Annotated in this window: 43 protein-coding genes and 1 pseudogene (1 of these 44 only partly in view); 33 read left to right on the top strand and 11 right to left on the bottom strand. The window is 45.1% G+C overall.

The features are described from left to right. Nucleotides 1–6: 6 nt before the first annotated feature. Both B153_RS38575 and B153_RS38570 read left to right on the top strand, forming a co-directional pair. Nucleotides 7–132 (top strand): annotated as a pseudogene (locus B153_RS38575) (transposase); the annotation flags it as partial. A gap of 2 nt (nt 133–134) precedes the next feature. Beyond that, nucleotides 135–1,208, top strand: coding sequence for a hypothetical protein (locus B153_RS38570; protein ID WP_245564906.1), 1,074 nt, complete (start codon nt 135–137; stop codon nt 1,206–1,208). 18 nt (nt 1,209–1,226) lie between these two features. Here B153_RS38570 and B153_RS0118805 read toward each other — a convergent pair whose 3' ends face one another. Together B153_RS0118805 and B153_RS0118800 are read right to left on the bottom strand one after the other, a co-directional pair. Then, nucleotides 1,227–1,484: a hypothetical protein gene (locus B153_RS0118805; protein ID WP_020598291.1), complete on the bottom strand. Its 258-nt coding sequence runs from the start codon at nt 1,482–1,484 to the stop codon at nt 1,227–1,229. Nucleotides 1,485–1,537: 53 nt separating this feature from the next. Continuing rightward, nucleotides 1,538–4,048, bottom strand: coding sequence for a pentapeptide repeat-containing protein (locus tag B153_RS0118800; protein WP_020598290.1), 2,511 nt, complete (start codon nt 4,046–4,048; stop codon nt 1,538–1,540). Between the two features lie 140 nt (nt 4,049–4,188). Here B153_RS0118800 and B153_RS0118795 point away from each other — a divergent pair, with 140 nt between their 5' ends. Further along, entirely contained in the window at nt 4,189–4,596 is a 408-nt protein-coding gene (locus B153_RS0118795) for a hypothetical protein (protein WP_020598289.1), read from the top strand. A gap of 73 nt (nt 4,597–4,669) precedes the next feature. On the opposite strand, the gene B153_RS0118790 is transcribed toward B153_RS0118795, so the two are convergent. Continuing rightward, nucleotides 4,670–5,185, bottom strand: coding sequence for a YcxB family protein (locus B153_RS0118790; RefSeq protein ID WP_020598288.1), 516 nt, complete (start codon nt 5,183–5,185; stop codon nt 4,670–4,672). Nucleotides 5,186–5,523: 338 nt separating this feature from the next. On the opposite strand from B153_RS0118790, the gene B153_RS0118785 reads away from it, so the two are divergent. Further along, nucleotides 5,524–6,840: a hypothetical protein gene (locus tag B153_RS0118785; RefSeq protein ID WP_026262263.1), complete on the top strand. Its 1,317-nt coding sequence runs from the start codon at nt 5,524–5,526 to the stop codon at nt 6,838–6,840. 35 nt (nt 6,841–6,875) lie between these two features. Here B153_RS0118785 and B153_RS0118780 read toward each other — a convergent pair whose 3' ends face one another. The 3 genes from B153_RS0118780 to B153_RS0118770 all read right to left on the bottom strand — a co-directional run bounded on the left by B153_RS0118780 (nt 6,876) and on the right by B153_RS0118770 (nt 7,643). Continuing rightward, nucleotides 6,876–7,073: a hypothetical protein gene (locus B153_RS0118780; protein ID WP_020598286.1), complete on the bottom strand. Its 198-nt coding sequence runs from the start codon at nt 7,071–7,073 to the stop codon at nt 6,876–6,878. Nucleotides 7,074–7,129: 56 nt separating this feature from the next. Then, on the bottom strand, nt 7,130–7,300 hold the full coding sequence (locus B153_RS37745) for a hypothetical protein (protein WP_157634747.1): 171 nt from the start codon (nt 7,298–7,300) through the stop codon (nt 7,130–7,132). 64 nt (nt 7,301–7,364) lie between these two features. After that, nucleotides 7,365–7,643, bottom strand: a complete 279-nt coding sequence (locus tag B153_RS0118770) for a hypothetical protein (RefSeq protein WP_020598284.1) — start codon at nt 7,641–7,643, stop codon at nt 7,365–7,367. 757 nt (nt 7,644–8,400) lie between these two features. Here B153_RS0118770 and B153_RS0118760 point away from each other — a divergent pair. The 9 genes from B153_RS0118760 (at nt 8,401) to B153_RS35445 (ending at nt 18,687) form a co-directional block, all read left to right on the top strand. After that, entirely contained in the window at nt 8,401–8,652 is a 252-nt protein-coding gene (locus B153_RS0118760; protein ID WP_020598283.1) for a 4a-hydroxytetrahydrobiopterin dehydratase, read from the top strand. A gap of 65 nt (nt 8,653–8,717) precedes the next feature. Beyond that, complete coding sequence (gene rsmI, locus B153_RS0118755; RefSeq protein WP_020598282.1) at nt 8,718–9,452, top strand: 16S rRNA (cytidine(1402)-2'-O)-methyltransferase; 735 nt, start codon at nt 8,718–8,720, stop codon at nt 9,450–9,452. Between the two features lie 43 nt (nt 9,453–9,495). Next, complete coding sequence (locus tag B153_RS0118750; protein ID WP_020598281.1) at nt 9,496–10,704, top strand: lipoprotein N-acyltransferase Lnb domain-containing protein; 1,209 nt, start codon at nt 9,496–9,498, stop codon at nt 10,702–10,704. Nucleotides 10,705–10,823: 119 nt separating this feature from the next. Further along, nucleotides 10,824–12,119 (top strand): acetylxylan esterase, encoded by a 1,296-nt coding sequence (locus B153_RS0118745; protein WP_020598280.1) that lies wholly within the window; start codon nt 10,824–10,826, stop codon nt 12,117–12,119. An 88-nt stretch (nt 12,120–12,207) separates the two neighbouring features. Beyond that, entirely contained in the window at nt 12,208–13,140 is a 933-nt protein-coding gene (locus B153_RS0118740) for a D-2-hydroxyacid dehydrogenase (protein WP_020598279.1), read from the top strand. Between the two features lie 29 nt (nt 13,141–13,169). Then, entirely contained in the window at nt 13,170–14,579 is a 1,410-nt protein-coding gene (locus B153_RS0118735; protein ID WP_020598278.1) for an enolase C-terminal domain-like protein, read from the top strand. Nucleotides 14,580–14,824: 245 nt separating this feature from the next. After that, nucleotides 14,825–17,542, top strand: a complete 2,718-nt coding sequence (locus tag B153_RS0118730; RefSeq protein WP_020598277.1) for a DNA gyrase/topoisomerase IV subunit A — start codon at nt 14,825–14,827, stop codon at nt 17,540–17,542. 62 nt (nt 17,543–17,604) lie between these two features. Then, the gene (locus tag B153_RS0118725; RefSeq protein WP_245564905.1) at nt 17,605–17,982 is read left to right on the top strand and encodes a VOC family protein; all 378 of its coding nucleotides are present in this window, start codon (nt 17,605–17,607) and stop codon (nt 17,980–17,982) included. Beyond that, entirely contained in the window at nt 17,983–18,687 is a 705-nt protein-coding gene (locus tag B153_RS35445) for a SanA/YdcF family protein (protein WP_020598275.1), read from the top strand. An 86-nt stretch (nt 18,688–18,773) separates the two neighbouring features. Here the strand turns inward: B153_RS35445 and B153_RS0118715 are convergent, their stop codons facing one another. Both B153_RS0118715 and B153_RS0118710 read right to left on the bottom strand, forming a co-directional pair. After that, nucleotides 18,774–18,989: a hypothetical protein gene (locus tag B153_RS0118715; RefSeq protein ID WP_020598274.1), complete on the bottom strand. Its 216-nt coding sequence runs from the start codon at nt 18,987–18,989 to the stop codon at nt 18,774–18,776. Between the two features lie 55 nt (nt 18,990–19,044). Further along, nucleotides 19,045–19,611: an RNA polymerase sigma factor gene (locus B153_RS0118710; RefSeq protein ID WP_020598273.1), complete on the bottom strand. Its 567-nt coding sequence runs from the start codon at nt 19,609–19,611 to the stop codon at nt 19,045–19,047. Nucleotides 19,612–20,207: 596 nt separating this feature from the next. Between B153_RS0118710 and B153_RS0118700 the strand changes: the two genes are divergently transcribed. The 3 genes from B153_RS0118700 to B153_RS0118690 all read left to right on the top strand — a co-directional run bounded on the left by B153_RS0118700 (nt 20,208) and on the right by B153_RS0118690 (nt 24,203). Continuing rightward, nucleotides 20,208–20,921 (top strand): LytR/AlgR family response regulator transcription factor, encoded by a 714-nt coding sequence (locus tag B153_RS0118700; RefSeq protein ID WP_020598272.1) that lies wholly within the window; start codon nt 20,208–20,210, stop codon nt 20,919–20,921. 78 nt (nt 20,922–20,999) lie between these two features. Then, nucleotides 21,000–22,892, top strand: coding sequence for a sensor histidine kinase (locus B153_RS36755; RefSeq protein ID WP_020598271.1), 1,893 nt, complete (start codon nt 21,000–21,002; stop codon nt 22,890–22,892). A gap of 717 nt (nt 22,893–23,609) precedes the next feature. Beyond that, nucleotides 23,610–24,203 (top strand): CAP domain-containing protein, encoded by a 594-nt coding sequence (locus B153_RS0118690; RefSeq protein ID WP_020598270.1) that lies wholly within the window; start codon nt 23,610–23,612, stop codon nt 24,201–24,203. Nucleotides 24,204–24,245: 42 nt separating this feature from the next. Here B153_RS0118690 and B153_RS0118685 read toward each other — a convergent pair whose 3' ends face one another. Then, nucleotides 24,246–25,736, bottom strand: a complete 1,491-nt coding sequence (locus B153_RS0118685) for a capsule assembly Wzi family protein (RefSeq protein WP_020598269.1) — start codon at nt 25,734–25,736, stop codon at nt 24,246–24,248. Nucleotides 25,737–25,978: 242 nt separating this feature from the next. On the opposite strand from B153_RS0118685, the gene B153_RS0118680 reads away from it, so the two are divergent. The 8 genes from B153_RS0118680 (at nt 25,979) to rplT (ending at nt 32,978) form a co-directional block, all read left to right on the top strand. Next, nucleotides 25,979–26,551 (top strand): DinB family protein, encoded by a 573-nt coding sequence (locus B153_RS0118680; RefSeq protein ID WP_020598267.1) that lies wholly within the window; start codon nt 25,979–25,981, stop codon nt 26,549–26,551. 51 nt (nt 26,552–26,602) lie between these two features. Further along, the gene (locus B153_RS0118675; RefSeq protein ID WP_020598266.1) at nt 26,603–27,031 is read left to right on the top strand and encodes an EVE domain-containing protein; all 429 of its coding nucleotides are present in this window, start codon (nt 26,603–26,605) and stop codon (nt 27,029–27,031) included. A 62-nt stretch (nt 27,032–27,093) separates the two neighbouring features. Then, the gene (locus B153_RS0118670; RefSeq protein WP_020598265.1) at nt 27,094–27,987 is read left to right on the top strand and encodes a class I SAM-dependent methyltransferase; all 894 of its coding nucleotides are present in this window, start codon (nt 27,094–27,096) and stop codon (nt 27,985–27,987) included. Nucleotides 27,988–28,097: 110 nt separating this feature from the next. Further along, the gene (locus B153_RS0118665; protein ID WP_020598264.1) at nt 28,098–29,279 is read left to right on the top strand and encodes a tetratricopeptide repeat protein; all 1,182 of its coding nucleotides are present in this window, start codon (nt 28,098–28,100) and stop codon (nt 29,277–29,279) included. 140 nt (nt 29,280–29,419) lie between these two features. Continuing rightward, on the top strand, nt 29,420–31,363 hold the full coding sequence (thrS, locus tag B153_RS0118660) for a threonine--tRNA ligase (RefSeq protein ID WP_020598263.1): 1,944 nt from the start codon (nt 29,420–29,422) through the stop codon (nt 31,361–31,363). Nucleotides 31,364–31,566: 203 nt separating this feature from the next. Next, nucleotides 31,567–32,121: a translation initiation factor IF-3 gene (infC, locus tag B153_RS0118655; RefSeq protein ID WP_020598262.1), complete on the top strand. Its 555-nt coding sequence runs from the start codon at nt 31,567–31,569 to the stop codon at nt 32,119–32,121. A gap of 156 nt (nt 32,122–32,277) precedes the next feature. Further along, entirely contained in the window at nt 32,278–32,472 is a 195-nt protein-coding gene (gene rpmI / locus B153_RS0118650; RefSeq protein ID WP_020598261.1) for a 50S ribosomal protein L35, read from the top strand. A 161-nt stretch (nt 32,473–32,633) separates the two neighbouring features. Further along, nucleotides 32,634–32,978 carry a 50S ribosomal protein L20 gene (rplT, locus tag B153_RS0118645; protein WP_020598260.1) on the top strand — a complete coding sequence of 115 codons (345 nt, stop codon included), beginning with the start codon at nt 32,634–32,636 and terminating at the stop codon, nt 32,976–32,978. Nucleotides 32,979–33,072: 94 nt separating this feature from the next. On the opposite strand, the gene B153_RS0118640 is transcribed toward rplT, so the two are convergent. Next, nucleotides 33,073–33,513 (bottom strand): nuclease A inhibitor family protein, encoded by a 441-nt coding sequence (locus B153_RS0118640; RefSeq protein WP_020598259.1) that lies wholly within the window; start codon nt 33,511–33,513, stop codon nt 33,073–33,075. Between the two features lie 130 nt (nt 33,514–33,643). Here B153_RS0118640 and B153_RS0118635 point away from each other — a divergent pair, with 130 nt between their 5' ends. Beyond that, complete coding sequence (locus B153_RS0118635) at nt 33,644–34,180, top strand: DUF937 domain-containing protein (RefSeq protein ID WP_020598258.1); 537 nt, start codon at nt 33,644–33,646, stop codon at nt 34,178–34,180. 368 nt (nt 34,181–34,548) lie between these two features. Then, nucleotides 34,549–34,755 (top strand): hypothetical protein, encoded by a 207-nt coding sequence (locus B153_RS37740; RefSeq protein WP_157634746.1) that lies wholly within the window; start codon nt 34,549–34,551, stop codon nt 34,753–34,755. Between the two features lie 78 nt (nt 34,756–34,833). On the opposite strand, the gene pucL is transcribed toward B153_RS37740, so the two are convergent. Continuing rightward, complete coding sequence (pucL, locus tag B153_RS0118625) at nt 34,834–35,679, bottom strand: factor-independent urate hydroxylase (protein ID WP_020598256.1); 846 nt, start codon at nt 35,677–35,679, stop codon at nt 34,834–34,836. Between the two features lie 171 nt (nt 35,680–35,850). On the opposite strand from pucL, the gene allB reads away from it, so the two are divergent. The 7 genes from allB to B153_RS35435 all read left to right on the top strand — a co-directional run. Then, the gene (allB, locus tag B153_RS0118620; protein WP_020598255.1) at nt 35,851–37,206 is read left to right on the top strand and encodes an allantoinase AllB; all 1,356 of its coding nucleotides are present in this window, start codon (nt 35,851–35,853) and stop codon (nt 37,204–37,206) included. A gap of 105 nt (nt 37,207–37,311) precedes the next feature. After that, the gene (locus B153_RS0118615; protein ID WP_026262260.1) at nt 37,312–38,547 is read left to right on the top strand and encodes an allantoate amidohydrolase; all 1,236 of its coding nucleotides are present in this window, start codon (nt 37,312–37,314) and stop codon (nt 38,545–38,547) included. Between the two features lie 59 nt (nt 38,548–38,606). Further along, nucleotides 38,607–39,353, top strand: coding sequence for a (S)-ureidoglycine aminohydrolase (allE, locus tag B153_RS0118610; RefSeq protein WP_020598253.1), 747 nt, complete (start codon nt 38,607–38,609; stop codon nt 39,351–39,353). An 18-nt stretch (nt 39,354–39,371) separates the two neighbouring features. Then, on the top strand, nt 39,372–39,878 hold the full coding sequence (gene uraD, locus B153_RS0118605; protein ID WP_026262259.1) for a 2-oxo-4-hydroxy-4-carboxy-5-ureidoimidazoline decarboxylase: 507 nt from the start codon (nt 39,372–39,374) through the stop codon (nt 39,876–39,878). After that, the gene (gene uraH / locus B153_RS0118600; protein WP_020598251.1) at nt 39,875–40,210 is read left to right on the top strand and encodes a hydroxyisourate hydrolase; all 336 of its coding nucleotides are present in this window, start codon (nt 39,875–39,877) and stop codon (nt 40,208–40,210) included. The genes uraD and uraH overlap by 4 nt, the downstream gene beginning before the upstream one ends. A 150-nt stretch (nt 40,211–40,360) precedes the next feature. Then, nucleotides 40,361–41,593: a M20 family metallo-hydrolase gene (locus B153_RS0118595; RefSeq protein ID WP_026262258.1), complete on the top strand. Its 1,233-nt coding sequence runs from the start codon at nt 40,361–40,363 to the stop codon at nt 41,591–41,593. Between the two features lie 159 nt (nt 41,594–41,752). Continuing rightward, nucleotides 41,753–42,044: the 5' portion of a CotH kinase family protein gene (locus tag B153_RS35435; protein WP_020598249.1), read on the top strand. 3,032 nt of this gene lie beyond the right edge of the window; only the first 292 of its 3,324 coding nucleotides appear in the window; its start codon is at nt 41,753–41,755; its stop codon lies beyond the right edge, outside the window.

Genomic DNA, 42,044 nt, shown 5'->3' with positions numbered 1-42,044 from the left:
CTGTTAGTGATTTGGGATGGCGCAGCTATCCACCGCAGCGAAGCTGTTAAGAATCTGTTAACTGATAAAGCGGGTCGAGTTCATCTGGAGCGGTTACCAGCTTATAGTCCAGAACTCAACCCAGTTGAGTTGGTATGGAGTCACCTAAAGCGAAGCTTAAAAAATCAGGTATTTACCAACTTAGACGAACTGACCATAGCGGTTCTGGAACAAATCAAACGCTTGGAAGAAAATCCAAAGCTGGTGCAGGCCTTCTTCCAAAAAAAGGAAATAGGCTTCATTACAAGTTAATTCACAGGTCTATAAGAAATATTGTTGAGAATAATTATACTGAAATCGCCTTTATAGTAGGAAATGGCATAAACCGTTACCCTAATAATCCGCTGGCAATTTCATGGGAAGATTTACTTATTAGGCTCTGGCAAGAATTTTCACCAGAAGCTTACAATCAAGTGCCTGAAGGAATCACTTTAACAGAATTTTATGATTTATTGGAAATATCTGCAGGTGATAGTCGTACAACTAATTTCCAAATCCAAAAAAGAGCAAGTGAAATCCTGTCCGATTGGACGTTTCTTGATCACCATACCGCTTTTGTTGATAAAGCATATAGAATTAATGCTCCTATCCTGACTACTAATTTTGATTTAATTCTGCCTAAATCGGTTCATTATAGAGGGGTAAAACAATATTATACAGATACTAAGAAATTCACTGATTTCTATCCTTGGACTACATACTATGGGGGCTCTCAACTTGATTTTCCGACGGATGGCTTCGGAATATGGTTTATTAACGGATTTGTAAATTATCATAGAAGTATACGTTTAGGGCTCACTCATTATATGGGCTCAGTTGAAAAAGCTAGGAACTTGCTTCATAAAGGAGATGATAATAAACTTTTCAGTGGTAAAAATCAGTCGAATTGGAGAGGAGCAAATACTTGGTTACATATTATCTTTAATAAATCACTTTGCATTTTTGGTTTAGGAATGGAAGAGAATGAAGTATTCATACGCTGGCTGTTAATTGAGCGAGCCAAATATTTTAAGAAATTCCCCGAACGTAGAAAGAAGGGGTGGTACATTGACAAAAAATACGTAGAACAAACCAACAGGCTTGTTGGGAAATACAAATTCCTTCAGAGTATCGGCCTGGAAATAGTTGAGGTTGAAAACTATGATGATATATATAAATATCCTTGGTAAAAAGAAGTTTACAGTTATTTACTCAACAGGTATAAAGCTTTTATCATTTAATTGCCTCTCCACAAACCCGTAAGTGTCTAAAATTCCAAGTGCAGACTGTTTATGAAACTCATTCTTGGTCGAATCAATATTTCTAAGGGAAATAGAAACTGGCTGGACTTTGCCTAAAAGAAAAGACACGGTCACTTTAAGGCTTACTAATGAATTCAGCCATTTATCCTTAGCTGGGGTAGCTTTTTCATTTTCAGCCCATTTACATTCCAACACTTTAACCAAGATTGTTGGTAGTGTCCGTTTTCGTCAATTGCATTTGGTTAATTATCCTAATTTCAAGGTTGCCTGGAAGTAGAGTCAATGAATAAATAGGGAAATTCCTTCTTTAACTGATTCAATAAATTAGCCTCTAACCCTGTACACATATATAAGGATTTAGCCCTAGATAGATTTCTCAAGGTTAAGCCTTTTGCGTTAATGAACGAAACAAAGCTAAGATTTGCGTTCGAAAAATTGGTATTACTTAACTCTGCTTCTGATAAATCACTTTTATGTAAGTGAGCATTACTTAAATCTGCATTACTTAAGTTGGCTCCATTTAATGAGGCACCTATAAGATTTGCCGACGCTAATGTGGAATCGCTTAAGTTTACATGATCGAGCTTAGCCTTTATGAGATTTACATTTCTAAGATTGGCGTTAGTAAATTTTGAATAGCTTAAAATGCTTTCACTTAAATTGGCAAACTGAAAGTTTGTATGCCTTAAATCAGATTTAATCATGTTAACCTTTTTTAAGCTTGCGTGTTCAAATGATGAATTTTTTAAGTCTGAGCCCTCGAGGTAAGCTTTGTTAAATTGTGCGTAGTCAAATCTTGAGCCATTATAACTAAAGTAGGCAAGCTCTATTTCGTTGAGGTTAGCATAGTCAAAACGTAAATACTGATACCTCTGGAATAGTATTTTAATTAAATAGAAATAGTTAATATTATTAATGTTTGAAAAATACTTTAATTCGCCTTCAAGTCTATTATATATGCACAATAGGCCATAAAATACTTGTAATGAGGTTGAAATTGCTTTATTTGTCTCGGTATCAATGCTGTTAAATTCAGAATTGCAAAGATGTTCTAAGTAGTATTTTATAGATGTTAATATTGTACGCTGTTCAGCTGTTAAAGTATTCTTCTCACTCCTTTCGTTTTGAATTATTTCGATTAAGTAATTATTTATTTGATCGTTTATGATTGCCTTTCCACTAAAAAGTTTGACAATAGAAAATAATATTGCATCTTTAGGCTTATCTATGCTATTAAATATTTTTTTTATTTCATACCACAGAGCCTCGGCGGCAAGATACTCACTAAATGTTTTGTGAAAAAATTCTACTGCATATTTTCTATGTTTACCAACTTCTGTTACAGTATAATTAAAATAAAAAGCGATAGATAATACTTTAAGTGCGCTTACTTGTTGGTCATTGGCAAGACCTAAAATTCTTAAAATATTATCAGGTATCTGCTCATGGCTTAGATAAGTTGTATTTCTATAGAACATTTCTAGAGAAATCAACTGAAGGATTATTCTAAGTTGTTCAGGGCTTGAAATCCATTGTTTTAGATTTGGGTGCGAATTTTCTAGTTTACTTGCTAAGTGCCAATACCTAGTTATCAATCTAGTAAACAAATCATCATATACTTTACTTGAATTATAATTAGAATTTGGTAGTATATTTATTTGAGATAGAATATGAAGTAAAATTGGTTGTCCGATTACAGGACGTAATGCATGGAGGGGTTCATTAAGTATTTTTAAATCTTCTAAGCTAATTTTGTAGGGAAGATTCCCTTTGGTATTATATTTTTTAATCCATTCAAATTGTTCGGTAATAGTTAATTCATTAATTGATAAGCAAGGAATTTCAAGTCTGCTTAGGTAATAAGTATTGATTTCTTTTCTGGAGGTGATAACAAGTTTATATGGTCTAAAAACTCTATTAGTTAGATTTGCTAATCTTTCAACGAAAGTCTCGTTATCTAGATTTAATATTTTATCGAGTTCGTCAAGCCCGTCAAGTATTAATATTGATTCTTTAAATCTATCTTTTGTTATGGGGATTTCATAAGTAATGTCTCCGTAGGGCTTATAGCCAAACTCAATTATATGTTTAAAAATAATATTAAAGGGGTCTTCATAGAAATTTTCTACTTGTTGAATGTATCTTAAACGAAAGAAATAGATAGGCCTTTCAATTTTGCCAGCAATCTCATACAAGAGTCTATAACAAAAGGAAGTTTTTCCTTGACCTGGATCACCTAGGATTAGTATTATATTATTAAAGCTGTTGGATAATAGTCTTAGGTCAAACTTTTTAAAGTCACCATGAGAATGATTAATCCATTCTAAAATAATTGTTAATAGAGGTATTCTATTATATTTTTTAACTTGAGTACTAGGTTCTATATAAATATCCTGAAGACTTAAATCTTCTTCGCCTAGATTCCCTTTTTTTGTATAAAAACTACGCAAGTACTCATAATATTGATCAAATTCACTACTAGCCCCTTCGCCGTCGGCATATAATTTTAATGCGGTATAATACCTTTCACCAAGATTGATCTCTATTCTTTTTCCTATCTCCTTAAAAGCTAGATAAATAGCTAGTCCCTCCTGATCACCCCCAGTGCTTTCGAGAAGCACATTATCAATCTCAGTAATAGTACGCAAGTGCGCTACAAAGGCAGCTACATCGGGCTTAGTCTTAAGTTGCTTTTGGGTTTCCTTAAAATAGCGATCAGTTACTTTCTGCCACATCGCGGCAAATTCATCATTGGGATAGGAAGGCATGGTACAGTGTGGTTTTATGAACCTAAACAAACTAACCAAAACTAAATACAGACCCCTTTCTACCCGTCCAACACCTTTGCAGGGTCAATTCGTCCGGGCCGAATGGCACTTAGTGTCAACTGATAAATAATTGATCTGCAATGCAAAATAGCAATTTCCGCAATGCGCTGGTAACAGCCATCATTGCCCTGTATACAACTGAATTTATTACCCTGTCAGTGCTGACCATCAGCCTGTTTCACCTGTGTCTGCTTTCGTTCGCCCTGCTGCTGACGCTGTTTATTCTGCTCAACGCGCTGGTTGCCTGCGAATGCTTCGACGAACTGTTTGGCCTGAAAGGCTTCGTGCGCCAAAAGCATTACCACCTGCTGACGCTGAAGCTGCTACTGGCAACGACGGTAGTAGGGGCGGTGAGCATCGATTACCTGCTGCACCCCAACAGTAGTCCGGTTCACCTGACGGGCGAACTCTGGCTAGTCTTACTCAGTGAAGCCCTTACCTACGTGCTGGTACAGCTTAAGATGCACATAGGCCGCTTAAAGCGGTAACAAAGAGGTACGCACAACAAAACCGCCCTAACCGATGACCAGGGCGGTTTTGTTGTGCGTACAGAAATGCTATCTATTCACTTTTTGGCTTTACATGCTGGTAAACCAGTTCTTTCATGGGGCCATTATCAGCAATGCCGTGTAAAGGTAAGACAACGGGAGCGGCCCCTTTTTCCTTAGCATATAGGGTAAACGTATCGTCAAACTCCTCGTACTGGCTGAAGTAACTCCATTTCAAGGTAGTTTGACTGTTTTCAGTCTGGTAGATAAGCCCATCCTCATCGATAGCGATTTGAAAAAGTTTACTACCTGCATAGTCTTTTATCTGCTTTTTTAACTGGCTCCTTTTGGCGAAATGGGAAACAAGCCAGGAAAGAGGACCTAAGGACAGCAAGCCTGCAACGAACAGGTTATTAGCTTTGCCATTCGCCCGGTAGGCTAAAAGCATTAAAATAGGTATTACGATAAACAGGGCTGTTTTCCATTTTTTCCCTCCCTCGAAGTACAGCTTCTTTTCCTTGTAATAAAATTGTCTCCATAACCAGGCTTTATAGGCATCCGTATCGGCCGAGAAGCTAAAACTGTACATGGTGGTTCACGGTGGTGTAGTTGACTCTACAGGGCAAAGGATTTCGTGTAGGTTTTATAATGAGGTTAAAGGTATTGGCAGCTATTTGTTTTTACTGCCTTCCAGCGCCTTGCATAGAAAAAAGACGTTTCGTCTATGCAATATAGAAAGTGAGTAATTGTATTTAAAGGAGAATTTTAGAATAAAATAGCTTCAATTTTTGGATTGAGGCAAGATTTGAGACAAAAGGTGAGACTATTTATGAGTCGAAAAAAAGGGTGTTTTTCCCATGGGAAATGAATTGGCTGACGTAATATTTTTGCTGATAATGAGCGAGTTAATACATGCTATATACTGCTATGACTTATTTATTGATTAAAGGCAAGAAACTTATATGGGTAATCCTATTGATGATGCCACTAATAAGCTATTGCCAAACATTCTTTTTTGGCAAAACAGTAGAGACGGGTTTTGAGCCCGTGGGTACAGATACAAAAGATTATTTCATCCCAATTTCCTATCGAGGAGGGCCGCTTGGCGCTTCGGGCGAAAAAATAACGGTTTCGGTTGATCCAACCAGTACTGCTAATAGTGCTGGCGCAACACCGGACTATACCATTAATATTACCTCACCACAGCAATTACAATTTTTACAAAATACTCCAAATACTCAATATATACATATCATCCTTAGGGATAATAATACAGTTGCAAATGATCAAACTATTATTCTTACCATTGCCCTAGTTCCTGGTGGGGCAGCGGGCGCTTCAATAGATATACTTAAGCAAACCTATACAATGACCATAAAGGATAATAAGCAAGAAACTGATGATAACTCATTGCCATTAGGGATTTCATTAGGAACAAATTTAAATGTCATTGGTAAGAATGCAGATAATCCAAATATATACTTTGATCTTGTTTGGATACAGAATAAGGCGACAACATATAGTAAGAAGTATGATTTTGGCGGATATATAAGGGTATTTCAACAGCAAAGTACAAGTTCACTTAGTGAACAAGGTTTGAATATTTTCCAGCAGGCAACTTTATATCAGCCGGTTTATAAAGTGATGGGTGGGGTTACTATTTCACAAACGAATAACATCCAAGATACAACAGTTAAAGTTCAACGAGAGACGATAAGGCTTGCTCCACATGCGCCAATTGTTAAATCTACAGGTCTTGTTTTAGGAGGCACATTTCATAGTTTTAAAGGTGACAATCCTGACTTTAAGGCAAGTGTTAGCGGGCACCTTGAGATTATTAAACGAGATATAACATTTGGCTATACAAAAACGTCAGTAATAAAAGACACGGTAATAATAAAATATAGGCAATTTATACAGATGCCAGACTCTAGTACAACCCGGCAGCGAACCTATGTCGATGTTTATTTGGGCTTTGGATTTCCGATTAATTATAAATATAAGTCGCTTGAAGTTCGCGCTATACCCTCATTTGGTCTAACTGGTTTAGGGTTGTCCGGGCTAAAATCTAATAAATCCTTTTATGGAAGTATATATGTGCTGCTTATGGAAAGAAAATATGGCTTAAGCGTTGGGTGTGATGTGCGAGCACTGCCATTTAATAATGCAATCGTAAATTTTAATATTTTTGCCAGTAAGGTGTTTGCGCTTGATAAAGTTGCTGAGGCATTAAGTTTAAAATAAGAATCAAAAACCCTGTAAAATCAAGCTAAGAGAACTCAATCTACTTGTGCAACCCCTCCCCCCACAATTATCCGCCAAACCGTTGCTCTTGACAGCCTAAACCGCTTCATGACCTCCGCTACGCAGGCCGTTTTCATGGCTCCAGGCGAAGAGGCCAAGGCCTGAAAGGTAGCTTTTACTTTCCGGTCGCGCTTCTCCTTGGCTTTACGAGTTGCAGTTTTTGGCCCATTCATATTTCTTTTGGTCTATTTCGATGCCGAACCCGGTTACTAGTTCCGCTCGTTGCTGTTCATTCAAACTGAGCAGCCACTTTTTTCATGAACTCCTCCAAATTATCCTCCGTCAGTTCAGTAATATCTTCCTTTTTTCCTTTCTCGGTTTTCTTCACTTTTTGAGAAGGGTAGTCCAGTAGCATCCGTTGCACAATCGGCCAGCGCCCCCCCAAACCAAGTATTGCCAACTCCAGCCGAATTGCGCCAGTATTGCCGCCCGCGAACCAAAAGGGCTTTTACCGCCAACCGATTCTACTCGTCCGCTATCCGATTCGGACTTGTCGTCCGGTTCGCTCTCAGGTATCGAATAGCATTTATAAAATCCCCTATATTGCCAATGGTCAGCACGATGACAGACAGCTTGAGAATCTTTTGGGGGGTCAGGTACCAGAGGAGGTATTTTGCAAAAAGAGGGGTGAGGAGTTTTATTTTCCACTCGCTATTCAGAATGGCAATGGCGATAATCTGATCACTTAAATAGGCATTTTTAAACACGATACGCTTGCTTTCGCCAACCGGGTCGGCTTCCATATACTTAGTCCTAGATGCTCTACAAGTATTGTACTTGATCCGGATTCTCGTTGGATATTTTGAGGATATACTGTTTTTATATTGCTTGTAAAAATAATTTGATAGAGATTCAGGTTATTGCGAAAATAAAGGGGAGTAAGTATTATTACTCTAATCAAAAAAGGAAAATACTTAATAATATTTTAATGTGACTCTCTGGTAATCAGAAGTCTAACTTAATGAAGAATATTGTAAATACCGTTCAGCCCTCTTGATCATGACAACCAAATTTACGCTTGTTAAACGCTGTCCAGCTTGTGGACAATCACATCCTATACGTGTTCATCGACCAGCCTGGTTGAAACGATTTTTGGGTTTCCTGCCACTGAAGGCCTATTCCTGTTCAGAATGTGGGCAACAGTACATGTTAATAGCTTAGGCATTAAGCAAACCATTGCCAGTCCTTCGTTTACCAATCATTTTATGTTAAAAATGTTTATTGATTCACTAGTCTAATCAGAAAAGTGGAATAGTAGCCTGTGCTATTTAAACAATAGCATGAGTATCAAGGTCCAGCAGGCAAGTGAGAAGGTGAGTACACCCAGGCTGATACCAGCACTGATGAGATTACGATTGTTCATAATCAATCTCCTTCAATTAACATGCCAAATTTTCAGCAAGGTCTGTCAGGTGAAACTATGGGGCTGAGTTGTTTCAAGGGGATGTAACACAAGCCAATCGGAAGTGGTTAGAACTGAAAATACAAATCCCGTATTGTATGTGGCAGGAACAGAATAATCAACTTACCCGTGATTTTCAGTTTAACGATTTTAGCGAAGCGTTCGCGTTTATGACCCGTGTAGCACTGATTGCCGAGAAAATGGATCATCACCCCTGGTGGTCGAACGTGTATAATCAGGTTTCGATCAGGCTATCTACGCATGATGCTGGTAATAAAGTGACAGAGAAAGATTACAGGCTGGCCGCTGCCATTGATGAAATTTTAAAGGGCGAAAGTGCGAAAGAGTAAATAAAGCGTCAGAAATTCGCTGGTTAATTCGTTGGCTCCGCTTTTGCGATCCTATATTGCTTTGTATGAAACTGTACCTTGTACCGACTCCAATCGGTAATCTAGACGATATTACCCTTCGGGCTGTGAAGATTCTTCAGAGTGTCGATGCGATTCTGGCCGAAGATACCCGCACATCCGGAATTTTGCTGAAACATCTGTCGATCAGCAAGCCACTGCATAGTTACCATATTTTCAATGAACACCAGACCGTCCAGCGGTTAATAAATCAACTGAAAGAGGGGAAAACACTGGCGTTGGTATCTGATGCCGGTACGCCCGGTATTTCAGATCCCGGGTTTTTGCTGGTTCGGGAGTGTATTAAAAACGAGATTCCGGTAGAGTGCCTGCCGGGGCCTACAGCCTTTGTCCCGGCTCTGGTTAATTCAGGTTTACCCAACGACCGTTTTACTTTTGAAGGGTTTTTGCCCCATAAAAAAGGTCGCCAGACCCGGATGATGGCATTGGTTGAAGAAGAACGCACCATGGTGTTCTATGAGTCGCCCCATCGACTACTAAAAACACTTCAGCAGTTTGCTGACTTATTGGGGCCTGATCGACCAGCGAGTGTTTCGCGTGAACTCACGAAAGTATTTGAGGAAAATCGGCGTGGCACATTGTCCGAACTAATTACGTATTTTGCCCAAAAAACGGTAAAAGGTGAGCTTGTTGTTTGCATTCAGGGGAGAGAGGGGCGAAAGACAGAAAAAGATAAAAAAGGACGTTCGCGGGAATTTGAGGACCATGAAGACGACGAATAGACGGGTGGCGGGCGATAATAAACAGCCCGGAAATTTAAGCACTATGCGATTGATAGGTTTACTGATGCTTCTTTTCCTGTTCGGCAGTTTTCATTCGTCACTCGTTGCCCAGCAGTTAACGCCCTCTTCGCGGGTAAGCCTGATTACCTATGGACCGGGCGATGACGACATTTCGTCGTCGTTTGGACATACTGAAATTCGAATTGTTGACCCGGCTCTCGGTCTTGACCGGGACTATAGTTACGGTGGGTTCGATTACAGAGCAGACTATTTTATCCTGAAATTTTTACGGGGTACGTTGCCGTATTTTCTATCGGTTCACAATTTGTACCAGGTAATGTACTACTACCAGCAGACCAACCGCAGCATACGGGAGCAGCAACTGGTGCTTTCACTTTCGCAGCGACAAAAGCTGTTTGCCGCTCTGGAAACGAATTACCTGCCCGAAAACCGGGAGTACCGATACAAGTTTTATTACGACAACTGCGCGACTCGCCCTCGCGACATGATTGTTGAAGCCTGTGGCGACAGCTTGTCGATACCGTCGCGTTCACGCATGACCGGTAAGTCGTATCGTGACTGGATGAATGATTATCTGAACGAAAAGCCCTGGTACCAATTAGGAATGAATCTGGCGATCGGGTGGCCGGCCAATGAACAGACTGATGGCTGGCGGGCCATGTACCTGCCCGATCAGGTTCACGACCAATTGGCTAAAGCTACGATAAAGCTTGCAAACGGGCAGATTGTACCGTTTGTGCAGGGTGATCAGACCTTATTTGCCGCCCAGAACATCTTTCGGCAACAAGTCCCTATTTTCCTCGATCCAGACGTTGTCTTTACAATTCTGGGCGTTTTGATCGCTGGGTTTACCATCCGTCGGTACGTTGTAGCAGGCAAGGTCGATCGCTGGCTCGATCGGCTGCTGTTTGGGATTTCGGGATTTCTGGGCTGGTTTCTGCTGTTGTTGTGGCTCATTCGGGATGATGGAGTTACAGGCTGGAATCCAACTTTATTGTATCTGATGCCGCTTCATTTGCCACTCATCTACTGGGCCACAGGGGCCACTGCAACCGCCCGCCGTCGGACACTCTATTTCGGAAGCACTGCCCTGCTGGCTGTGTTGGGTATCTTTTTGTCGAAGGTTCCGGGAAGTTTCGATGTGGTCTTTCCCCTGACATTGCTCATTCGCTGTGTAGTGAATATGCAACCTGTTCGGCAGGGCTACCGTACGCCCGCTCGGATTGAATAAATAATTGGCAGTTAAATTTTCAGCAAAGGCTGCTTTACCGCTTACGATAGTCGTTTTTGTGAGGCTTGCGTTTAAGGCCTCTCCAACCGAAACCGTAAACCGTATTCCTGCTTTTATACATGAAAAAACTGCTTTTTCCTGGTTTACTCCTGATTTGGGTTACCAACGTGCTGGCTCAGCCCTCCGAGCGCGTTGTGAAAGTATTGATCACCCCCGATCATCCTAACTGGCTGTATAAAATTGGCGAACCCGTCAAATTTAACGTATCCGTTTATCGGAATAATGTGCTACTTAAAGGGGTCAAACTTCGCTACGAGATCGGACCGGAAAAGATGGAACCGACAAAAAAGGAAACGCTGACCTTAAAAGAGGGAACGCTGGCTCTGGATGGCGGTTTGATGAAATCAGCCGGATTTCTACGGTGTATCGCTACGGCTGAAGTAGATGGCAAAGAGTATAGAGGGCTGACGACAGTAGGGGTTGAACCACAGACCATCAAGCCAACCGTCGATAATCCGGCTGATTTCAAAGCGTTCTGGGACAATGCCAAAGCTGATCTGGCCAAGATTCCGATGGATACCCGGATGACGCTTTTGCCAGAGCGGTGTACCGAACTGACCAATGTATATCACGTCAGCCTTCAGAATATCAACAGTTCACGCTTCTATGGGATTTTGTGCGTACCGAAAAAAGAGGGAAAGTATCCAGCTATTCTGCGGGTACCCGGTGCGGGTGTTCGACCCTACAATGGTATGATAGCAGAAGCTGATAAAGGATTTATTACACTGGAAGTCGGTATACACGGAATTCCGGTAACGATGGACCCGAACGTCTACGTAGACCTATCCCGGGGTCCATTAAATGGGTATCAGGCGGCTAATCTGGATGATCGCGATCGGTATTACTACAAACGGGTATATCTGGGTTGCGTTCGCTCAGTCGATTTCCTGACGAGCCTACCCCAGTATGATGGACAGAATCTGGCCGTTACGGGAGGTAGTCAGGGTGGAGCTTTGTCAATTATAACAGCCGGGCTCGATTCGCGTGTGAAATGGTTAGGGGCTTACTATCCAGCACTTTGCGATGTAACAGGATATCTGCATGGACGTGCGGGCGGATGGCCGCACTTGTTCACAGGCAATGAGCTGGCTTATAATAATAAACCTGACCGTATCAAAACTACGGGTTATTACGACGTTGTCAACTTTGCCCGGCTTGTCAATGTGCCAGGCCGCTATGCCTGGGGTTTTAATGATGAAACCTGTCCGCCCACGTCAATGTATGCGGCTTTTAACGTCATTCCTGGCCCTAAAACCCTGGATACTGACTTTCTCGACACAGGCCATTGGACGTATCCGGAAGAGACTGAGAAAATGATGAACTGGTTAATGGCCCAGTTAAAAGGGTGGAAGTAAACCTGTTAATTGGGAAACCAGTCAGTAGGTTTCGGGGTAGACAATGGGTCAACCGCAACTAAACAGCCTGGATTTTCGTAAATGACGTATGTACGTATTTGTTAATACCAACCTGGACAACCGCTTAAAAGCGGAGCTTCAACAGCAACTCCCTGAGGATATAACAGCCGTTTTTCGGCATGATCTACCCCAGGAAGAGCAGAAAAAGGCCTTTCTGTCGGCCGATTTCATCATGGGTAACCCGCCCGCATCCTGGTTTTCACAACCACTACCAAATGTGAAGTTCTGGCAACTGGATTCGGCCGGATTCGATGGGTATAAACATGTCGACCTGAAGGGCGTAGTGGCCAATATGGGTGATTACTTTGCCTGGCCCTGTGCTGAAACGATGCTGGCCGGCATATTGGCAATTTACCGCTGCATTCCGGAACTGGCTGTCCTTCAAAGCTGCTCGGAATGGGTAGGCGCACCGATTCGGGAACGAACAGGGTTGCTACGCCATAAACAGGTGGTTATTTTAGGCACGGGAACAATCGGCCAGGCCATGCGCCAAATGTTGTCGGGCTTTGCCTGTTCCATTCAAATGCTGGCCCGCACAGATCCTCATGCTGATCTACATTCGGCAGAGGACCTGAAGGCTGTTTTGCCGCACACGGATATCGTGGTAAATTGTTTGCCTGGTACAGCCACTGGCTTTTTTTCGGCTGAACTGATCAATGCCATGAAACCTGGAAGCCTATATGCCAATGTGGGACGAGGAAGCACAACCGATGAAGCCGCGCTGGTTGAAGCTTTACAATCTGGGCGGATCGGAAGTGCTGTGCTGGATGTTACGGCTCAGGAACCACTTTCGGCCGACAATCCACTCTGGACGATGCCAAACGTACTGCTAACCCAGCATACCGGAGGTGGGCAACCCGACGAAGATGCGGGCAAGGTAACCCAGTTTCTAAAAAATCTGACTCGCTTTCGGGCTGGGGAAGCGCTTGAAAATGGCGTAGACCTGGCACGGGGGTATTGAGTGAATCGCCTAATTTATTGTGACAGGAAATGAATGAGCACTGCCAATCCGAAAGCCTGACTCGCCGGGAGTTCATTCGCTCAGTCGGTGTAGTCACGGCCCTGGGTGCTGCTAACCCGGTCGGGCTGGCTGCCTCATTAAATTCTCAAAAACGCTTGACATCCATTCGGATTCGGCGAGTCGATTCAAATTTTGAACGGGAGCCACTCAATCCGTATCGCTTCAAAGGAAGTGCCATTACGGAAAGCTGGCAGGTTGCTTCCTTGCTGGAAAGTGAGTTGGGTATTCGTAAGGTGGGTTTGTGTACGCAGGGGGTACTTTGGTCCGATGCAAAGGTGTTTTCAACTCATTCCGAACGGGTGGGAAACGCACTTATGTATGCCATCAGCGACCGTGCCCTGCAAATTCTGAAAGGGAATACGTTTACAGACCCCGTTACTTTACTCGATAATCTCTTTCCTGATGTGTTCGCCTATGCAAAAACCATCACCCGAAACCCAGACTTACGGAAAACCTTTGCCCTGAACGCACTCGTGAGCGTCGATAATGCAGCCTGGCAACTGTACGCCCACGAAAATGGCCTGGAGCGTTTCGACGATATCATTCCTGAACCCTATAAACCGGGTTTATCCTACCATCATGACAAGGTGGCTAGTATTCCATCGTTCAGTGTAGGTACAACCGTTGAGACGCTAAAAAAAGCCGCCGACGAAGGCTATTTTATTTTAAAACTCAAGACGGGTGCCGCCGGTACACAGGCCGAAATGCTGGAGAAAGATCTGGCTTTTCTGACGGCAGTTCATAAAGCCATTGGGCATTACCAAACGCCTTATACCCAAAGTGGTAAAATTCCCTACTACTTTGATGCTAACGGTCGGTACGAGAAAAAAGAGACGCTGCTCCGTTTTCTGGACCATGCCCAAAAAATTGGGGCATTCGACCAGATTGCAGTTATTGAAGAACCATTCGATGAGCGAAACGAAGAATTTGTAGGAAATCTGGGGGTACGAATTGCCGCTGATGAAAGTGCTCATACGGTCGATGATGCCGCCATTCGAATTCAACAGGGGTATTCGGCGATTGCCGTTAAAGCCATTGCCAAGACCCTGAGTATGACGATGAAAATCGCTCAGTTGGCGTATGAGAAACAAGTGCCCTGTTTCTGTGCCGACCTGACCGTAAACCCAATTCTGGTCGACTGGAATAAAAACGTAGCCGCCCGATTGCCACCTTTTCCCGGTATGACCATCGGGCTACAGGAAACAAACGGACATCAATATTTTAAAAACTGGGAAAAACTGATGGCGTATCATCCGAAAACCGGTGCTTCCTGGACTTACTCCCAACGGGGCGTGTACCCGATCGATACATCCTTTTATGCCGAAAGTGGGGGGATATTTTTACCATCTCCCCATTACGACAACCTGTTTTCGGATTGACGAGCGAGCCAGTCTGGACAGGATTTCTGGTTGATGTCATTCGGGTGGGAAGTTCCCTAAATGAATCATTTCTGGTTAGGAGACGAATCCCGCCAAATCCTGGTAAGGCTGTTAGAAATTTATCGTTTTAGGCAAATAGAAGCCATTTTTTGAGAAAATCTTCGTATATTTAAGGAATCGAATACAACACCAATTGTACCCAATATCCACCTGTTTATTGGCTGGAATAATTCTCCATCATGTCAATGATAAATGAAGAAAATGAAGGATTAATGGACGAAGAATCTCTGAACTCCGATGCGGAAGCAACGGCAGAGGGTAATGACTTAACGGAATCCATTGAGCCAGAAAACCAACCTAATAACCCACCCAATGATGTTCTGCATGATCAGACGGTAGTGTCTGGGCTGTATGAATCCTATTTTCTCGAATACGCGTCCTACGTTATCCTTGAGCGGGCTGTTCCGGCCGTTGAAGATGGGTTGAAACCCGTTCAGCGCCGGATTTTGCATGCCCTGAAAGAAATGGACGATGGCCGTTTTAATAAAGTAGCCAATGTAATCGGGCAAACCATGCAGTACCACCCGCACGGTGATGCCTCTATTGGCGAAGCGCTTGTTAACATTGGTCAAAAAGAACTCCTGTTCGATACCCAGGGAAGCTGGGGCGATGTTCGTACGGGCGATGGGGCTGCGGCTCCCCGATATATTGAAGTTCGGCTCTCTAAATTTGCCCTGGATACCATTTACAACGACAAAACCACCGAGTGGCAGTTGTCGTACGATGGCCGGAAACGGGAGCCGGTAACCCTGCCGGTTAAATTCCCCCTACTGCTGGCGCAGGGTGTTGAGGGCATTGCCGTAGGGCTTTCCACCAAAATTCTGCCGCATAACTTTATTGAGCTGGTTGAAGCATCTATTCAGATTCTGAAAGATAAACCCGTCTCGCTCTTTCCCGATTTCCAGACGGGCGGGCTCATCGACGTCAGCAACTACAACGATGGTCAGCGTGGCGGAAAGGTGCGGGTGCGGGCACGAATTGAAGAACTGGATAAGAAAACACTCGCTATTCGGGATGTGCCTTTTGGCGTGACCACCTCGCAGCTTATCGATTCGATTGTTAAAGCGGCTGAATTAGGTAAAATCCGAATAAAAGCTCCCAGTCGGAATGTAGCCGCTGTGGTTGATAATACGGCCAGGGATGTAGAAATTCTGGTGCACCTGCAACCCGGTGTGTCGCCCGATGTGACCATCGATGCTTTGTATGCCTTTACCGACTGCGAAGTGTCGATTTCGCCGAATGCCTGTGTGATTATTGGCGAAAAACCACACTTTGTTAATGTAACCGACATTTTACGGGTCAATACACACCAGACTGTACAGTTGCTGCAACGGGAACTGGAAATTCGGCGTAGTGAGCTGATGGAACGGTTGCTGTATAGTTCGCTCGAAAAGATCTTTATCGAAAATCGGATTTACCGCAAAATCGAAGAGTGCGAAACGTTCGAAGCTGTTCTGCAAACGATTGATAAAGCGCTTAAACCCTTTAAAAAACAGTTTTATCGGGAAATTACCGAAGATGACCTCATCCGGCTTACTGAAATCAAGATCAAACGTATTTCCAAATACGACGGTTTCAAAGCGGATGAACTGATGCGTCGGCTGGAGCAGGAATTAGCCGAAACGGAAGATAACCTGGCGAATATTACCCGCTATGCAATTGCCTACTACAAAGAGTTACAGAAGAAGTACGGAAAAGGCCGCGAACGTCGGACTGAAATCCGCAGCTTCAACACGATTGCGGCTAGTGTAGTGGCTGCTGCCAATCAGAAGCTCTATGTAGATCGAGAAGGCGGATTTATTGGCTATGGACTCAAGAAAGACGAGTACGTTAGCGATTGCTCCGATATCGACGACATCATCGTGTTCCGGCGGGATGGAAAGTGTGTCGTGACGAAAGTTCAGGATAAAGTGTTTGTTGGGAAAGACATCGTATATGTATCAGTTTTCAAAAAGGCTGACGAACGTAAGATTTACAACATTGCCTACCTGGATGGGAAGTCAGGGATTACGATGGTGAAACGCTTCCCGGTAACGGGTGTTACCCGCGATCGGGAATACGACCTGACCATGGGTAACCCAAAGTCGAAGCTTACCTATTTCAGTGCTAACGACAATGGTGAAGCTGAGGTGATTACGGTAAATTTAACGGCGCAAAGTTCGGCGAAGGTGAAACAGTTCGATTTCGATTTTGCTTCACTGTCAATAAAAAACCGATCGGCGCAGGGGAATATTTTAACAAAATATCCGGTTCGGAAAATCACCCAGAAAACGGGTGGTGTGTCGACCCTGGGCGGTGTCGATATCTGGTACGACGATCACCTGGGCCGGCTCAACCGCGATGAGCGGGGACGTTTGCTGGGTAACTTCGATGCCAAAGACAGTATTCTGGTGGTTTATAAAGATGGACAGTATGAACTGACAACGTTTGATCTGACGAATCGGTACGAGCCGTCTGACATTGCGGTGCTCATGAAATTCGATCCCGAAACCGTGCTGTCGGCCGTCTATTTTGAAGCAAACCAGAAGTCCTGGTATGTGAAACGGTTTAAAGTGGAAACCACGTCGGTCGACAAGAAATTTAGTTTTATCGGCGATGTAAAGGGCTCGAAGCTACTGGCTGTAAGTATAGACCGCTATCCGCGAATTGAAATTGTCCATCAGGTGAAGGAGCGGGGCCCACAGGAAAAAATGATCCTTGAGCCAGAAGGGTTTATTGATGTACGGGGCTGGAAGGCTCTAGGAAACAAGTTGCCTTTTGCCAAGGTAAAAGAAGTGAAGTTGCTGGCACCTAAAGTAGTAAAAGAAGCGATAAAGGCCCCAACTCCGGTACTGGGGGAATCGATTATAGAACCTACAGTGGTTGAAGAGAAAGAGCCCGTGCAGTTAGGGTTGTTTTCCTGAAAAACTGGCAAAGTTTCGATTCGTAACTCACCAACGGTTTGAACCAGTAACCCGTAAATAGAATGCCTAATATGGAAGGAGCCAATGTATTAGGATTGCGGACGGTCATTTATGCCGCACCGAATCTAGCAGAGACCAAAAAGTGGTATACGAACGTTTTGGGGATAACTCCCTACTTCGATGAACCTTTTTATGTTGGATTTAATGTGGGCGGATACGAACTCGGCCTTGATCCAAATCTGCAGCCAGCCGCAGGCAGTACACTGGCCTACTGGGGCGTTTTGGCTATTGAAGAGAGCGTAAGGCAATGGGTTGAACTGGGAGCAACCTTGCAAGCTGAAATTCAGGATGTGGGAGGAGGCATTAAGGTAGCGGCCGTCTGCGATCCGTTTGGTAATGTGGTTGGATTGATTGAAAACCCACATTTTAAATTACCCTAAATGAATACGACCTTGGCTACAAACTACAGCGATGAGTTTCCGCATGAAGCGGTGGGCGTCCGTGTAGTAAAGCGGGTCGTAAAAGGGGCTATTGCTGGTGCTTTTTTAGGGGCAATGATCGTTTTGGTCTGTAACTGGTGGGTCGTGTATAATACCCGTAATCAGGTGTATTTTAACATACATGAACTACCCGCCAACGATTATGGACTTGTACTGGGGACCAGTAAATTTGTTCGGTCAGGCAAGGAAAATCTGTTCTTTCGCTATCGGATGGAGGCAACCGCCCGGCTTTGGAAGGAAGGCAAAGTGAAATACCTGATACTGAGTGGTAACAACGATTCGGAATACTATAACGAACCGGCTGACATGAAACGGGCGTTGGTTCGTCTGGGAGTTCCTCCTTCCGCCATGCTTCCCGATTATGCTGGCTACCGTACCTTCGATTCGGTCGTACGCTGTAAGGATTTTTTTAAGCAGCAAAAAATCACGATCATCTCGCAAAACTTCCACAATGCCCGGGCACTTTACATCGGTAATCATGAGGGAATGGAGGCCATTGCCTTTGCTGCCCAGGATGTGCCAGATGGTTATTCGCTCCGCACTCTGATTCGGGAATACCTGGCCCGCCCCTACGCTCTGCTCGATATTTATGTTTTCCGACCGCAACCCGAAAAAGGTAATGCCGAACGGAAACGGAATTCGTAGGTATATCCTTGTGTACGCTATACAGTTTACAATGACGATTCTGAACGACCAGACGACAAAATCTGTATAGCGTACGTTCCATATAATTACTGCCCGTTGGCAAAATAGAGCCGTAATACCTCGTCTGTAACCCGGAAGGTCATGAGCCGATTTAAATTATAGGGGGAGTCACCAACCTGAATGTACTCATGACCCAGAACCCATTGTCCACTTTGGTCATGAAGCTTTGAGTCATGATAGCGATATACCTGTATCTGTTTGATGGTGTGATCTGTGAGTAGATTTTGAATTTGGTCTTTCATGTTATGGGATATAAAGAGGAGAAGCAAAGAGCGTAATTCGTTGAGATAGTAGGGTTTACATCTGGTCTGAATAGTATCGATCCTGAGCCTGTTTATAGAGTTGACGGGCCCGGTCTCTGGCACGTTGCAGGCGCATCTTTACCGAACCTACTGTAGAGCGTTGATCGATAGCAATCGAGTCGACCGACACCCCGTCGCAGTATTTGGTGCATAATAATTCGCGCTGGTGGTCGGGTAAGATTGACATAACCTGTTCCATCAGCGTGGAGGCAGCGAAAGACGAATCCTGGTTGATGGTAACCTGGGTAGCATAGTCCTGTGCATAGTGTTGCTGCAAAATTCGGTTACGTTGCTCTCTGCGAATTTGAAGGGCACAATAATTAGTTGTGACAGCCCAGAGCCAGGTAGTAAATGATGATTTGCCACTAAAACTATTCAGTTTGTACATCAGCCGAATGAAAATTTCCTGGGTCAAATCATTTGCTTGATCGGGATCTTTGCAATAGGACAAACAGGTTCGATATACCCACGCTCTATGTCGGGAATAAAGGTGAGCCAGACATCGATTATCTTTGGTCTGTACATACTGCATGACGAGTGTTTGGTCGGATAAGCGTTTCATATATGGGTTGTTTAGTAATGCAAAAAAGCCTGCCAATGCGTTGAACGGCACTCACCACCTGAATAAAACCGGGGATAGTCGGAGGGTTTCAACAGGATTTGCTGCAGGGTAATACAATGTCTCCTGATTGGACCAATCCGTAAATGACACAGAGGACTTGGCCGTCAGGTCAGTACACATACCAATTGGTCAGTACAAGCCGACAGATTCATTTCCCGAAATAGCTTGCCAGAACGAGCGGAACATAGGTTATAACGTTATGAAAAATCTAAACAGGAAACAGTATTGGGTTATTGAATTTAGCCTGAAAAGATTCGTTTTATTTCAGTAACGTTAATTTATACCTTTAGGTAGGTATATGTATTGTTACCAAAAATAAGTCAGTAACGTTTCCGCCCAAAAACGAAATGTGAAAAGTCTATTAAATGGGTTTATTTGTTGATGAATACCCATAAAATGTCCACGAAAACAGCATTACTTCACAACTTCCAGGTTCAAGTGACTGATTTGTGGTGAGGAATGCGAGTAAATAGTTATTTTGTAAACTATTCTTAGGGAGGCAGTTTTAAAAAAATGATAAACTATCGTAACGCTTTATGAAAATAAATACACTAGTGGTCGATGATGATGCCATCTGGAAAAAGGTGATTACCAAATTTGTTCAGATGAATCCATTGTTGGAACTAGTAGGCGTATGTAGTTCTGCGATAGAGGCCTATGCCAAACTAGCTCAGGTTGAAGTGGATGTACTAATCTGTGATATAGAATTGCCTGATATGTCTGGTTTATCATTAATCCGTAGTTTACCACGCCCCCCTCTGGTAATTTTTGTAACGTCGTACCGCCATTATGCCTTAGACTGTTATGAAGTATCGCCAGTCGATTTTCTGCTAAAGCCGTTGGAACTGGATCGATTTTTACAAAGCATTGAAAAGGTACGACAGCGGTTGCTGGTGGCTCCCGAAACATCGACTATAGCTCCTTACTTCTTTGTACGAGAGGCTCTGAATTATATTCAGATTGCATATGATGATGTATTGTACATGAAAGCTCAGGAGAATTTTCTGCAAATAGTTACACCTGCTCAATCGTTTTTCCCAATTCTATCGATCACAAAAATGGAAGAGCAGCTAAAAGGGGATGTCTTTTTACGAGTGCATCGCTCATACCTCGTTCATCGGGGGGCAATAGCGTCGATAGGGAAAAATGAACTAACCTTACGGGATGGACAGGTCATTCCTATTGGCGATCAATACAGGGCACAGCTTACCCGAAAACATATTGAGGGACGTTTGATAAGTCGTGCGTAGAGCTATTGATTAAAGCGTTGATCCTGAGAATTTATTACGCAAGTTATCAAGGGTCTGATTGCCTAATCTGAACTGGCTATGGATTACTTCTATAGATTTCTCTCCCTGCTAATTGGGTTGATTGCTGGTTCTGTATATGGACAGAGTAAAATTCCATTGCTGAAAAGCCAGCTTGCATTGGCAACGACGGATACGGCTCGTAGTCGAATCTATTTCGAACTGGGTGGACAATTTCCTGACATAGCGGTCGATTCCAGCGTATACTTTCTTAATCGTTCTGTACTTAGTAGCAAAAAGGCAAACAATTCCTTCCTGCTTGCGCAGGCCTATTGGAAGCTTGGGTTTGTCCAGATGTACTATGAACGGAATGATACTAAAGCCATAACACTTTTTTATCAGGGGATAGCCATTGCCCGTAAGCACAATGATTTTTTGAATTTAGCTCGCTGCTATTCGTATCTGGCTATGGTGGCGTATCACCAGCGCACGGGTAACTGGAAGGATTTGCTGGCGAAAGCCGAGGTTTATGCTAAACAGGCAAACAACTGGCTTGTGCTTTCGGACGTATACGCCATGGAGTCCAACATTTATACCTATAATGATCAGCAGGAGCAGGCCAGCGAAACCATCAAAAAGGCGATGTTGGCCAGTCGGGCTGGAACGGGCCATTGGTTTTCGTATGCGCTGGATTATGCAGAGTCGCTGGCAGCCACAGGCAAAAAAGCCGAGTCGGTAGCGCTATACCAAAAATTGTCATTGGTAAAGAATCAACTGCCACACGACCAAAGTGATTTTGTCTATGAAAATGATCTGGCCCGGCTTGAACTGGGTTTAAAAAACTATTCCAAGGCCGAGCGACTACTGCAGGCTATGGTCCTGGAGGAAAAGACAAGAGCCCGGCCTGATTCATTTCATCTGTTTATTATGACGCGTACTTTACGACAGCTTTATGAAGAGCAGAAAAACTATAAGAAAGCCTATCAGATAGCCAATGAACTGGCTGACTTGCGTGTATGGAAAAGCAACAAAGAGCAGACGATTGATAGCCGACTAAAAATGACCCAGTTGCGGGCTGCTTTGGACCTTCAGAAGAAGGAGGTGCAGATTGCCCAGCTCAAAGCGCACGAACAGCAGAATCAGGTCTATTTAACGGGTGTTTTATTGGTAGCAACGATGCTGGTGAGTTTTGTTGTTGTTTTGCATCGGGCCAAACGTCGAATCGAGCGACAAAGTGCTGATTTGAAGCAGCTTAATCATACGAAAGACAGGCTATTCGCCATTTTGTCGCACGATTTACATTCGCCAGTGGCGAGTCTTAAAAATCTGTTGGGACTCACAAGCTGGGGCGAATTAAGTCAGCATGAATTTGCAGAAGCTACCCAAATTCTGAACAAACAAGTAGGTAATTTATTAACAGTGCTGGAGAATCTGCTGAACTGGGCAATGTCGCAGATGGGAGGCATTCATGCTCGATTAAAACCAATCAACCTGTTTCTGGTCATTGATGAACAAATTGCCTTATTACGGCCTATGGCGGAAACGAAAGGGATTTATTTAAACAACTTTTTGCCAACAGACCTGCCTTTACTGGCTGATGCGAATCAGTTAGGGGTTATCTTCCGAAATCTGCTGCAAAACGCGGTAAAATTTACACATACCGGAGGGCGAATCGAGGTGCGCTGTTCGTATGAGCCTACGAAGTACATCATCTATATCTCGGATACAGGTATCGGTATCCCTCAGGCTTTACTTGACCAGTTGTTACGAGCGGGTTCGTCTGGTAGCCGTCCCGGTACAACCGGTGAGAAGGGGGCTGGACTTGGATTGATGATTGTAAGTGAGCTGCTCGAAGCGAATCGGGGAAGCCTGAGGGTTGATAGTCAAGAAGGAATCGGCACCACGTTTACAATCCTGTTCCCACGATCTGTCGATATACCCCGTTCAGTACAATCCGAATCGGTATACAATTAACCTGTTGATTCCGGCCCGTCAGCTCATCGTTGATCCAATTGACTATCGTTTCGATGGCTCTTTCGGATTGGATCATAGCCAGCCACGAGTTTTTTCTGTTTCAATCTGGCTGAAAGCAAATAATTGATTTATAGGCAATTGCTGGATTTCATGGCTCGGCTACGAAGTCAGTTTATGCATGTCGTTATCTACAGACTGCGCTAGGATGGATATTCCATACATTCCTTTTACCACAGCTTTCTCCTGAATTAATGCCTCTTTACCAGGAGAACAGACAGTAATATATCCCCCAGGTGAGGTTTCAGTATTGTCAAAGTTATTGAGGATAACTGATTTATTATCATAGGGTTATGAGGTTTTAGCCAGAGTTAGGGGAGGTAGCCCTAAGTCGTTTTGCTGACTACGATGTGAAAACGTGAGTGAATGCCCTCAATTAGTTAACCGATCGCCCCAACGATTTTAAGTCATCGTACTCCCAACAAGGCTGCTAACTTAAGGAAAACAGGCCAAATCCTCCCTTTTACTCCATTTTATAGTAATCCACTATAATATCTATAGTTAGTAAACTAGACTTTTTCTAGGATATATAGCAATTTTTATTGTTACCAAATATTGCATTAAGAAAAACAAATTGTATAATTATGCGGTTTTAGTTTAGTAATAGATAGTTTAAGTTCTTTAATTGGTTTTATTAACTAACCTTAAATTGTTGTTAAGATGAAATATGTTTATGTTTTTGGCATTTTGGCTTCAATCTGGGCGCTAAATGCCTGTCAAACGGACCAGGAAAAGACGGGAACGCCCGCACCTGTTATGTCGTCAGTACATAAAGAAGGAGGAGTTGGTGGACCAGAGGCAGAATTGCCAGACCATTCGGGAGCCCGGGATGCAACCATGGCTTTACAACAGGAAGTGTTGACGTATGTCAATCAGGCACGTTCGCAGACCTGTCTTTGTGGGACTACGGTTTATCCACCCGTTCCTGCTCTTACGCTGAACTCACGGTTAAATGGGGCTGCTGATAAGTATGCAGTCGATATGGCCACCTATAATTATTTTAGCCATACTGGTCGTGATGGGTCTCAGCCCTGGGATCGCATGACCCGAGAAGGTTATCAATGGACTTCAGCAGGTGAAAATATTGCGGCAGGTTATCCAACCGCCCGGTCGGTGGTCGATGCTTGGTTAAGTTCACCGGGGCATTGTCAGAATATAATGAACCCGTATTTTCAAAACCTTGGTGTTGGCTATGCCTACAATACAAGTAGTACCTATAAACACTACTGGGTGAACGATTTTGGACGAAAATAATGGTGTAGTGGGCCAGGGACTATCTTGAGGTGTCTGGCCCACTTATTTGTGTTTGCTCTGCCCTTCTTTTCGAATGCCTACATAAAATCCGACACTGTTGTCATATAAATCACCAATATCGGTAGCGACCGCAGCATTCGCAGTAACCCCATTGAGAATATAAAGTGGAGACGATACCGATAGTACAGACGAAAATTGCCTGACTGGCGCTGGAAATGGGACTTCATACGTGCCCAGATTTTCGCTATAAGAGGCTTTAAGCTGAAATTTAAAGAAATCAAGCACCTGGCCCGATAGGCCAACATGCATAACCGCAACCCGATTGTTGTTTGTAAAACCATAGCGCGGCAAATCGCTACGACTATCGGGAGTGGGTGTAATAAATGGAGTACCCATGGTTAAGCCATATCGTGACCAACCATCCTGATATTGTGAGTGGTTGAAGTAATTATCACGGCCTCGCTGGGCGGCATTCTCCAGAAATAAAGCACCGCCCTGACTTTGTGTATACAGATATTCGAACAGAATATCCTGTATCTGAAACCCATTTGGATTATGGGGACGTCTATTTCGGATTCGCAGACCATTCAGGCCATCCTGAATATTAGTTAAATAAAAGAGCGAGCCGTCTTCATAGATATTTTGGCGATAGGCAAAGAGGGAAAACGAATTACCTATGTATTCGAACCCAAGATCTACCGTACCGAGGTGGTTACCAATTCGATTTTCGTGATCAAAATTGCTGATTCGGGTTGTATCAATATCGGTTCTGTTCCCTAAGGGAAGAGCCAGTACCATATTGATGTAGTCGCTGAATTGGTTGGGCAACTGATTATTTTTGATGATTGACGCATTCGGCAGTCGCTCGGTATTTCCCCCCCACATTACCTCATGATTTATGCCTGCATACAGTTTCAACCGCCAGTTGGGTCTGCCAAAACGCGCGTACAAGGCTTTCTGATGCAACATGGTATTGTTAATAAAACGATCCTGCTCAAACCAGCCATGTGCATAAAATCCCTTAAAGCTTATTAATCCTTTTCGGGGAATGTAGTCGGGAATGGCAAACTGGATTTTCAATAGGGGTAAAGCATTTCCTGACCAGGCATATGAACCGGAACTTAGAGTGGAATCGACCAAGCCAACGATTTCGCGCCGACGACCTGCCCATAATTCCATACTACGACCAAACTTCAGTTTTACATAAGCCTCTGGTATAAGTAACTTATACGTATAGCCTGCATTTAGGACCGCTTCGGCTCCCCACCCCCAGTCGACCCGTCGATTGACTGCACGAAGACTATCGAGTTTGCTTTTCGGTGAATCGTGGTAATCGACCCGCAGCCCTTGCCGGATGGTCATGATGGCATGTTCACTGGGTACAATGCCGTATTGGTTGGCTCGAAGCCAGAAAGGTGTTTGGCCGGAAGTCGAAAAATAGCTGCCTACTTCAGTTCGGTAACGGAGTGGCTTAATCGTCTGTCCGTAGCAGATCGAAGTTCCCAGCAGCCAGAGAAAAAGCCAACGGTTCATACACGAGCGTATAATAAGCCAGAGCGTTATAATCTTTGAGTCTGATCAATTACAGTTTAGTCACACTTTCAGTTGGCAATGGATTGAAAAAATGTATACACAAAATATGCCATATGAAACGTTAGGCTGGTAATGAACCCGGCAGAGCATCGAAACGAGACAATCTCAGCCATTTCACTGGTTTTTTTCGGAACGACATAAATAAAGACTTACCTTTGTGGTTTGATAACGAATAGTAAATTATGGTTCCAAACGACGAACTGATTCGCATCATCGACCTGCTAAACACTACCTATGAAGGAGAAGAGGCATGGCATGGGCCTTCAGTTGTAGAGGTGTTACGGGGAGTCACACCGGATATGGCAGGGCGCCGAATCGCTCCAAACACACATAGTATCGCCGAACTCGTTTTTCATATGACCAGTTGGCGAATTTTTTGTGTCAAGAAGATGCAGGGTGATGCAACGTTCGATATTACAACCCCTGATAAAAACTTTGGGGCATTACCTGATAAAATAGATGATTTCGAGTGGGAGGCCCTCGAAATGGAACTGAGCCTAAGTCAGGAAGAGCTCATCAACGAACTCGATAAACGTGACGATGATGAGTTTTTGGAGGATATAGTGCCCGGTCGTGATTACACCTATTACGACATGCTGCACGGTATCATCAATCATGATCTGTATCATACCGGGCAAATTATGATTTTGCGTAAAGCATTGACATTCAAAGGGGCAGGCTCACAATTCGACGATGATGTTGATGAATACGGTTCATCCTTCGACAGCAGCCACGAACACGACGATTATTATTGATAAAACGGGCTATCGCTCCGTCGAATCGGAGCGATAGCCCTCTATTCTTCTGTGAACTTCTGGCTTGTTAAATCTGAACCCGACGCGTACGGGTGGCATCACTTTACGGAACAAGGGCGAGCTGTATGGGACGGCGTTCGCAATTATCAGGCACGTAATAATCTGAAAGCCATGCGGTTAGGCGATCAGGTGCTCTTTTATCATAGTGTTACAAATCCGGCCGTTGTTGGTCTGGCCCGCGTTGTCGAAGAAGCTTACCAGGATCCAACAGTACCTGATGACCAGCGCTGGGTTGTTGTTGAATTAGAGCCCGTTATGGCTTTCGATCTTCCGGTGGCACTGTCTCAAATTAAATCCGAGCCCTTACTGGCTAATCTGAGTCTGATCCGGCAATCCCGTTTATCGGTTATGCCAGTTCGACCCGATGAGTTCGAATTGATCTTAAAAATGGGGCAGAAACCAATGATGAAGCCTGAATGATCGAATGCTGCTCGTAAATCCCTTCATTCATTCGGTAGTTCCTATCCATCATTACGCAATACATGGCTACTATACAGATTGTTACTCCTGCCTCCTGGCCCGATTATGAATTGATCGATTCAGGTAATTTTCAGAAGCTAGAACGGTTTGGTAAGTACATTTTGTCAAGACCCGAGCCGCAGGCAATCTGGGACAAATCCCTTTCCGATGAAGAGTGGGAACGGCAGGCTCATGCCATCTTTCGACGGGATCGCCAATCACCTGAACGGGGCGACTGGCAGACCTCGCCCGACATGCGTGATCCCTGGTATGTATCGTTCAGACAGGGGCAGTTAAAGCTGACATTCAAACTGGCGCTGACCACTTTTAAGCATGTTGGATTATTTCCGGAGCAGTCAGACAATTGGCTATTTATCGTTGATAAAATCAAAACTATGAGCCCCCGGGTTGCCCGGCCCAAAGTTTTGAATCTGTTTGCTTATACAGGTGGGGCTTCACTCGCAGCCCGACAAGCGGGGGCCGATGTGACTCATGTCGATGCCGTTAAGCCCGTTATCAATTGGGCGCGGGAAAATATGGACCACAGTGAGCTGGACAATATACGCTGGGTTGTTGAAGATGCTGTAAAATTTGTTCGTCGCGAAGTCCGTCGGGGCAATTATTATAATGGCATCATTCTTGATCCACCAGCGTACGGCCGAGGCCCCGGTGGCGAAAAGTGGGTACTGGAAGAGCAGCTCAACGACCTACTCAAATCTTGTGCCGATCTTCTCGATCGTACGGATTTTTTCTTTATCATTAACCTGTATTCTTTAGGTTTTTCATCCATCATCGTTGATAACCTGATGACGCAACTATTTGGTGACGTTCCTAATCCAGAGTGGGGAGAACTAGCCGTAACGGATCAGTTTCAGAAGCGGTTACCCCTGGGCGTGTTTTATCGGTTTGGAGTATGAGTCTAGCGGGCAAGAGTAGGCTAAAGAGTGAAAATGTGAACGGGCAGAAGAACAGAACTGGTTTTACCAGCATCTGGCTCCTGCACTTCCTCTCTCTTTCTGTCTTTCTTATGCTGGCCTCCTGCGAGAGTGACGAACGGCAATCGGCGCGCATTCCTGATTTCCCAAAACCGGGGGATAGCAGTCGAACCGAAGGCGCTTTGCGTGCATTGACCGTGGCCATCAATCAATCCTCATCTTCCTCAGCCTATGCCAAACGGGCGGCTATTTTACTGGCGATGGGGCGGATTAACGATGCGCTGGCGGATATTGACGAAGCGATCAGCCGGAATGATAATACAGGCTCTTATTATTTGATTAAGGCGCAAATACTTCGGGTGCTACAGCAGCCCGACAAAGCCTTACAAAATGCCCAAAGGGCCGAAATCCTGGGTATAGATACGCCAGAACTTTATACACTGCAGGGGGATTTGCTACAGCAGCAGAATCAGTTTGATAAAGCTAAACTGTATATTGCGAAAGCGCTACAAATGGCTCCCTACGATGGGGAAGCGTATTTTTTTAAAGGCCTGATGGCTGCCCGACAGAGTGATACGATGCAGGCTTTAACGCTCTATCAGCATTCGCTTCGGCTCAAACCGAGGTATTTGGAAACGTATAATCAGTTGTCGTCCATTTACCGGTCCCTGGGTGACCTGAATTCAGCACTGATCTACAATGCGCAGGCACTCAGCTACTTTCCGAATAATGCAAAGCTCTATTATGGCCGGGGCCTTATTTATCATACCGAGGGTAAACTGGATAGTGCCATGGTCGATTATCAGCGTACGGTGAAAGTTCAGCCGAATTACTACCAGGCGTATTTTCAGATGGGGCTGATCAATCAGAAATATCGGAACTACTATGCCGCTCTGACCAATTATCAGCGTGTACAGCAACTACGTCCACAATTCCCCCGGATCGATACCTACATAGGGTATTGCCATGAACAGATGGGGCAATTTGATCTGGCAATAGTAGCCTATACGAAAGCTACCCAATTGAACAGTAATGATCAGCAGGCTGCTGCTGGATTATGGCGTTCACAACGGCGACAATATGTACAACAAAACCCATATAACTCGTTATTTTTGCCCGATAGTAGTACTGACCGGCCGATAACATCGAACCGAACCCGACCGGAGTTTGATACAACGCGGGTACGTATTTCAACCATTCAGCCAAAGTCGCAGGTGACGAGCCACGCGAGTGATTCGCTCCAGCGGGCTGTGAAACCCATTGGTCAGAATTAATGTATAGTAAATGATATATGATGTAGGATATATGATGTATTATTAAAACCAAATACATCATATATCCTACATCATACTTCAAAAAAAGTGGCTTACAGTTGTAGGTAAGCCGCGGGTACCACCAATAAATGATAGTCGAAATGATTGCGCAGGACGAACAAATCCGCGTGACGCTACCCGATGGTAGCGTTCGGCAATACCCCAAAGGAAGCACTGGGTTGGATATTGCCGCTCAAATTAGTGAAGGCCTGGCCCGTAATGTGCTGGCCGCCAAGGTAAATGGGGTTGTGCAGGATGCCACGCGCCCAATCGAGGATGATGCCAATGTGCAACTCCTGACCTGGAATGATGCGGAAGGCAAGGCCACTTTCTGGCATTCGTCGGCCCACTTGCTGGCCGAAGCCCTGGAAGCCCTGTACCCTGGTGTGAAATTTGGCATTGGCCCAGCTATTGAAACAGGCTTTTACTACGATGTCGATTTAGGTGGTCAGCCTTTTTCGCAGGAAGATTTCAAAAAGGTAGAGGACAAAATGCTCGAACTGGCTCGTCAGAAAGAGCAGTATATCCGCAAGCCCATGAGCAAAGCCGATGCGATTGCCTATTTTGAAGAAAAAGGTGATCCGTACAAACTTGACTTGCTCGAAGGACTGGATGATGGTACGATTACGTTCTATACCCAGGGGAACTTTACGGACCTTTGCCGGGGGCCGCATATCCCTAACACGGGTTTTATCAAAGCTGCAAAACTGATGAACGTTGCTGGAGCCTATTGGCGGGGCAATGAGAAGAATAAACAACTTACCCGAATTTACGCCGTCACGTATCCCAAGCAGAAGGAACTTGACGAATACCTATACTTACTTGAAGAAGCGAAAAAGCGCGATCACCGCAAGCTGGGCAAGGAGCTGGAGTTGTTTGCTTTTTCGGAAAAAGTAGGCGCAGGGCTTCCATTATGGCTCCCCAAAGGAACCATGCTGCGCGAACGTTTGGAGAACTTCCTGCGAAAAGCGCAGTTGCGAGCAGGATATTCGCCCGTTGTAACGCCCCATATTGGGAGTAAGCAATTGTACGTTACCTCAGGGCACTGGGAAAAATATGGCGAGGATTCGTTCCAGCCCATAAAAACGCCCGATCCGAACGAGGAGTTTTTGCTCAAACCGATGAACTGCCCGCACCATTGCGAGATTTACAAAACCCGCCCTCGGTCGTATCGGGACTTACCCTTACGATTAGCCGAGTTTGGCACGGTGTATCGCTATGAGCAATCGGGCGAACTTCATGGATTAACCCGGGTTCGCGGCTTTACGCAGGATGATGCGCATATCTTCTGCCGCCCCGACCAGGTAAAAGATGAGTTCATGAAGGTAATTGACCTGGTATTGTATGTCTTTAAATCACTTGGCTTTGAAGATTACAGCGCTCAGGTTTCCCTGCGTGATCCGGAAAATAAAACGAAATACATTGGCTCCGACGATCTGTGGGAGAAAGCCGAAGCCGCCATCATTGAATCGGCTGCCGAGAAAGGATTGCCAACCGTTATGGAATTAGGTGAAGCCGCATTCTACGGGCCAAAACTCGATTTCATGGTTCGCGATGCACTCGGAAGAAAGTGGCAACTCGGTACAATTCAGGTCGATTACAACCTACCGAACCGATTCGAACTGGAATACATTGGGGCTGATAATCAGAAGCATCGGCCTGTAATGATTCACCGAGCGCCGTTTGGGTCAATGGAGCGATTTATTGCTATCCTGATCGAAAATTCGGGTGGTAACTTTCCGCTCTGGCTTTCACCCGATCAAATCGCGATTCTACCGATTTCGGAGAAGTATGAAGACTACGCCAATGATCTGTTCTTCAGTTTACAGGAGCATGACATCCGTGGCTTCGTCGATCTGCGTGACGAAAAAATCGGCCGTAAGATTCGGGATGCGGAAGTAGCTAAAGTTCCTTATATGCTTATTGTAGGGGAAAAAGAAGCCGCCGATGGCAAAGTGTCTGTCCGTCGTAAAGGACAGGGCGACCTAGGCAGCATGAGCGTGGAAGAGTTTGTCAAAACGTTCCAAATGGAAGTTAAGCTATAAACTTGACGGTTTCGGTTGACTGACGTGGGTTAAAGCAGGCGTTGGTCAACCGAAAACGATCAAGTACGGACTGTAAACTTGTTTTGCAGTGGTATTTTCAATAGTTTACCGAACTTTTTAAAAACCGTTACGTTATCCAAGCGACTTTTCATCAGTTAATTTAAAAGTCAGCGTTAAACAATTTGTTACCCTAAACACAATCTATGGCATTACCCCAGCGCAGACCACCTCGTCGTGTGGTTGAAGAACCGTACAAAGTCAATGAGCGCATCCTGGCCCGCGAAGTTCGGGTGGTCGGTGAAAATGTAGAGCAGGGAATCTACGACATAAATAAAGCACAGGCGATGGCTAAGGCACAGGGACTCGATCTCGTTGAAGTGTCTCCAAATGCCGTGCCGCCTGTTTGCCGTATTGTCGATTACTCTAAGTTCAAATACGAGCAGAAGAAAAAGCAGAAAGAAATTAAAGCCAATGCTACGAAAGTCGTTATTAAAGAGATTCGGTTTGGTCCAAATACCGATGATCACGACTTCGATTTCAAACTGAAACACGCGATAAACTTCCTGAAAGAAGGCGCTAAAGTAAAAGCTTATGTACAGTTTGTAGGTCGGGCTATTGTATTTAAAGACCGGGGTACCCAATTACTTGAGCGATTTGCCAAAGGGTTGGAGGATTACGGTAAAGTTGAAGCTGAGCCAAAACTTGAAGGAAAACGCATGACCGTTTTCCTGTCGCCTAAGGTTGTCAGTAAGAAATAAGCAAAATTCAACCTAAGAGGAAGAAGGGAAGTAAGGAGAAGGGGCGTTAGAAGCAGATTCTGTTTCTTTTCAGCCTTCCCCTTTCTTCCTTTCCTCCTTTTTTATTAACTTTGCGGCCTGTTTACGTAAAATGTTCCATACAAGCGGTTTATTCCAATGCCAAAAGTAAAAACCAACTCGGCTGCCAAGAAGCGTTTCAAGCTGACCGGCACCGGTAAAATCAAGCGGAAGCATGCCTTCCACAGTCATATCCTGACGAAAAAAACCACAAAGCAGAAGCGGAATTTAGTACACGCTGCTGTGGTGGATAGTACAGACGAGCGTCGCATCAAAGCGTTGCTAAACGTTTAGTCTGTCAAAAGGGATGCGGGTTGCATCCTGGTTCTATGTTTCACCCGATGCCGGGCTTTAAGTGAAAGAGGTTTTATGAATGATGCCTGATTGGATTAGTCGTTAATAGACCATCAGCTCTTTGTCTTTCCGCCTGTCGTCAAAAAACAATTTAAAACAAAATGCCACGTTCCGTCAATCACGTAGCCTCACGGGCGCGTCGGAAAAAAGTAATGAAGCTGGCTAAAGGCTATTTTGGTCGGCGTAAAAATGTTTGGACAGTAGCGAAAAATGCTGTCGAAAAAGGATTAGGATACGCGTATCGCGACCGTCGTGCCAAGAAACGTGATTTCCGGGCTCTCTGGATTCAGCGGATCAACGCCGGGGCTCGTATCAATGGTATGTCGTATTCGGCACTGATGGGTGCCCTCAACAAATCGGGCATCGAACTCAACCGCAAAGTATTGGCTGATCTGGCCATGAACCACCCGGAAGCATTTGCCGCCGTTGTGGAACAAGTGAAGTAAACAGAAATTAGTAGTAGAAGCGAGGAGTGGGTAATAGGAATTGATGGCGCATAGCGGTCTTCCTACTACTCATTCCTCGCTTCTGTTATTGCCGCTACGTCTGCACTATCTTCGTTTTTAATCCGGCCCGGCCTTCGTCGGCCTGCAGACCAAGTAAATACACATCTATTTCGGAATCGCCTACGCGAAATACCTGTCGTACGGACAAATCAGCTTCGACCAGCTTTTGTAACTCCTGAAATTTGGCCGTTCGGGCCTTTTCGTCATCACCGTACCAATCCTGTTCGGAAACAACAGGTTCCCAGAAATCGGCTTCCGGTACTTCTTCCACATATATTTCAGGGGGAATCATCAACCAATCTTTAATCTGACTTACCGTGAGCGGTTCGGGCTGTTTTAAGTAACAGGTAACGGTTTCGAGGGGTTCGTCGGATTCGCTCGGATAGAGTAAATCTGGAAGTAGCAGATTTGCTTTTTCGGTAAACAACTTTTTTTCTGAAGTTGGGTTGCTACTTTTGGACTCTTCGTGCGTCATAAGCGTAATTGATAGATTTACGACAAATAAAACCGATTCTAGTTGAAGTAACAGTTGTCGTCTACCTATTTTTAATGCGGGTATCAAGAAAAGAAACCTTTTCCCGCTTAACCATTAAAAACAAGAAACCATGTTTGAAACATTGATGAATCTAGTGCAACAGCAGGCTGGCCAGTCCGTAATTAACAATCCGGCTATTCCAAACAGTCAGAATGAGAGCGTGATGCAGACTGTAGCCAGTAGCATACTGAGCGGTCTGGGTCAACAGGCTCAGGGGGGAGGGCTTGGTAATTTGCTGGGTATGGTTGTTAATGGAGGAAATGTTCAACAAAGCCCCGTTACGCAGGGTGTACAAAGCCATGTCGAACAGAATCTGATGGAAAAACTGGGCATTTCGCCCCAGGTTGCTATGTCGGTGGCGGGTGCACTGGTTCCGATGGTGTTAAGCAAACTTATGCATAAAGCCTCTGACCCGAATGATTCCAGTGTAGATGGAAATTCGATTTTGGGCGCGGCTACTGGCCAGCAGGGGATTGACTGGATGGGAATGGCTGGCTCTGCCATGGCCGACGGTAAACTGGATATGAACGACTTGCTTCGGGTAGCCACTCAGCAGGGCGGAGGAGGCCTGGGCGGTATGCTGGGCGGTCTGTTTGGTGGTCGTTAATCGATTCAGAAACCTGAATTGATTGGTAAGAGCAGCCTGGAGCTGCTCTTATTTTTTTAGCCTTAGTGGTAATCGTGTTTTACGCTATGGCTTGATGAAAAGAAAATTGTATTTTAAAGGCATACAAGTCGTAACGGTTCGTTTTTCTTTGAAAGAAGTCTCTCAATCAGGCTATGAAAATTGGTGTATTGTCCATTTTTTGTCTTCTGTTAAGACAGGTGTATGGAATAGAGCAACCCAGGTCGCTCGCAAAATCGGATTCGCTACCATCGCAGCACACAGCCGTTCTTTCACAGGAAAACTATCGATACCGATTAGGCGGTTTTGGTAGCCCGACGGCGACCAGACGGCTTTTTACACTTGTAATCTTGCCGAAAAACCTCCGGCTTGGTAATGAGATCACGTTGCCAGTGGGCGTAGATGAGCGCACGGTTGTTGTCCGTTCTGGCGATAGAACATTGAAACTTTGGGATGATTACGTATTTATTCCCGATACCAACAAGATGCGAATTCTGGATGATGATGCGTTGAATGCTGACCGACTGATCCGAATCACCTACGAAAAATTATATTGACGCCAGATTTAGTTCCAGGAAACAGGAAGCGGAGTGCTGATGTAGATGAATTAGAATAGGGTAGCCATTCCCAACTTCCTAATCTCTGGTTATTGTCCCGGTGATGTAGCCATAGGGTTCGTCGGTTGCGATGAAAATTTCGTTTTTATTTTCCAGACCAAACTGCTCCAGATTAAATAAAATATGGTGTTTGTTGGGGAGTTTCAGACTTATTTCCTGGACCTCCGGAACTTCGTTAAGGACAGCTTCTCCCATAGCCAGCAGAGTTTGTTGAACAGAAAGGCTCTTATGATGAGCAAATGTCTTTAGCAGCGTCTCCCGGATTTTTGTGAAAAGATCCGTAAAGTCAGCCCCCTGGTGGTTATACTCCCAGCTTGCTTCGCATTGCGTCCCCAAAATTCGATCGGCGGTTTCCCTCAAGGTGGTAAACTGGTCCTTGATATAGCCTTCAAAGCCTGAATCAGTTGTTTTCAGGATTAGTAAGTCCTGAATTCCAGACACAACGGTTGTATTCTCTCGGTTTTGAGTAACGGTGGTCGTATGCTTTTCGGAGTTTCCACCCACAAAAGCATGAGAGTGTGGGCTACCATCAAACGTCATCCGTGTCCACGGTAGTTCACGAATGTCGACCGTAGCCTGACTAACCTGTGGGTTGTTTGCCAGGAAATAATTGGCGAGGTACAGGGCAAAGTTTTCGATGGAATCCGTAAAGTGATCTTTGGCAAGTGCATACACCGTGTTCTTCTGGGTATCGGTTGGCAGAATCTTTGAATTGTCGCCTAGTGTATGGGCGGTTTCGAAGTCGCCTTTCAACGATACATTGACAGAAATCTGGCGGAATTCATGGTGAGTAGAGTGCCGAATGATTTTAGATAGGTTAATCGCATTTTTACCGTACGCATTTTCTTTCAGGATGGTCTTCATGGTCGTTTCGGCTGTTTTCGGTAGTATTGACCTCTAGTATAGCCATTAATTTTCTATTTTTAGTCTTCTACGTGGATTCACGTAAGCCCATCGAACGAGAATTTTCGGTACTGGCATACAAGCCAACCGTTTCAGGAGAAAATCCGATAGGGGAATGATACGAAAAGCAGTATGACCGATTTCGCGCTAAAAAGTAGTCAGGTTATTACGCCTGATGGCATCAGACAGGCAGTGGTTTGGGTGAATAATGGCCGGATTGCTGACGTCTTATCGGAACTGCCCTCTGATTTTTCGTCAGTTGTGCACGATCTTGGGGATAAGGTAGTAATGGCTGGTGTTATCGACCCTCACGTACACATCAATGAGCCTGGCCGTACAGACTGGGAAGGTTTTGATACGGCTACTCGGGCAGCACTGGCCGGAGGTTTAACCACGCTGGTTGATATGCCACTTAATTCATCACCAGTGACTACTACTGCCGATGCATTCGATCAGAAACTAGCGGCTCTTCCGGGCAAGCTGCATACCCACTGCGGGTTCTGGGGAGGACTTGTACCCGGGAATACAAACGAGATAGAACCACTGATTGAGAAAGGCGTATTGGGGTTTAAGGCGTTTCTGACGCATTCGGGGATCGATGAGTTTCCGAATACGTCTGAGAATGATTTACGGAAAGCCATGCCGATCCTTGCCCGGTATAACCTACCTCTACTGGTACACTGCGAACTGTCGACGGATGAAACACGGGCTACGGGCGAAGTTCGATCCTATCAGAATTACCTGGCTTCGCGGCCGAAAGAGTGGGAAGACAACGCCATTGCGCTGATGATTCGGTTGTGTGAGGAATTTAACTGCCGTACGCACATTGTTCATTTATCTTCAGCCAACTCGATAGAGCCAATTGCCAGGGCTAAACAAAACGGTTTGCCACTTACTGTTGAAACGGCACAACACTACTTGTTTTTCGAAGCCGAGGGAATACCGGATGGACAGACGCAGTTCAAATGTGCGCCACCCATCCGGGAACGTACCAATAGGAACAGACTGTGGGAGGCTCTGAAAGGGGGAATTATTGATTTTGTGGCCACCGATCACTCGCCAGCACCCGCCGAGTTGAAACTACTGGAGAGCGGTAATTTCATGAAAGCCTGGGGTGGGATAGCATCGCTTCAGTTTGCGCTGCCTGTGCTGTGGACGGCGGCCCGTCAGCGAGGGTGTACGTTATCTGATATCGCACGTTGGCTTTGCGAAAAACCGGCTGTGTTGGCGGGATTGGCTGGCCGAAAGGGGAAAATCGCTAAAGGATTCGACGCCGATCTGATTGTTTGGGACCCTGCGGAAACCTTCGTCGTATCGGAGTCTATCCTTGAGCATAAACACAAAATAACTCCGTACCTGAATGAAGCGCTATACGGGGTGGTTGAACAAACATACCTGGCAGGTGATCTGGTGTTTAAGCAGGGCAATTTTTCAGGGCTCAACATGGGAAAGGTATTGCTAAACGGGCCGACGAAAGGACAGGGTTAAGTACATATCCTCAACCTGACGGGGATGCGATGGAAAGAAATAGGTACTGGAGTGTAGCTATAAAGAGGACGATGAGTGAAATCAGGAAGCAGACCGGTTCAAAAAATGAGTGGGTATAGTCGACGAGCAAAGGCAATACTTGATAAAATAGATCAACTGGCTTCGATCAGTGAAACCACTATGGGGATTACCCGCACGTTTGGTACACCGTCATTTCTTGAAGGGAGTCGCCTGATTGAGCAGTGGATGCGCGAAATGGGTTTACAGACTCGTGTGGATGCCATTGGTAATGTTCGGGGGCGATGGGTGAGCCCCTGCGAATCGGCCAAAACCTTTGTCATAGCCTCGCATATGGATACGGTGGTCAACGCAGGACGGTTCGACGGGCCTCTTGGGGTAATTATGGGGCTTGATCTGCTGGAACAACTTATTCAATTGGGTCAACCATTGCCATTTCATATCGAATTGATTGCTTTCAGCGACGAAGAGGGCGTCCGGTTTCATACGACCTATTTAGGAAGTAAGGTTGTCGCTGGATTGTTCGACGACGCGCTGCTGAACCAAAAAGATGCTTCGGGTACATGGCTTTCTGAGGTTATTCAGACCATGGGTGGAGATAGCCGCCGTTTGAAATCTGATGCCATTGCACCTCAGGATTGGCTGGGCTACTTCGAAATCCACATTGAGCAAGGCCCGGTTCTATATGAAAAGGCCATTCCCGTGGCTGTTGTGACGGCTATTGCCGGACAAAAACGGATTGAGATTACTTTCGAAGGAATGGCAGGTCATGCCGGTACCGTTCCAATGGCTATGCGCCAGGATGCACTGTGTGCGGCTGCTGAATTCATTCTGAGTGCCGAGCAACTAGCTGCTGGCCAAACGAATCTGGTGGCTACAGTGGGAAAGCTGGTCGTTGCTAATGCCGCCAGCAATGTGATTCCGGGCGACGTGGTTTGTAGTCTGGATATGCGTAGTAGCGATGCGGCTGTGTTAGCCTGGGCCTACCAGTCGCTGCAGGATACCTGTTTCGACATTGGCAGGATGCGGTCCGTTACGGTTGGGTGGAAGCTCATTCAGGAAACTGCTCCGGTAGCTTGTGATGCGCAACTGACGAACCGGCTGGCTACAGCGATTGCAGAAAGTGGATATGACGTAATACAACTGGTTAGTGGAGCCGGACATGATGGGGTTCCGATCTCGCAAGTAGCGCCTATAGCCATGCTGTTTGTCAGATGTTTCGAAGGAATCAGTCATAATCCACTCGAACAGGTTGAATTGGCTGACCTGGCTGCTGCCCTGAAGGTAGCCGATCAGTTTATAAAAAATCTGATTGTGGATTGAGCCGTGCAGTGTTCAAGCCATGTTAGGAGAGCGGAGAAAGAATTTTATAAAAAGATACTATGGAAATATCAGCACTTACCCGGTCGGTTGTCAAACGCAATCATGCCATCATCAGCCCGGATGGGTACATCAACAGTCGGGTGCCCGGCTGGGAGAATTGTACGGTTCATGTAATTATCAATGAGCAAATGGGAGCCCACCTGTGCCAGACACTCATTACCCTGACGGACAAGGGTACAATGCGAGGTGTTACAGAGGCTTCACAATTGTTTTTTTATGTAATCGAGGGGCATGTTACGGCTATAGTCGATGGTGAGAAACAAAAGCTGAACCAGGGGCAATTTGTCTATATCCCCATCGGTAAGGTATATCGATTCGAAGAGCCAGAACCAGGAACCCAACTCCTCAGTTTTCATAAGGTATATGAAAAATTGGACGGGTACGACGTGCCCCCGGTCTTATTCGGTGATGCGGCTGCTATTGAGGCCCCTACCTATTTAGGCGACCCGGCGTTGCGGTTACAGGTGTTATTGCCCGATACGCTTTCGTTCGATATGGCGGTCAATATTTTTACGTACGATCCGGGAGGCCATCTGCCCTTTGTCGAAACGCACATTATGGAACATGGCTTGATTTATCTACAGGGGCAGGGCGTATATATGCTCGATAAAGACTGGTATCCGATAAAAAAAGGCGATTCGATCTGGATGGCTCCCTACTGCCAGCAGTGGTTTACGGCTATGGGAAAAGAGCCAGCCGTATATATATATTATAAGAACGTCAACCGTTTTCCAACCGTAATTTAGTTGCTGCAAGTTATACATATGACTTTGTCTGAATTGAATGAATTGTCTGGTGCTGAGTTAAGAGCAGCCCTAACGACCTGTTGTGGCTCCTCGAACTGGGTTGCCGAAATGGTGAAAATCTTTCCGGCCGATAGCCGGGAAACGGTAACTCGGCAGGCCGAAATTATCTGGTTTGGCTGCTCCGAAACCGATTGGAAAGAAGCGTTTGAACAGCATCCAAAAATCGGCGACATAGACTCCTTACGGTCTAAATATGCCAATACGCGAAAGTGGGCATCGGGGGAGCAGTCGGGGGTGGCAGGAGCTTCGGAAACCATTCTCGAACGACTATCTGAAGGAAACCGATTGTATGAAGCGAAATTTGGCTATATATTCATCGTCTGTGCTACGGGTAAATCGGCAGAGGAGATGCTGGCCATTCTGGAGTCGCGGTTGCCTCATTCGCCAGGGGAAGAAATCTTAGTAGCGATGCAGGAACAGAATAAGATTACCAAAATTCGACTGGATAAACTTTTGATGGCATGAGTGCGATTACCACCCATATTCTGGATACAACTCGAGGCAAACCAGCGAAAAACGTCCATGTGATTCTATACCAGCAACAGCGAGAATGGCTGGAGATTGGCCGGGGAATGACGAATGCTGACGGACGTATCGGAGATCTGCTCTCGAATGAGACGGTACTGCCCACGGGCATTTACAAATTGTGCTTTGAAACGGGCGACTATTTTGAGTCGCTGAATGTGGCTACGTTTTACCCGTTTGTCGAGATTACGTTTGCCATCACAACGGGCGAACATTATCACGTTCCACTACTCCTAAACCCGTTTGGCTATTCAACTTACCGGGGCTCGTGAATTGGGGCTTTCGGTAGGCGTCATGTATACTTATTCAGGGGCCTTGTCGATCGATATCGTCAGCCATATCTAGTAGTTAGTAATGGCTGTCCGATATAAGGTCACAAAGGCGAACCTAACTGTCAATTAAAGACTAAACTGTATTTCTGAATGAACATCAACGCGGCACGTTTACAGCATTTCTTTGAGGTATCGAGTGAACTAGGGAAAATAGGGGAGACGGGCATGTGCCGACCTGCGCATTCTAACCTGGAAAAAAAAATGTTTGAGCACGCCAGAGGCTGGATGGAGTTGGCTGGCTTAACCGTGCGCATCGATAGCTTTGGAAACCTGATTGGTCGATTAATGGGCAAAAATCCGGATGCTCCCATCTTAATGACCGGTTCCCATCTTGATACCCAGCCGTATGGTGGTCGTTTTGATGGGATTGCCGGAGTCCTGTGTGCCATTGAAGCCGTTTGTACCATAGCCGAAAAAGGAATTGTTCCCGAAGCCAGTATCGATGTGATTGCTTTTGCCGATGAAGAAAGCTGGCGGTTCAATAAGGGGCTATTCGGGTCGAGAGGAATTCTGGGTAAACTGGAGGAAGGGGAGTTGCAGCGCACCGATAAAGATGGAATCACTCGTGAGCAAGCGCTGATCGACTTTGGCTGTGATATTACCAAGTTTAAAGAGGATGAATATGCCCCCGGTAGCATCCGGTGTTTTATTGAACTGCACATTGAGCAGGGGCCAATTCTGGACAAAACCAACAAGCCAATTGGTATAGTCAGTGGAATAGCCGGGCCTTTATTGCTCAGTTTGAAGCTAAAAGGAATGGCAGGGCACGCTGGGTCAGTGCCTATGCCTCTGAGGAAAGATGCCTTGTTAGGAGCGGCTAAAGTCGTGATAGCCGTCAATGAAATTGCTTCGCAGTTTACGCCTGCCCCAACTGTAGGAACGGTCGGCACCCTAAACGTTTTTCCGTCCTCACGAAATATAATACCCGAAGCTGTCAGCATGACAATGGAGTTTCGCGATATCGATATGGTGCGCCGGAAGAACTGCGAACAGCAATTGAAAAATGCCATTGACGAGATTACGCAAACGCATGGACTTAGCTACGAACTCACCGTCGATACCGACATCAAATCAAGCTATTGCGCTGGCTGGATTAAGGATACCATTCGGGCGAGTTGTGAGGAGCTAGATCTGGATGCGCCAGAACTAGTAAGCGGCCCGTTCCATGATGCGCTGGTCATGTCGGAGGCTTGTGATTTTGGAATGATCTTTGTGCGATGTAAAGATGGGATCAGCCATAACCCGCTGGAATATGCATCCTATGAAGATCTGGCTTTAGGAAGCGAAGTTTTATACCAGACTATCCTGAAAATTGTGGGTTGATATACGGTTTTAGGGCTTATTATGGGAAAAGTGAAAGTTACTGTTTCCGGGATTTGAGGTTATTTATAATCCCGAAATAATCAGATTGGCGTCGATTTTGCTGCATTTTTAATTGGTTTATCCTGTAAAATCAATTAAAAATGAAAAACATTTTCCGCCATGAACGCTAAAAGCCTCTACACCAGCTTGCTGCTTACGTTTTTGGCAGTAATGAGCCTGAGCAGTAAGGCCCAACAGCTTTATATCAACGAGCTTATGGCGTCTAATTCCCGAACCATTGCGGATGGCTCGGGTTCGTATGAAGACTGGTTTGAGATTTATAATCCCAATGCTACGCCCGTTGATATTGCCGGTTATTATGTTTCCGATAATGCTACGCTTACAAAATATAAGCTACCAACGGGGTCATCCCAGACCATAATTCCGGCGAATGGTTTTCTCCTGTTGTGGG

Origin of the sequence: Spirosoma panaciterrae DSM 21099, from assembly GCF_000374025.1 — a bacterium.
In the GTDB taxonomy this organism is placed as follows: Bacteria; Bacteroidota; Bacteroidia; order Cytophagales; family Spirosomataceae; genus Spirosoma; species Spirosoma panaciterrae.
This window is presented reverse-complemented; position numbering and strand designations above follow the sequence as displayed.

Bases quoted from the DNA above. Each gene is read 5' to 3' on its own strand.
- B153_RS38570 (WP_245564906.1), top strand. From the start codon at position 135: ATGGAGTCACCTAAAGCGAAGCTTAAAAAATCAGGTATTTACCAACTT.
- B153_RS0118800 (WP_020598290.1), bottom strand. From the start codon at position 4,048: ATGCCTTCCTATCCCAATGATGAATTTGCCGCGATGTGGCAGAAAGTA.
- B153_RS0118795 (WP_020598289.1), top strand. From the start codon at position 4,189: ATGCAAAATAGCAATTTCCGCAATGCGCTGGTAACAGCCATCATTGCC.
- B153_RS0118790 (WP_020598288.1), bottom strand. From the start codon at position 5,185: ATGTACAGTTTTAGCTTCTCGGCCGATACGGATGCCTATAAAGCCTGG.
- B153_RS0118785 (WP_026262263.1), top strand. From the start codon at position 5,524: ATGACTTATTTATTGATTAAAGGCAAGAAACTTATATGGGTAATCCTA.
- B153_RS0118780 (WP_020598286.1), bottom strand. From the start codon at position 7,073: ATGAATGGGCCAAAAACTGCAACTCGTAAAGCCAAGGAGAAGCGCGAC.
- B153_RS0118770 (WP_020598284.1), bottom strand. From the start codon at position 7,643: ATGGAAGCCGACCCGGTTGGCGAAAGCAAGCGTATCGTGTTTAAAAAT.
- B153_RS0118760 (WP_020598283.1), top strand. From the start codon at position 8,401: ATGTGGCAGGAACAGAATAATCAACTTACCCGTGATTTTCAGTTTAAC.
- rsmI (WP_020598282.1), top strand. From the start codon at position 8,718: ATGAAACTGTACCTTGTACCGACTCCAATCGGTAATCTAGACGATATT.
- B153_RS0118750 (WP_020598281.1), top strand. From the start codon at position 9,496: ATGCGATTGATAGGTTTACTGATGCTTCTTTTCCTGTTCGGCAGTTTT.
- B153_RS0118745 (WP_020598280.1), top strand. From the start codon at position 10,824: ATGAAAAAACTGCTTTTTCCTGGTTTACTCCTGATTTGGGTTACCAAC.
- B153_RS0118740 (WP_020598279.1), top strand. From the start codon at position 12,208: ATGTACGTATTTGTTAATACCAACCTGGACAACCGCTTAAAAGCGGAG.
- B153_RS0118735 (WP_020598278.1), top strand. From the start codon at position 13,170: ATGAATGAGCACTGCCAATCCGAAAGCCTGACTCGCCGGGAGTTCATT.
- B153_RS0118730 (WP_020598277.1), top strand. From the start codon at position 14,825: ATGATAAATGAAGAAAATGAAGGATTAATGGACGAAGAATCTCTGAAC.
- B153_RS0118725 (WP_245564905.1), top strand. From the start codon at position 17,605: ATGCCTAATATGGAAGGAGCCAATGTATTAGGATTGCGGACGGTCATT.
- B153_RS35445 (WP_020598275.1), top strand. From the start codon at position 17,983: ATGAATACGACCTTGGCTACAAACTACAGCGATGAGTTTCCGCATGAA.
- B153_RS0118715 (WP_020598274.1), bottom strand. From the start codon at position 18,989: ATGAAAGACCAAATTCAAAATCTACTCACAGATCACACCATCAAACAG.
- B153_RS0118710 (WP_020598273.1), bottom strand. From the start codon at position 19,611: ATGAAACGCTTATCCGACCAAACACTCGTCATGCAGTATGTACAGACC.
- B153_RS0118700 (WP_020598272.1), top strand. From the start codon at position 20,208: ATGAAAATAAATACACTAGTGGTCGATGATGATGCCATCTGGAAAAAG.
- B153_RS36755 (WP_020598271.1), top strand. From the start codon at position 21,000: ATGGATTACTTCTATAGATTTCTCTCCCTGCTAATTGGGTTGATTGCT.
- B153_RS0118690 (WP_020598270.1), top strand. From the start codon at position 23,610: ATGAAATATGTTTATGTTTTTGGCATTTTGGCTTCAATCTGGGCGCTA.
- B153_RS0118685 (WP_020598269.1), bottom strand. From the start codon at position 25,736: ATGAACCGTTGGCTTTTTCTCTGGCTGCTGGGAACTTCGATCTGCTAC.
- B153_RS0118680 (WP_020598267.1), top strand. From the start codon at position 25,979: ATGGTTCCAAACGACGAACTGATTCGCATCATCGACCTGCTAAACACT.
- B153_RS0118670 (WP_020598265.1), top strand. From the start codon at position 27,094: ATGGCTACTATACAGATTGTTACTCCTGCCTCCTGGCCCGATTATGAA.
- B153_RS0118665 (WP_020598264.1), top strand. From the start codon at position 28,098: ATGCTGGCCTCCTGCGAGAGTGACGAACGGCAATCGGCGCGCATTCCT.
- thrS (WP_020598263.1), top strand. From the start codon at position 29,420: ATGATTGCGCAGGACGAACAAATCCGCGTGACGCTACCCGATGGTAGC.
- infC (WP_020598262.1), top strand. From the start codon at position 31,567: ATGGCATTACCCCAGCGCAGACCACCTCGTCGTGTGGTTGAAGAACCG.
- rpmI (WP_020598261.1), top strand. From the start codon at position 32,278: ATGCCAAAAGTAAAAACCAACTCGGCTGCCAAGAAGCGTTTCAAGCTG.
- rplT (WP_020598260.1), top strand. From the start codon at position 32,634: ATGCCACGTTCCGTCAATCACGTAGCCTCACGGGCGCGTCGGAAAAAA.
- B153_RS0118640 (WP_020598259.1), bottom strand. From the start codon at position 33,513: ATGACGCACGAAGAGTCCAAAAGTAGCAACCCAACTTCAGAAAAAAAG.
- B153_RS0118635 (WP_020598258.1), top strand. From the start codon at position 33,644: ATGTTTGAAACATTGATGAATCTAGTGCAACAGCAGGCTGGCCAGTCC.
- pucL (WP_020598256.1), bottom strand. From the start codon at position 35,679: ATGAAGACCATCCTGAAAGAAAATGCGTACGGTAAAAATGCGATTAAC.
- allB (WP_020598255.1), top strand. From the start codon at position 35,851: ATGACCGATTTCGCGCTAAAAAGTAGTCAGGTTATTACGCCTGATGGC.
- B153_RS0118615 (WP_026262260.1), top strand. From the start codon at position 37,312: ATGAGTGGGTATAGTCGACGAGCAAAGGCAATACTTGATAAAATAGAT.
- allE (WP_020598253.1), top strand. From the start codon at position 38,607: ATGGAAATATCAGCACTTACCCGGTCGGTTGTCAAACGCAATCATGCC.
- uraD (WP_026262259.1), top strand. From the start codon at position 39,372: ATGACTTTGTCTGAATTGAATGAATTGTCTGGTGCTGAGTTAAGAGCA.
- uraH (WP_020598251.1), top strand. From the start codon at position 39,875: ATGAGTGCGATTACCACCCATATTCTGGATACAACTCGAGGCAAACCA.
- B153_RS0118595 (WP_026262258.1), top strand. From the start codon at position 40,361: ATGAACATCAACGCGGCACGTTTACAGCATTTCTTTGAGGTATCGAGT.